43 protein-coding genes and 1 tRNA gene are annotated in these 46,070 nt (G+C 72.2%); 23 read left to right on the plus strand and 21 right to left on the minus strand.

All coding sequences use genetic code 11. The annotated features are described in order from the left end of the window. Nucleotides 1–91: 91 nt before the first annotated feature. Entirely contained in the window at nucleotides 92–1,078 is a 987-nt protein-coding gene (locus ABTZ99_RS33745; protein ID WP_499617100.1) for a LysR family transcriptional regulator, read from the minus strand. Between the two features lie 272 nt (nucleotides 1,079–1,350). Then, on the minus strand, nucleotides 1,351–2,208 hold the full coding sequence (locus tag ABTZ99_RS33750) for a PhzF family phenazine biosynthesis protein (RefSeq protein ID WP_499617102.1): 858 nt from the start codon (nucleotides 2,206–2,208) through the stop codon (nucleotides 1,351–1,353). Nucleotides 2,209–2,284: 76 nt separating this feature from the next. On the opposite strand from ABTZ99_RS33750, the gene ABTZ99_RS33755 reads away from it, so the two are divergent. Next, nucleotides 2,285–3,100, plus strand: coding sequence for a LysR family transcriptional regulator (locus ABTZ99_RS33755; protein ID WP_498786825.1), 816 nt, complete (start codon nucleotides 2,285–2,287; stop codon nucleotides 3,098–3,100). Nucleotides 3,101–3,110: 10 nt separating this feature from the next. Here ABTZ99_RS33755 and ABTZ99_RS33760 read toward each other — a convergent pair whose 3' ends face one another. The 3 genes from ABTZ99_RS33760 to ABTZ99_RS33770 form a co-directional block, all read right to left on the minus strand. Then, nucleotides 3,111–4,514: a P-loop NTPase family protein gene (locus tag ABTZ99_RS33760; RefSeq protein ID WP_499617106.1), complete on the minus strand. Its 1,404-nt coding sequence runs from the start codon at nucleotides 4,512–4,514 to the stop codon at nucleotides 3,111–3,113. Continuing rightward, a complete protein-coding gene (locus tag ABTZ99_RS33765; RefSeq protein ID WP_498786827.1) occupies nucleotides 4,511–6,322 on the minus strand; it encodes a dynamin family protein in 1,812 nt (603 codons plus the stop codon). Before ABTZ99_RS33765 ends, ABTZ99_RS33760 begins: the two co-directional genes overlap by 4 nt. A gap of 130 nt (nucleotides 6,323–6,452) precedes the next feature. Further along, nucleotides 6,453–7,409, minus strand: coding sequence for an IniB N-terminal domain-containing protein (locus tag ABTZ99_RS33770; protein ID WP_498786828.1), 957 nt, complete (start codon nucleotides 7,407–7,409; stop codon nucleotides 6,453–6,455). Nucleotides 7,410–7,654: 245 nt separating this feature from the next. On the opposite strand from ABTZ99_RS33770, the gene ABTZ99_RS33775 reads away from it, so the two are divergent. The 4 genes from ABTZ99_RS33775 to ABTZ99_RS33790 all read left to right on the plus strand — a co-directional run bounded on the left by ABTZ99_RS33775 (nucleotide 7,655) and on the right by ABTZ99_RS33790 (nucleotide 13,523). Then, nucleotides 7,655–8,947 (plus strand): Hsp70 family protein, encoded by a 1,293-nt coding sequence (locus ABTZ99_RS33775; protein ID WP_499617109.1) that lies wholly within the window; start codon nucleotides 7,655–7,657, stop codon nucleotides 8,945–8,947. Then, nucleotides 8,944–11,352, plus strand: coding sequence for a helix-turn-helix transcriptional regulator (locus ABTZ99_RS33780; RefSeq protein WP_499617112.1), 2,409 nt, complete (start codon nucleotides 8,944–8,946; stop codon nucleotides 11,350–11,352). Before ABTZ99_RS33775 ends, ABTZ99_RS33780 begins: the two co-directional genes overlap by 4 nt. Before the next feature lie 71 nt (nucleotides 11,353–11,423). Then, entirely contained in the window at nucleotides 11,424–11,999 is a 576-nt protein-coding gene (locus ABTZ99_RS33785) for a TetR/AcrR family transcriptional regulator (RefSeq protein WP_498781203.1), read from the plus strand. 75 nt (nucleotides 12,000–12,074) lie between these two features. Continuing rightward, nucleotides 12,075–13,523 (plus strand): carboxylesterase/lipase family protein, encoded by a 1,449-nt coding sequence (locus ABTZ99_RS33790; protein ID WP_499617116.1) that lies wholly within the window; start codon nucleotides 12,075–12,077, stop codon nucleotides 13,521–13,523. A 68-nt stretch (nucleotides 13,524–13,591) separates the two neighbouring features. On the opposite strand, the gene ABTZ99_RS33795 is transcribed toward ABTZ99_RS33790, so the two are convergent. Next, on the minus strand, nucleotides 13,592–14,065 hold the full coding sequence (locus tag ABTZ99_RS33795; protein ID WP_498781206.1) for a DUF2165 domain-containing protein: 474 nt from the start codon (nucleotides 14,063–14,065) through the stop codon (nucleotides 13,592–13,594). Nucleotides 14,066–14,272: 207 nt separating this feature from the next. Continuing rightward, nucleotides 14,273–18,295 (minus strand): nSTAND1 domain-containing NTPase, encoded by a 4,023-nt coding sequence (locus tag ABTZ99_RS33800; protein WP_499617120.1) that lies wholly within the window; start codon nucleotides 18,293–18,295, stop codon nucleotides 14,273–14,275. Between the two features lie 350 nt (nucleotides 18,296–18,645). Between ABTZ99_RS33800 and ABTZ99_RS33805 the strand changes: the two genes are divergently transcribed. The 3 genes from ABTZ99_RS33805 to ABTZ99_RS33815 all read left to right on the plus strand — a co-directional run bounded on the left by ABTZ99_RS33805 (nucleotide 18,646) and on the right by ABTZ99_RS33815 (nucleotide 20,915). Then, nucleotides 18,646–18,810, plus strand: coding sequence for a hypothetical protein (locus ABTZ99_RS33805; RefSeq protein WP_498781210.1), 165 nt, complete (start codon nucleotides 18,646–18,648; stop codon nucleotides 18,808–18,810). Nucleotides 18,811–18,947: 137 nt separating this feature from the next. Further along, on the plus strand, nucleotides 18,948–20,408 hold the full coding sequence (locus tag ABTZ99_RS33810; RefSeq protein WP_499617125.1) for an AlkA N-terminal domain-containing protein: 1,461 nt from the start codon (nucleotides 18,948–18,950) through the stop codon (nucleotides 20,406–20,408). A gap of 15 nt (nucleotides 20,409–20,423) precedes the next feature. Then, on the plus strand, nucleotides 20,424–20,915 hold the full coding sequence (locus ABTZ99_RS33815) for a methylated-DNA--[protein]-cysteine S-methyltransferase (RefSeq protein WP_498781213.1): 492 nt from the start codon (nucleotides 20,424–20,426) through the stop codon (nucleotides 20,913–20,915). Here ABTZ99_RS33815 and ABTZ99_RS33820 read toward each other — a convergent pair. Beyond that, complete coding sequence (locus ABTZ99_RS33820; RefSeq protein ID WP_498781215.1) at nucleotides 20,889–21,596, minus strand: DUF2306 domain-containing protein; 708 nt, start codon at nucleotides 21,594–21,596, stop codon at nucleotides 20,889–20,891. The genes ABTZ99_RS33815 and ABTZ99_RS33820 overlap by 27 nt on opposite strands. 123 nt (nucleotides 21,597–21,719) lie before the next feature. Here ABTZ99_RS33820 and ABTZ99_RS33825 point away from each other — a divergent pair, with 123 nt between their 5' ends. The 4 genes from ABTZ99_RS33825 to ABTZ99_RS33840 are packed head-to-tail and all read left to right on the plus strand — an operon-like array spanning nucleotide 21,720 to nucleotide 24,480. Next, nucleotides 21,720–22,304 (plus strand): ArsR/SmtB family transcription factor, encoded by a 585-nt coding sequence (locus ABTZ99_RS33825; protein WP_498781216.1) that lies wholly within the window; start codon nucleotides 21,720–21,722, stop codon nucleotides 22,302–22,304. Nucleotides 22,305–22,306: 2 nt separating this feature from the next. Next, the gene (locus ABTZ99_RS33830; protein WP_498781218.1) at nucleotides 22,307–23,017 is read left to right on the plus strand and encodes an SRPBCC family protein; all 711 of its coding nucleotides are present in this window, start codon (nucleotides 22,307–22,309) and stop codon (nucleotides 23,015–23,017) included. After that, nucleotides 23,014–23,658, plus strand: coding sequence for a DUF998 domain-containing protein (locus tag ABTZ99_RS33835; RefSeq protein ID WP_499617130.1), 645 nt, complete (start codon nucleotides 23,014–23,016; stop codon nucleotides 23,656–23,658). The genes ABTZ99_RS33830 and ABTZ99_RS33835 overlap by 4 nt, the downstream gene beginning before the upstream one ends. 15 nt (nucleotides 23,659–23,673) lie before the next feature. Then, on the plus strand, nucleotides 23,674–24,480 hold the full coding sequence (locus ABTZ99_RS33840; RefSeq protein WP_498781221.1) for an alpha/beta fold hydrolase: 807 nt from the start codon (nucleotides 23,674–23,676) through the stop codon (nucleotides 24,478–24,480). A 65-nt stretch (nucleotides 24,481–24,545) separates the two neighbouring features. Here ABTZ99_RS33840 and ABTZ99_RS33845 read toward each other — a convergent pair whose 3' ends face one another. Next, a complete protein-coding gene (locus ABTZ99_RS33845; RefSeq protein WP_498781223.1) occupies nucleotides 24,546–25,379 on the minus strand; it encodes an SAM-dependent methyltransferase in 834 nt (277 codons plus the stop codon). Nucleotides 25,380–25,592: 213 nt separating this feature from the next. Here ABTZ99_RS33845 and ABTZ99_RS33850 point away from each other — a divergent pair, with 213 nt between their 5' ends. From ABTZ99_RS33850 to ABTZ99_RS33860, 3 genes are all read left to right on the plus strand, one after another. Continuing rightward, nucleotides 25,593–26,468, plus strand: a complete 876-nt coding sequence (locus tag ABTZ99_RS33850) for a Sco1979 family transcriptional regulator (protein ID WP_498781225.1) — start codon at nucleotides 25,593–25,595, stop codon at nucleotides 26,466–26,468. 129 nt (nucleotides 26,469–26,597) lie between these two features. Beyond that, the gene (locus ABTZ99_RS33855) at nucleotides 26,598–26,837 is read left to right on the plus strand and encodes a DUF397 domain-containing protein (RefSeq protein ID WP_498781227.1); all 240 of its coding nucleotides are present in this window, start codon (nucleotides 26,598–26,600) and stop codon (nucleotides 26,835–26,837) included. Next, nucleotides 26,821–27,132, plus strand: a complete 312-nt coding sequence (locus ABTZ99_RS33860; RefSeq protein ID WP_230569898.1) for a hypothetical protein — start codon at nucleotides 26,821–26,823, stop codon at nucleotides 27,130–27,132. The genes ABTZ99_RS33855 and ABTZ99_RS33860 overlap by 17 nt, the downstream gene beginning before the upstream one ends. Before the next feature lie 216 nt (nucleotides 27,133–27,348). Here the strand turns inward: ABTZ99_RS33860 and ABTZ99_RS33865 are convergent, their stop codons facing one another. Next, nucleotides 27,349–27,957: a TetR/AcrR family transcriptional regulator C-terminal domain-containing protein gene (locus tag ABTZ99_RS33865; protein ID WP_499617135.1), complete on the minus strand. Its 609-nt coding sequence runs from the start codon at nucleotides 27,955–27,957 to the stop codon at nucleotides 27,349–27,351. Nucleotides 27,958–28,031: 74 nt separating this feature from the next. On the opposite strand from ABTZ99_RS33865, the gene ABTZ99_RS33870 reads away from it, so the two are divergent. Then, nucleotides 28,032–28,574: a peroxiredoxin-like family protein gene (locus ABTZ99_RS33870; RefSeq protein ID WP_498781232.1), complete on the plus strand. Its 543-nt coding sequence runs from the start codon at nucleotides 28,032–28,034 to the stop codon at nucleotides 28,572–28,574. 103 nt (nucleotides 28,575–28,677) lie between these two features. On the opposite strand, the gene ABTZ99_RS33875 is transcribed toward ABTZ99_RS33870, so the two are convergent. The 5 genes from ABTZ99_RS33875 to ABTZ99_RS33895 all read right to left on the minus strand — a co-directional run bounded on the left by ABTZ99_RS33875 (nucleotide 28,678) and on the right by ABTZ99_RS33895 (nucleotide 32,988). Then, the gene (locus tag ABTZ99_RS33875; RefSeq protein WP_499617140.1) at nucleotides 28,678–29,451 is read right to left on the minus strand and encodes an ABC transporter permease; all 774 of its coding nucleotides are present in this window, start codon (nucleotides 29,449–29,451) and stop codon (nucleotides 28,678–28,680) included. After that, entirely contained in the window at nucleotides 29,448–30,374 is a 927-nt protein-coding gene (locus ABTZ99_RS33880) for an ATP-binding cassette domain-containing protein (protein ID WP_498781234.1), read from the minus strand. Before ABTZ99_RS33880 ends, ABTZ99_RS33875 begins: the two co-directional genes overlap by 4 nt. A 12-nt stretch (nucleotides 30,375–30,386) precedes the next feature. Further along, nucleotides 30,387–31,556: a cytochrome P450 gene (locus ABTZ99_RS33885; protein ID WP_499617144.1), complete on the minus strand. Its 1,170-nt coding sequence runs from the start codon at nucleotides 31,554–31,556 to the stop codon at nucleotides 30,387–30,389. 27 nt (nucleotides 31,557–31,583) lie between these two features. Next, complete coding sequence (locus ABTZ99_RS33890; RefSeq protein WP_498781330.1) at nucleotides 31,584–32,423, minus strand: DUF4097 family beta strand repeat-containing protein; 840 nt, start codon at nucleotides 32,421–32,423, stop codon at nucleotides 31,584–31,586. 76 nt (nucleotides 32,424–32,499) lie between these two features. Then, a complete protein-coding gene (locus ABTZ99_RS33895) occupies nucleotides 32,500–32,988 on the minus strand; it encodes a toxin-antitoxin system HicB family antitoxin (protein ID WP_498781236.1) in 489 nt (162 codons plus the stop codon). A 433-nt stretch (nucleotides 32,989–33,421) separates the two neighbouring features. Here ABTZ99_RS33895 and ABTZ99_RS33900 point away from each other — a divergent pair, with 433 nt between their 5' ends. Next, nucleotides 33,422–34,600, plus strand: a complete 1,179-nt coding sequence (locus ABTZ99_RS33900; protein ID WP_499617149.1) for a Fic family protein — start codon at nucleotides 33,422–33,424, stop codon at nucleotides 34,598–34,600. Nucleotides 34,601–34,723: 123 nt separating this feature from the next. Here ABTZ99_RS33900 and ABTZ99_RS33905 read toward each other — a convergent pair whose 3' ends face one another. Both ABTZ99_RS33905 and ABTZ99_RS33910 read right to left on the minus strand, forming a co-directional pair. Next, a complete protein-coding gene (locus ABTZ99_RS33905; RefSeq protein ID WP_499617152.1) occupies nucleotides 34,724–35,575 on the minus strand; it encodes a tetratricopeptide repeat protein in 852 nt (283 codons plus the stop codon). A 162-nt stretch (nucleotides 35,576–35,737) separates the two neighbouring features. Beyond that, nucleotides 35,738–35,968 carry a transcriptional regulator gene (locus ABTZ99_RS33910; RefSeq protein ID WP_498781332.1) on the minus strand — a complete coding sequence of 77 codons (231 nt, stop codon included), beginning with the start codon at nucleotides 35,966–35,968 and terminating at the stop codon, nucleotides 35,738–35,740. 164 nt (nucleotides 35,969–36,132) lie between these two features. Between ABTZ99_RS33910 and ABTZ99_RS33915 the strand changes: the two genes are divergently transcribed. Further along, nucleotides 36,133–36,465 carry a helix-turn-helix domain-containing protein gene (locus ABTZ99_RS33915; protein WP_499617155.1) on the plus strand — a complete coding sequence of 111 codons (333 nt, stop codon included), beginning with the start codon at nucleotides 36,133–36,135 and terminating at the stop codon, nucleotides 36,463–36,465. A 7-nt stretch (nucleotides 36,466–36,472) separates the two neighbouring features. On the opposite strand, the gene ABTZ99_RS33920 is transcribed toward ABTZ99_RS33915, so the two are convergent. After that, nucleotides 36,473–37,660 (minus strand): MFS transporter, encoded by a 1,188-nt coding sequence (locus ABTZ99_RS33920; RefSeq protein WP_499617158.1) that lies wholly within the window; start codon nucleotides 37,658–37,660, stop codon nucleotides 36,473–36,475. Between the two features lie 54 nt (nucleotides 37,661–37,714). On the opposite strand from ABTZ99_RS33920, the gene ABTZ99_RS33925 reads away from it, so the two are divergent. After that, nucleotides 37,715–38,455: an AraC family transcriptional regulator gene (locus ABTZ99_RS33925; RefSeq protein ID WP_499617161.1), complete on the plus strand. Its 741-nt coding sequence runs from the start codon at nucleotides 37,715–37,717 to the stop codon at nucleotides 38,453–38,455. Nucleotides 38,456–38,618: 163 nt separating this feature from the next. Here the strand turns inward: ABTZ99_RS33925 and ABTZ99_RS33930 are convergent, their stop codons facing one another. Together ABTZ99_RS33930 and ABTZ99_RS33935 are read right to left on the minus strand one after the other, a co-directional pair. Next, nucleotides 38,619–38,897 (minus strand): hypothetical protein, encoded by a 279-nt coding sequence (locus tag ABTZ99_RS33930; protein WP_499617163.1) that lies wholly within the window; start codon nucleotides 38,895–38,897, stop codon nucleotides 38,619–38,621. Between the two features lie 144 nt (nucleotides 38,898–39,041). Beyond that, a tRNA-Arg gene (locus ABTZ99_RS33935) sits at nucleotides 39,042–39,114 on the minus strand. Nucleotides 39,115–39,314: 200 nt separating this feature from the next. Between ABTZ99_RS33935 and ABTZ99_RS33940 the strand changes: the two genes are divergently transcribed. Both ABTZ99_RS33940 and ABTZ99_RS33945 read left to right on the plus strand, forming a co-directional pair. Next, nucleotides 39,315–40,169, plus strand: coding sequence for a hypothetical protein (locus ABTZ99_RS33940; RefSeq protein ID WP_498781258.1), 855 nt, complete (start codon nucleotides 39,315–39,317; stop codon nucleotides 40,167–40,169). 18 nt (nucleotides 40,170–40,187) lie between these two features. After that, nucleotides 40,188–40,934 (plus strand): FkbM family methyltransferase, encoded by a 747-nt coding sequence (locus tag ABTZ99_RS33945; protein ID WP_498781260.1) that lies wholly within the window; start codon nucleotides 40,188–40,190, stop codon nucleotides 40,932–40,934. A gap of 179 nt (nucleotides 40,935–41,113) precedes the next feature. Here ABTZ99_RS33945 and ABTZ99_RS33950 read toward each other — a convergent pair whose 3' ends face one another. Further along, nucleotides 41,114–44,305: a penicillin acylase family protein gene (locus ABTZ99_RS33950; protein ID WP_499617167.1), complete on the minus strand. Its 3,192-nt coding sequence runs from the start codon at nucleotides 44,303–44,305 to the stop codon at nucleotides 41,114–41,116. Nucleotides 44,306–44,631: 326 nt separating this feature from the next. Here ABTZ99_RS33950 and ABTZ99_RS33955 point away from each other — a divergent pair, with 326 nt between their 5' ends. Both ABTZ99_RS33955 and ABTZ99_RS33960 read left to right on the plus strand, forming a co-directional pair. Next, nucleotides 44,632–45,099 (plus strand): peptidoglycan recognition protein family protein, encoded by a 468-nt coding sequence (locus ABTZ99_RS33955; RefSeq protein ID WP_498781264.1) that lies wholly within the window; start codon nucleotides 44,632–44,634, stop codon nucleotides 45,097–45,099. Between the two features lie 141 nt (nucleotides 45,100–45,240). Beyond that, nucleotides 45,241–45,888, plus strand: coding sequence for a response regulator (locus ABTZ99_RS33960; protein WP_230572793.1), 648 nt, complete (start codon nucleotides 45,241–45,243; stop codon nucleotides 45,886–45,888). Nucleotides 45,889–46,070 lie beyond the last annotated feature (182 nt).

The raw sequence follows: 46,070 nt of genomic DNA on the forward strand, positions 1-46,070 counted from the left end.
GCATACCGCTGTTGTATGTGGCCCATTCGGCCGTGCCCCCGGGAGCCGCCTCAGGCCCGACTATCGCGAACACGGACTTGTGAAACAGGCGCTAGCCGCCCGCCACCAGGGCCGCGTCGATCTCCCGGTGCGCTTCGGGGTGCTCCGCCCACCACTTCGCGTACCCGGGATTGCGGGGCAGCACCGAGCGGTAGGCGCGGGCGGCGGCGGCGAAGACGTCGTGGGCCCGGCCGGCGGCGGGGCCGTCCCGGCGGGTGGCCAGCAGCAGGTCCACCATCAGCGGCGCGCCGCGCAGCGGCCGGATCACGATCCCGTCCCCGCTGCGCGACTGCGGCAGCGCGAACGACACCGCCCCGTTGGCGACCAGGCTGCGCGCGGTGCTCGCCTCGTTCACGTGGTGGGTGAACCGGGGTGTGAAACCGGCCGCCGCGCACGCCTGGAAGATCTGCAGCCGGTTGCCGACGAGCTCGTCCGGCGGCGCGACCCAGTCCCGGTCGGCCAGCTGCGCGAGGTCGACGTCGTCCTGGACGACCAGCGGGTCGGTCTCCGGCAGCGCCACGAACTGCGGCTCGCTCACCAGCCGCCGCAGCTCCAGCCCGCGCAGCTCCCGCCGCTCCAGCCCCTCGAACCGGTCGAGCACGCCCAGCTGCACCTGTCCCGACACCAGCAGCTCCAGCAGGTCCGACGCGCCGGACATGATCTCCGTGCGGACCTCCGAGCAGGGGATCACCCGGCGCAGCTCCGCCACGAACTGCCCGAAGAACAACGTGGGCACCCCGCCGACCAGCAACGGGCCGGGCTTGCCCTCGCTGGTCCGCCCGCGGGCCAGCGAGACCAGCTGCTCGACCTCGTCGAGCACCAGCCGGGCCGTGCCGACGACCTGCTTGCCGAGGTCGGTGGGCAGGGAACCGCCGGGGGTGCGGTCGAACAGCCGACCGCCCACGATCCGTTCGACGGTCCGCAGCTGGGCGCTCATCGCGGGTTGCGTGAGCCCCAGGCGTGAGGCGGCCTTCGTGAGGCTGCCTTCTTCCGCGATCGCGCACACCGCGCGCAGGTGGCGTAGCTCAAGCTCGGGCATAACGCTCTTCTATCCCCCTTTCGTATGAGCCGCCAGCCCTTCCGGCGGTCATAGTTGGCGAGGTTCCCCTGCGACCGAGGAGAAGCGGATGCGTCACGCGAGCCAGATCTACTGAAGCGGACTCGGGCCGTCCCGCCCCGCGCCACGGGTGCAGGTGACGTGCCAGGGGGTGCGAGGCCGACGTCCCCACCCCGTTCGGGGCCGCCGGTCGCGACTGCGGAGTGAGCGACCGGTGGCCCCGTCGCGTGGTCGGTGCGCGCGGCCGGCGGGGATCAGGGGTGGACCGGGATCCGCACCGCCGTCCCGGTCACGGTGACCCGGGGGTCGTCGGGCGAGACCGCGATCTCCAACAGGCTGGGCCTGCCCATGTCCACGCCCTGGTGGATGGTGATCGACCGCCGCCGGTCGACCTGCCCGACGGCCCGCAGGTAGCCGCCGAACGCCGCCGCGGCGGACCCGGTCGCCGGGTCCTCCACCACACCGCCCACCGGGAACGGGTCGCGCGCGTCGAAGACGTCCTCGCTGCGCTGGTGCACCAACTGCGCGGTCACCGCGTCGTTGGCCCGCAACAGGTCGCCCAACGCGTCGAAGTCGTACTCCAACGCCGCCAACCGCTCCCGCGTGCGCACCGCCAGCACCAGGTGCCTCGACCCGCCGAACGCCCAGTGCACCGGGTACCGCGGGTCGAGGTCGTCGGCCGACCACCCCAGCGCGCGCAACGCCTCGGCCACGTCACCCGCCGGCGCCGGCGTCGACGACGTGGGCACGCTGGTCAAGCCGGCCTTCCCGGGCGTCGCGGCGATCTCGACCAGCCCGGCGGGCGTGTGGAACCGGACCGTCCCCGTCCGCTCCAGCGCGACCGCCGACGCCACGGTCGCGTGACCGCAGAACGGCACCTCCACCAACGGGCTGAAGTACCGCACGTCGAACTCCCACCCGTCACCGCGCGGGAACAGGAACGCGGTCTCCGAGTAGCCGACCTCGGCGGCGATCTCCAGCATCGACGCCTCGGTCAAGCCGGTAGCGTCGAGCACGACACCGGCCGGGTTGCCGCCGGCGGGGTCGGTGGTGAAAGCGCTGTAGCGGAGCACGTCCGGTTCCCGGACCGCGGTCTCATGCACGTCGTTCATGCGGACAGCGTCTCCCACCACCTACCATCGAGTCCAACGATTCCCTGCGATGGATCCGATCGGTATTGTCGATGCGGTGGACACCCGCCTCCTGCGCACCCTCCTGGTGCTCGCGCGCACGGGCAGCTTCACCGCCACCGCGGCGGAGCTGCACCTCGTGCAATCCACGGTGACGAGCCAGGTCAAGGCCCTGGAGCGGCACCTGGGCGCCCGCCTGTTCGACCGGCTGCCCAGCGGCGCCCGGCTCACCGAGGCGGGCCGGCAGGCCGTCGAGCACGCCCGGGAGGTGCTCACCGCCGAGCAACGCCTGCGTGACGCCGTGCGCGGCAGCACGGCGGTGGAGGGCGACGTCCGCATAGCCGCACCCGAGTCGGTCTGCGCCTACCGGCTGCCGCAACGCGTCGCGGACGTGGCGATGCGCTGGCCGGGCATCTCCGTGCACCTCTCGCCGGCCGGCACCCGCCAAGCCCTGACCGGCGTCCGCAACGGCACCCTGGACCTCGCCCTGGTGCTGGAGGACTCGCTGGTCGCGCCGGGCCTGAAGGTCACCGCGATCGGCGTGGAGCCGATCGAGCTGGTGTCCGCGCCCGGCGTGGTGCTGGACGAGCGGTACTTCCTGCTGGAGGAGGGCTGCTCCTACAGCGACCGGTTCGTGCGCGACCTGCCCGCGACGCCGAGCATCACCCGGTTCGGCAGCATCGAGGCCGTGCGGTCGTGCGTGGTGGCCGGCCTGGGCTGGACGGTCCTGCCGCGCGTCGCCGTCGCCGAGCACCTGGACGCGGGCACGCTCCAGCGCGTCCGTGAACTGCCCGACAGCACGTTGTTCCTCGTCACGGACCCGCGCCGCACCCCTTCCGCGGCCGTCCGCGCCGTCGCGGCCGCGCTCGGCTGAGGACCGGCGCTCATCCGACCGGCTGCGCCAGCATCCCCTCGCAGCTGCGCACGACCACCGCCGCCGCCCGCCGCTGCCCGTGGTCCAGCGCGGGGTCCACCGCGTGCCCGCGCCACCGCCCCAACGCCTCCAGCACGGCCCGCCGCAACTCGCCCTCCGTCGGCTCGTGCTCCATCCCCAACCGCACCACCGGGTTCGTGCCCAGCCCGCCGACCAACCGCGACGCCTCGGCCTCCAGGTCGCCGGGCAGCCGGGTGCGCCCGCCCTGCAACGCGGCCAACAACCTCAGCTCCCGGAAGTCGTGCGCCGAAGCCAGGATCCGCTCCACCGACGCGGCCAACCCGATCGACCCGGGCCGCGGTTCGGCGCGCAGCACCACGTCCAGCCCCAGCAACGCCGCCCGCGCCTTGAGCACCTCGCGGCGCTCGGTGAAGTAGACGCCGATCGAGTCGCGCAGCTCGCCGAGCCCGCTGCGCTGCACCAGCTGCCCGGTCAGCTTCACCTGCGTGTCGAAGCCCTGCCGGATCAACGTCGTCGTCAGCCGCACGCCGAAGATGCCGAACCGGTCCACCAGGCCCCGCCGCGCCGCCGGGTCCAGCCGCACCGGGAAGTCCTCGCCGACGAACCGGTCCGCGGACAGCAGGTGGCCGTCCAACTCCGTGCGCGCCAACGACGCCAGCGCCGCCAGCGCCGCGAACTCCTCCGGGCGCAACGTCCGCGCGGCCACCGCGAGCAGCCCCGCCACCGCGACCACGTTCTGGCACAACGGGGTCACCGTCGCCTCGCGCCGGTACCGGCGGGCGATCTGCTTGGCCGAGGACAGCGCGTCGATCCGGCCGCCGCCGATCTCGTCGGCCCGCGACAGCACCAGCACCGTGTTCACCGGCGCGACCCGCGCCACCGGGTGGTCGTGCGCGGTCTGCAGGAACCGCACGTCCGTGGTGTGCATGTGCCTGGTCAGGTACAGCACCGCGTCGGCCTCGCCGTAGACGTGCTCGACCGGCGCGCCCGCCGGCGTGTCGATCAGGGTCAGGTCGCGCAACGACCGCGACGGCCACTCCACGGTCACGCGCTCGGCGTCCGGCGCGTCGACGAACGCCTTGCCGTCGCGGCGCAGCACCGGCACCTCGTACTGGCCGACGTGCGCCCGCGGCCGCGGCCCGTCCTGGTACCACGTGGTGGCGCCGGTCGGCGCGAACTCCTCGCCGATCAACGCGCTGACCACGGTCGACTTGCCCGAGCGCGGCGCGCCCGCCACGGCGACGCGCACCGGCTCGCCGAACCGCGCCTGGTGCCCGCGCAGCCACGCGACCGCGCGCGGGCTGTCCCGGTAGACCACCAGGGCGTCCTCGAGCAGCGCCCAGACCTCGTCCTCCAGCGTCACGCCCGGCGGCGCCTCGCCCGAAGGCATCATGCGCTGATCCCCAGCGGTGGCGCCTGACCTCCCGCGAGCCCTTGGACCCGTTGGTAGAGCTGCACGAGGTCGTCCAGCTCCCGCTTGGCGTCCCGGTTGCGGCGCTCGCGCTCGGTGTTGTCGTCCTGCACCGCGCGACGGGCGCTGCGGGCCGATTCGAGCAGCGTCTCCTGCAGCTCCTCGGCCAGCGTGGCGAAGTGGTTGCGCAGGCTGCGCTGGATGTGCCGGGCCGCGTCGCGGCAGTCCTTGCTGAACTTGATGAAGAAGTCGTCCACGTGCCGGGCCGCGGCGGCCTTGGCGGCGGCCTGCCTGCGGCGCAGCCGCTGGTCGCTCTCGTCGATGATCGACTTGCCGCCGAACAGCGCGCCCGCGCCCAGCGAGATCGCGTTGATCAGCGGCATCCCGGCGAGGCTCGTCGCCAGGCCGAACATCAGCACGCCGCCGTAGGAGCCCTTCAGGCCGGTGAACGCCTTCTGCATCACGCTGAACTTCTCGATCACCGGCTTGTCCATGGGCGCGACCCGGTCCAGCACGTCGTCCGGGAAGATCGACTCGGGCAGCAGGTCGTCGCGGACGACCGGGAAGCTCCTGGCGACCTTCTCGGCCACCCACTCCGAGCGGTCGAGCAGCCAGGCGAAGTTCGTGGTGGCGGCCTCGGTGAGGTTGTCCTCCAGCCAGGACTCGAACTTGTCCCAGCCCAGCGCCGGGTCGGCGGTCTCGAACGTCTTGTCCACCTCGCGCATGATCTTGCGGGTGCGGTCGCGCAGGTCGTACTCGATGTCGGAGACCAGGTCGGCCATCTCGTCGGCCAGCACGGTCTGCCAGCGCGCGGACCGGCGGCGCAGCTCGTCGATGCGGCGCTGGGCCTCGTTGAGCGCGGCGATCGTCTTCTCCGGGCCCTGCGCGACCCCGGCGGTCAGCTCCTCGCGCACCGGCGCGACCAGCTGCTTGATCGCCGACGCGGCGGTGACCGCGACCGTGCGGCGGGCCAGCTGGTCGGCGGCGGCCACGATGTCCTGCCGCACGCAGGTGAGCAGCTCGGGGAAGCCGGACTCGGCGTTGAGCGCCTTGTCGCCGGTCTTGGCCGCGCGCAGGCGCAGCGCGGCGGAGACCGGGACCAGCTTCGCGGTCACGCCGGCGCGGGCCAGGTGCGCCCGGTTGCGCTCGACCACCCGCCGCCACTGCGCCGCGATGTCGATCTTGGTGAGGACCACGATCACGTTCGGGCACGACGTCATGACCTGCTTGAGCAGCTCCAGCTCCGACCCGGTCAGCTCGGCCGTCGCGTCGGAGACCATGAGCACGGCGTCGGCCTGGAGCAGCGCGGCGAACGTGCTCGCCGTGTGCGCGGGCCGCAGGTCGCCGACGCCCGGCGTGTCGATCAGCACCAGGCCCGAGTCGAGCAGGGCTCGGGGGATGCCGACCTCGGCGCGCACGACGTCGCCGCCGTGGTGCCGGTCGGCGCTCACCCGGCTGGCGAGCTGGTCGAGGGGCACGGGGATGCGTTCGGTGGGCGTGTTCGCGATGGACGCGCCGCGCACGAGTGCGGCCGACGGGGTCTCCGCGTGCTGCACGAAAGTGGGAACGGTGGTGGTGACGTCATCACCCACCGCGCACACCGGGGCGTTCACCATCGCGTTCACGAGCTGGCTCTTGCCCTGCTTCGGCTCGCCGATCACGAGCACGCGGAGCTTGGGGTCCAGCTGGCGGGCGCGCTTGTCGCGCAACCGTTCGGCCAGGTCGGGCCGGTTGTGCGCAGCGCAAGCCCGGATCGTGTCGTCGAGCACGTCGAGCCAAGGCGCGGACATCACCCGGCAGAGTGTGCCGGTAAAACCCGTCCGGGTGAAAGTCCGGGGACGTTCCGGGCATGTTCCGGGCACAAGGCGAGGGCCGGTCCCGTCGCGTGGACAGGACCGGCCCTCCGGTGGTGGATCAGTCTCAGAAGAGCAGGTTGTCCACGCCGAGCGAGTCGACGACCGGCAGGTCGAGGCTGTCGACCGTGCCGGTGACGTTGCTCACGACACCGCCGACGCCGGCGGTGTCCGCCACGCCCGAGACCACACCGGTGACGTCGGACAGGGGAGCGGCGCCGTGGGTGTCGAACTCGGCCGAGCCGTGCGCCGAGCCGGACACGCCGAGCGCGTCGCCGAGGCCCGCCACGTTGCCCAGGCCCGCCACGTCGCCGAGGCCGGCCACGTTGCCGAGGTCGCCGACGGGCAGCGAGCTGGTGAGGCCACCGGTCACGTTGCCGATCACGCCGTTGAGCGTGTCGACGGCGCCGAACGCGGTGCTGGTCAGGCCTTCCGCGCCCGGCAGCGAGCCGGTGACCCCACCCGCGGTGGCGACGGCACCGTCCAGCGTGCCGGTCGCCGTGGCGGTCAGGTCCGAGACCTGACCGGTGGCGGTGTGCAGCGTGCCGTCCAGGGTGTCGGTCACGTCACCCACCGCGGAGAAGTCGCCCTCGACCGTCAGCTCCGCCGAGGCGGCGCCGTCGAGCAGGTCCCAGCTCGACACGCCGCCGAAGACCGACAGGCCGTCGGCGTCCGCGCTGAGCGTGCCCGCCACGGCGGCCTTGACGTCGCCGGCGCCGGTGGCACCCGACACCGCGAGCTGGTCCGTGACGGCCTTGAGCTGGAAGATCGCGCCGGCCTGGCCTGCGTCGACCAGGTCGAGCGGCAGGTCCTCGAGCAGCGAGCCGTCGAGGGCGGGCAGGCCCCCGGTCGGCACGTAGTCGAGCACCAGCGGGATGACTTCCTGCACGTCCAGGGCGCTGATGTCGCTCAGGCCGGCCCTCGCCAGGGTGCCCTCGGCGTCGGCCTGGAAGTCGGCCAGCGCGGTCGGGTCGCTGAGCAGGTCGAGAACGAAGTCGTGCAGCGTGTTGGGGCTGGAGCCCATGATGGATGTCTCCTGGTCGAGTAGGACGCGGGTAGCCGGCCCGGCAGGGGTGGGGTCCGGCCTGGTGATCAAGGTATGGGCGGGGGGATCACCGGCCATCGGGGATTACTCCCAGTAGATGCCGCAACCACGATGGGGTGGTTCTCGTTCACTCCCTAGGGGATTAGGGGATGGCCTTGTGACCATCTCGTAACCCGTGTAGGTACTGCCGGTAGTTCGTTCAGGTGAGTGAAGGAGGCTCCGAGTTGCCGTACGTCCTCGGGGTCGACGTGGGCACCACGCGCACCGCCGCCGCCGTGTGCCGGTTGGGCGGGACCGGGCGCGCCGAGCCCGAGGTGGTCGGCCTCGGCGGTCCGGGCGGCGGGGTGGCGTCGACGCTGCAGCTCACCCCCGACGGCGCGTTCGCGGTCGGCGAGCCGGGCGACCCGCGGTGGACCGCGACCGGCTTCGGCCGCCGGGTCGGCGACGCGGTGCCGGTCGTGCTGGGGCCGGACCCGCTGTCGCCCGGTTTCAGGGACGCGGACGCCGAGCGGTGCCCGGCGGAGGAGCTCACCGCGCTCATGGTCATGTGGGTGGCCGACCAGGTCGCCGCGCGGGAAGGCGAACGGCCCGCGCACGTCGTGCTCGCGCACCCGTCCGGCTGGGGCGCGTACGCCAAGGGCCTGATGCACCGGGCGCTGCGGGCGGTCGGCGTGGAGGCGTCGCTGGTGCCCGAGCCCGTCGCGGCGGCCGAGAACCACGCGTACAGCCGGTCCTTCGCCGGGTCGCTGGGCGTGTTCAGCCTCGGCAGCCACGGGTTCGCCGCGTCCGTCGTCGGCCGGGGTTTCGAGCTGGTCAAGACCGCCGAAGGGGTCGACCAGGCCGCCGGCGTCGACTTCGACGACGCGGTCTTCTCGCACGTGCGGACCTCGCTCGGGCGGGAGCTGGCCGAACTGGACGCCGACGACCCCCGCACCCGCGGCCTGTTCGGCAGGCTGCGCCGCGACTGCGAGGCGGCCAAGCGGGTGCTGTCGGCCACGCTGGAGACGTCCATCCCGGTGCACCTGCCGTCCGGGCCGGTGGACGTGCCGATCACCCGCGCGCAGTTCGAGGACCTGATCCGCCCGGACGTGGAGCAGGCCGTGGCGGTGTTCGAACGCGTCGTGTCCGGCGGCGTGGAGATGACCGCGCTCGTCGGCGGCAGCGCCCGCATCCCGCTGATCGCGGCGTCCGTGCCCGGCCGGGTGGTGCTGGAGGCCGCGCCCGAGACGTCGGTGGTGAAGGGCGCGGCGCTGGCCGCGCGCAGGCTCGTGATCGGGCCCGACGCCGAGCCCGAGCCGATCGAGACCTCGGTCATGGTGCGCGACGACGACCCGTCGCTGAGGTTCCCCGTGGGTGGCTTGGAGGCGCCGGACGCGGAGCCCACCGCGCCGCCGCCCCGCCCGCCCGTCGACATCACACCGCTCGACCTGCCGGAACGGCGCACCGTGAAGCGCGTCGTGCGCGGGCTCGTGCCGACCGGTGGGCGCCGTGCCCGTGACAGCGAGGATGGCCGTTGAGCCCGAGCACGACCGCGAGTCCAGTGTTGTCCCAGCAGGTCACGCAGGTCCTGGACGCCGTCGCCGCAGCAGCCGTCGGCTCCGGGCCCGTGCTGCGGCTCGGCGTGGTCGCGCCCGGCGGGTACGGCAAGACCACCGTGCTGCGGGAGATCACGCGGGCGTTCGGTGACGCGGGCGCGTCGGCCTCGGTCGTGGACGACGCGCACCTGCTGCCGGACGCCGAGCTGCTGGCGCTGCGCTCCCTGGTCGAACGGGGTGACGAGCACGTCGTGGTGGCCTACCGGCCGTGGCCGCGGTCGCGCGCGCTGGCGGCGTTGGCCGAGTCGTTGGGCCGGGCGCGGCCGTCGTTGATGCTGGAGCCGTTCACGCGGGAGCAGGTGCGCGCGGTGCTGCCCGCGTCCGCCCGCGGCCTCGTGGACTACGTGCACCAGCAGACCGGCGGCGTGCCGCGGTTCGTGCGGCGGCTGGCCGGGCTGACCGCGGCGGAGCTCACGCCGGAGGTGGTGGCGTCGTTCCGGGCCGACCTGGACTGGCTGGACGCCGACGTGCGGAAGTACCTGCTGGCCGCCGAGGCGGGCGCGGCGCTGCGGCTGGACCTGCTCGGCGGGCTGCTCGGGGTCGACGCCGACGCGGTCGGCGACGTGATCGAGGCGGGGCGGGCCACCGGCCTGGTCGCGGCCGACGGGACGTTGCTGCCCGTCGCCCGGCAGGCGGTGGCGTCGCTGAGCCGCACCGACCGGCGGATCGCCGTGCGGCAGCGGCTGGCCGAGCTGCAGCTGGCGTCCGGCGGGCCGGTGCTCGACCTGGTGCGGCCGTTGATCGGCGTCGGCGGGACGGGCAACCAGGCCGGTGTCGTCGGACCGGAGATGGCGCAGGCGTTCCGGGCGGCGGCCGAGGAGGCGCTGGCCACCGACCCGGCGCTGGCGGCGCGGCTGCTGGCCGCCATCGGCACGGCGGGCGCGGACGTCGCCGTGCGGCGGGCGGTGGCCTCGGCCATGGCGGGCGACCTCGACGCGGCGATGCGGCTCGCGGACCAGGTGATCTCCGGCGGCGACGTCGAGCACCGCGGCGCGGCGGCGGAGGTGGCCGCGATCGCGCTGGCGCACCGGGGCCAGCTGGCCCGCGGCACGGAGCTGCACCGGTGGTCGCCGAGCTCGACGTCCTCGGCGTTCGCGGTCATCGGCCAGGTCGGCACGGGACGGCTGCCGACCGAGCCGCTGCCCGTCGCGCCGCCGACCATGCTCGACGGCGGCGCTTCCCTGATGGCGCAAGGCGTGGTGGAGTCGGTGACGTCGTCCGCGACCACGGCACTGTCCACTTTGGTGCGTGCGGCCGGGTTGCTCGAACCGGCCGGGCGGGCCGTGCTGCTGCCGGACACGCCCGCCGCGCTGGCCGCGCTGGTGGCGCTGCACAGCGGCGAGCCGGGCGTCGCGGAATCGGTGCTGGACCGGGCGATGGCGACGTCGTCGGGCGGCGCGCTGATGGTCGTGCGGCACCGGTTGCTGCGGGCGTGGATCGCGATGCAGCGCGGCAACCTCGCGCAGGCCAGGGAAGCGCTGGTGGCGCTGCGGAAGGTCGGCCGCCCGCTGGAACCGCGGGACTGGCTGTTCGCGGTGGCGCTGGAGATCGGCGTCGCGCGGCGCAACAGCGACCTGGCGACGTTGAAGCGGACGTGGGAGCAGGCGCACGAGGCGGTGCTGAGGCACCCCGTGGACCTGTTCACGTTCCTGCCGCTCGGCGAGTTCGCCACCGCCGCCGCGCGGCTGCGCGACCAGCACCGGCTCGCGCCGCACCTCACCGCCGCGCGGGAGGTGTTGCGGGACTTGGGTGAGCCGAGCCTCTGGGCCGTGCCGCTGCACTGGAGCGCGCTGCACGCGGCGATCATCGCCGAGGAGACGTCCGTCGCCGAGGAGCACGCGGCGTCACTGGCCGCGTGCCGGGACCGCAGCCGGTACGCCGGGATCGTGTCGGCGGCGGCGGAGAGCTGGCTCGACGTGGTGGCGGGCAAGGTGGACGCCGACCAGGTCGAGGAGTCCGCGCGCGGCCTGCAGGCCGTCGGCCAGTGGTGGGACGCGGCCAGGCTCGCCGGCCAGGCCGCGATCAGGACGTCGGACCGCCAGGCGATGGTGCGGCTCCTGGACTGCGCGCGACTGCTCCAGGGGCGCAGCGCCACGACCGCGCGCAAGCAGCCCGAACCGGCGGTGGAGGCCGACGCGGGCAAGCTCAGCGACCGCGAGCGCGAGGTGGCCGAGCTGGTCGTCGGCGGGCTGACCTACAAGCAGGTCGGCGACCGCCTGTTCATCTCGGCGAAGACGGTCGAGCACCACGTGGCGCGCATCCGCCAGCGGCTGGGCTGCACCAGCCGGGCGGAGCTGCTGGATCAGCTCCGCCAGATCGTCGGCTGATCGCACCTCACCTGACCTGCGGTTTCCACGCGACCGCGCACGATCTTGCTCAGCCGTGCTAACTTTTGCTCATGCGAGCAAAGTCCGTGACCGAGCAGGCACGACGGGCGCAGATCGTCGCCGCGGCGATCGAGGCGCTGGCCGAGCTCGGCTACGGGGCGACCTCGTTCAAGCAGATCGCCGCCCGCGCGGGCCTGAGCAGCACGGGCCTGATCTCGTACCACTTCAAGGGCAAGCAGGAACTGGTGGACGAGGTCTACGCGCAGGTCAGGCGGACGTTCGCCGCGTTCGTGCTGGAGCGGATGGACCACAGCGCCACCGCGGCCGGCGAGCTGCGGGCGTTCCTGAGCGCGAACCTGCGGTTCATGCGCGCCCACCGGGCCCACATGGTGGCGTTGGCACAGGTCCGCCCGCACGTGTCCGAGGTGGACACCGCCGACGACGACCACCGCGCGATGGCCGACCTGCTCCGGGAGGGGCAGCGGCGCGGCGAGTTCCGCGGGTTCGACGCGGACACCATGGCGATCTTCGTCCTGGCCCTGCGCAACGGGGTGCTGGCCAGGGCGGCCGATCACCCGGAGGTCGACCTCGACCTCTGCGAACGCGAGCTCGTCACCGCGGTGGAGCTCGCCACCACGAGGGGGTGACCCATGCGTCGGGGGACGCGAGCACTGATCACGGCGACGACCGCCCTGGTCGTGACGGCATGCGGGGGGAACGACGTGGGACCACGCGACATCGCGAAGGTGGAGAACGGCGAGGTGCGCGGCGTCGCGCACGCCGACCACACCGTCTTCCAAGGCATCCCGTACGCGGCGCCGCCGAAGGGCGAGCTGCGCTGGCGGTCGCCGCGGCCGGCGGCGGACTGGGACGGGATCAGGGACGCCACCGAGCCGGGCAACCCGTGCCCGCAGGTCGGCTCGTCCTACTCGGACACCAAGGCGACCGACGAGGACTGCCTGTTCCTCAACGTCACCACGCCGTCCACCACGGGCCGCAGGCCGGTCATGGTCTGGGTGCACGGCGACGGCGCGATCGGCGCGGGCCACCACTTCGACGCCGCCGCGCTGGCCACCAAGGGCGACGTGGTGGTCGTGACGCTCAACTACCGGCTCGGCGTGTTCGGCGGCTTCGGCCTGCCGGGCCTGGCGGGCTCCGGCGCGTTCGGCCTGCAGGACCAGCGCGCCGCGCTGGAGTGGGTCAGGCGCAACGTCGCGGGCTTCGGCGGCGACCCGGGCAACGTCACGCTGTTCGGCGTCTCCTACGGCGCGTCGGCCACCGCCGCGCACCTGATCTCGCCGAAGTCGCGCGGCCTGTTCCACAAGGCGATCATGCACAGCGGGTTCGCGCTGGTCGACCTGCCCGCGGAGGCGTGGTACCCGGACCTGGGCGCGCTGCCGTGGCTGGCCTGGCGGGACACGGCCGAGATCGAGGGCATCGGGCAGGGGGTCGCCGCCGAGCTCGGCTGCGCGGACGTCGACTGCCTGCGCGGCCTGCCAGCCGAGCGGCTGCTGGACCACCCGCAGGTGATGAACATCTTCCAGCCCTTCGGGTACGGCAACGAGGACCTGCCGGCGCTGCCCGTCGAGGCGTTCGCCGCCGGCGACATCGCGAAGGTGCCCGTGCTGGCCGGCAACACGCGGCACGAGCACCGCGGCATCGTGGAGATCTTCCGCGGCCCGGTCGCGGCCGAGGACTACCCGCGGCTGCTCGCGGCGGCGTTCGGCGACCGCGCGGCCGAGGTGGAGCGGGAGTACCCGTTGAGCGCGTTCGAGAGCCCGAGCCGGGCGTGGGCGGCGGTGCTGACCGACCGCGTGTGGGCGCGACCGACGTTCCGGCAGCACGAGCTGCTGTCCGCGCACACGCCCACGTTCGCGTTCGAGTTCGCCGACCCGGCGGCCTCCGAGCAGGGCGCGAGCCACAGCACCGACATCGGCTACCTGTTCCCGGAGGAGGAGTTGGCGGGTCCCCGGCGCGACCTGTCGGACGCGATGATCCGGTACTGGACGGAGTTCGCCCGCACCGGTGACCCGAACGGCGACGGCGCGCACGGCCTGCCGCACTGGCCCGCGTTCACCGAGGGGCGGCACGTGCAGTCGCTCGTGCCGGACGCGATCACCGGTGTGGACTACCGGGCCGAGCACCGGCTGGACTTCTGGGAGGACGAGTAGGGGACCGCCGGACCGGAGACCGCCACGAGGGGAGGCGGCCTCCGGTCCGGGGTGCGGACGGGGGAAGGTCAGTCGCGCTTGCCCGCGTGCAGCAGGACGAGGCCGAGCGCGGCGATCACGAAGTTCTGGAACGCGGCCGACAACCCGTTCCAGTCCTTGGACTGCCACATCACGAACCACTCGCCGCCGATCGCGATGAAACCGCCACCGAACAGCAGCGCCTGCATCACCCAGCCCGTGGACGACAGCCGGCGCGCCACCTCCTCGCGGCGGCGCAGCCAGGCCACCAGGCCGGCCAGCAGCACCAGCGCGGTGACCGCCTCCCAGGTGATGATCAGCACGTACGCCGCGGTCACGACGGTCGGGTTCGTGATCGCGCGCCACGTCGTGGTGGGCGAGCCGAACGTGGTGTCCATCGCGAACACGTGCTGGACGAACGCGTGGTTGGTCTCGTAGTCGGTGATGTTCCCGAACACCACCAGACCCATGTAGAGCGCGGTGATCCCGGTCAGCGCGGTGATCGCCGCCTTCAGGCTCCCCACCCCGGCAAGTAAACGCATGATCTGTAGAACGTAGTCACGATCGACCGGAAGTCCATGAGCGGATTTCACTTCCACCGGCCCGCGCCGGGTCCGCGCCGGGCCCGGGAGCACGTCGAACCGGCAGGTCGGCGCGGGTGATCGCCCGGGAGGGAACGCCCACGTCCCGGATGCGGTCTGGACCACTCGGAGGTTCGGGGTGGACGTCGCTCAGGGGCAGGGCGGCTCGTACTCCAGCTGCGGCAGGTGCTCGACCCACCGCTCCTCCGGCAGCACGCCCTTGGTCTTGAGGCAGAGCCGCCCGATCACGTGCGGCAGGTCGAGGTCCCACACCCGGACCGTGCTGTCGGAGCTGGTGGACGCGAGCCGGCGGCCGTCCGGGCTGAACACGACGTCCCGCAACCCGCCGTCGTGCCCGGTCAGCACCTGGCCGACGGGGACGGGCCGCTGGAGGTCGTGCACGTCCCACAGCCGGATCGTGCGGTCCTCGGCGCCGCTGGCCAGGGTCCGCCCGTCCGGGCTGAACGCCACGGTCACCACCGCCTCGACGTGACCGGTCAGCGGCTGGCCGAGCTGCTTGACCCGGTTGGGCACGGTCAGGTCCCACAGCCGGACCGTGCCGTCGTCGCTCGCGGTGGCCAGGGTCCGGCCGTCCGGGCTGATGTCGCCCGCGCGCACCGCCAGGCTGTGCCCGCTCAGCGGGTGCCCGATCGGCTGGGCGGTGGCCGGGTCGGTCACGTCCCACAGCCGCACGGTCTTGTCCGCGCTCGCCGTGATCAGCGTCTTGCCGTCCGGCGTGAACCCGACGTAGTGCACGTACCCGCCGTGGCCGACGAGCGCGCCTCCCAGCGGCTTCGGGTGCTCCGGGTCGCCGAGGTCCCACAGCTGCACGGAGCTGTCGTCGGAACCGGTGACGAGGACCTTCGCGTCGGGTCGGAACGCCACCGGCGAGCTGTAGCGGGTGCCCACCCCGATCGGCTCGCCGAGCGGTCTGGGGTCGTGCGGGTCGGTGAGGTCCCACAGCCGCACGGTCTTGTCGCTCACGCTGGCCAGCGTCCGGCCGTCCTCGCTCAACGCCAGCGACCACACGCCACCGCCGTGCGAGAGCACGGTCGGCGACGTCGGCCGGCGCGGGTCGCTGGTGTCCCACACCCGGATCGTCCCGTCCTCGCTGGCCGACACCAGGTGGTGGTCGTCGGGGGTGAAGCGGGGCCCGATGGTGCGCGCCGAGTGCCCGATGAGCACGCTGTGCGGCAGGGACCACAGCCGCACCACCGAGTCGTGGCTGCCAGTGGCCAGGGTGCGGCCGTCCGGGCTGAACGACACCGCGTAGACGATGCCGTTGCGGCCGGTCATCGGCCGGCCGAGGGTGGTGGCGTGCGCCGGGTCGGTGATGTTCCACAGCCGCGTCGTGCCGTCCGCGCCGGACGCCGCGAGCACCCGGCCGTCCGGGCTGAACGCCACCGACCACACGCCCTCGGCGTGGTCGGTCAGCGGCCGTCCCACCGGCCGCGGCGACGCCGGGGCCGCCACGTCGAACAGCTGCACGGTGTGGTCCTCGCTGCCGCCCGCCAGCAGGCGGCTGTCCGGGCTGAACGCCAGCGAGTGCACGGTGTTGTCGAACCCGGTGATCGGCTCGCCGACGCGCCGGGGGTCGCGGGGGTCGCGCACGTCGAACAGCACCACGGTCCCGTCGTCGCCGGCGGTGGCCAGCAGCGCGCCGTCCGGGCTGATCGCGACCGCGCGCACCTGGTCGGTGTGCGCGCGCAGCGGGTCGCCCAGCCGCCGCGGGTCGGTCGGGTGGCTCACGTCCCACAGCCGCGCCGTGTGGTCGGCGTTGGCGGTGACCAGCGTGCGGGAGTCCGGGGTGAACGCCACCAGGTAGATGGTGCCGTTGTCGCCGCGCAACGGCTCGCCGAGCGAGCGCGGGCGTTCCGGGTCGCTGACGTCCCACAGCCGCACGGTGGTGTCGTCGCCCGCCGTCGCCAGCGTCCTGCCGTCCGGGCTGAACACCGCCGAGGTGACCCAGCCGCGGTGCCCGGGCAGCGGCGAGCCGAGCGGCTTGGGGTCGTCCGGGTCGCGCAGGTCCCACAGCCGCACGGTCTGGTCGAAGCTCGCGGTGGCCAGGAACTTCCCGTCCGGCGAGTAGGAGGTGAGGTACACCGGGCCGGTGTGCCCGATCAGCGGCACCGCCAGCGGCGTCGTCTGCGTGGACAGCAGCCGGGTCTGCACGTCCCGGTCGTCGGGCCGCATCCGGTGCGCCACCAGGGCCAGCTGCGCCGACAGCGACGGGTCGGACTCCTGCAACCGGTCCGCCTCGGCCACGACCTGCCGGAACACCGCGTCGTCGCGCTGCCGCACGGCCAGCACGGCGGCGGTCGCGGCGATGAGCGCGAGCACGGCCACGCAGGCCACGGCCGCCCGTCTGCCCCACGCGGCGCGCCTGCGGTACTGCATCGACACGGCGAGGAAGTCCTGCGCGGTGCCGGTCAGCCCTTCGGGGCCCGCCGCGTCCGCCCAGTGCCGCGCGGTCTCCAGCCGCGCGCCCCGGTAGAGCAGCGACGGGTCGCGGTCCTGGGCCGCCCACGTCGCCGCGTCCTCCTCCAGCCGCTGCCGCAGCAGCTGGCCCTCCCGGTCCTGGTCGATCCAGCTGCGCAGCCGGGGCCACGCCTGCAGCAGGGCCTCGTGCGTGATCTCCACGGAACCCGCGTCGAGCGTGACCAGCCGGGCCCGCGCCAGCACCTCCAGCGCCTCCTCGCCCGCGGCCCGGTTCGCGGCCTGCTCGACCAGCTCGTGCCGGGTCGAGCGGCGGCGGGTGTCCTGGGTGTCCTCGCCGACGCGCACCAACCGCAGCAACAACGGCCGCGCGGCCTGCTGCGCCTCCGGCGCGAGGTCGGCCCACGCCCGTTCCGCGGTGGCCGCGACCGCGCCCTGGATGCCGCCCGCCGAGCGGTAGCCGGAGATGGTCAGCTTGCCCGCGGCGCGGCGCTGCCAGGTGGCCAGCAGGGCGTGCGACAGCAGCGGCAACGCGCCCGCGTCGTACGCGCCCTGACCCGCCCGCGCCTGCGCGCGCCCGCTGCGCACGCCGAGGTCGCGCAGCATCAGCTCGATCAGCCCGGGCTCCAGTTGCAGGCCGGCCGCCTTCGCGGGCCGCGACACCGCCTCGCGCAGCTCCGCCGACGTCATCGGGCCGAGCACCATCTGCCGGTCCTGCAACGCGTCGGCCAGCTCCGGGAACGCCAGGCAGCGGCCGTAGAAGTCGGCCCGCACGCCGACCAGCACCAGCGCGGGCGGCGTGCCGCCGGGCGCCGCGGGCGTGCACGCCACGTGCAGCGCCTGGACGAACACCTGCAACCGGTTCTCGTCCGAGGACAGCGTGAACGCCTCCTCGAACTGGTCGACCACGACCACCACCCGGTCGCCGCCGTGCCGCGCCGCGTACGCCGCGAACGCCGCCCGGATCTGCGCGGCGAACCGCAGCACGCCCATCAGGGTCTGCCCGAGGAACGTGTCCGGACCGTGCCCGGAGGCCACCAGGTCCTGGTCCATCCCGTCCAGGGTGAGCGCCATGTCCAGGATCTCGGCCAATTCCGGGACCTGCCGGATCAATTCCTTCACCGGGTCCGCGCCGGGCGTTATGACGACCGACGGCCAATTCGTCGAGCCGGCCACGCCCAACGCGCCGGCACGAATGGACGGAATGACCCCGGCGCGCACCAGCGACGATTTTCCGGCACCCGAGGCGCCGACCAGCATCACGATTCCGCCGGTATCCGCGGCATTGCCCAACCGGGACACCAGCGCGGCCGTGCTGCGTTCCCGCCCGAAGAACCAACCGGAATCCTCGGGTTGGAACGCGGCCAATCCCCGATAAGGGCACACACCGATCTCGTCGGAGCTCGGCGGGTCCTCGTCGTCGGGCGAGGACACCGGGCTGGCCAGCGCCTCCTCCCACAGCGCGCGCCACGCGTCGAGGTCGTACAACCCGGCCACCGGCGGCTGCGGACGTGACTTCCTGGCCTCACCGATCAAAATTTCAAGTACTACCGAGAGTGCCGAGAACCGGGCGGGCACGTTGCGGCCACGACGCCAGTCGCTGACCCGTTGCGCGGTCGCCCGGATCGGTCTGCCGCGCTCGTCGGCGCGCCGCGCGCGGCCGACCGACTCGGTCACCTTCTTCAGAGGTGGATCGCCCGCCTCCGCGTAGAGCAGTGCGAACCGCTCCGCGAACACGGCACGGGGACCTGACCCCTGACCGGAACCAGCCATCCGCGGCGTGCCTCCTAGAGGTCCGGTGTTCCGGACCGGAAACCGGGTGTGAGCGCGTGAACAGGCCGTTTGTCGACCGGTGGTGCTCTTCTCGGTCCACCCTAACGACTTGCGCTGACAAGCTGAGCGGGACGTTCCGGTGACGTCGACGAGTTGTGCGAAGGGACCGGTCAAAGTGGTTTCGCAGGCAACTACCGCGAGTGGCGGCTCGATCGTCGCTGAGGGGTCCTGGGGGTCTTCTCAGCGATGCGCGCCGAACCGACCCGCTCGGTGGAACGGCGCGGCGACCTGCCGCGCCGACCGGAGTTGACCCGGTGCGGACCACCCGTCAGCCGGTCACGGCCCGTGAGGACCGGGGAGTCCCCGGTGAAGCACGGGTCTGCCCGATCCTGAGGACGGTGCTCGACGCGCACGGCCGCGACGGGGCCGAGGTGAGGCTGGACCTGCTGGCCCGCCTCGCCGCCCCGGCGCACAGCTAGTCGGTGTCCGGCCGAAGGGCGTCGCCGCCCTCCGGGAGCGCCGCACAGCGCGGTGCGGCGCGACCGGCCCGGCGGCGTTTTCCACCATGTCGCATTTCCGCCGGCCACGGGCCCCCGCTTTGACCGATGCTGGTGTCGTGCACGAAGACGCGGAACGTTGTGTCCGGGCCGTGCGGTCGAAAGACGCCCGGTTCGACGGGTGGTTCTTCACCGCGGTCCTGACCACCCGGATCTATTGTCGGCCGAGTTGTCCGGTGGCGCCGCCCAAGGTCGAGAACATGCGGTTCTACCCGAGCGCGGCGGCGGCGCAACAAGCGGGATTCCGGGCGTGCAAGAGGTGCCGGCCCGACGCGTCGCCCGGTTCGCCGTTGTGGAACCACCGCGCCGACTCGGTGGCGAAGGCGATGCGGTTGATCGCCGACGGCGTGGTGGACCGGGAAGGCGTGCCCGGCCTCGCCGTCCGCCTCGGCTACAGCGTGCGGCAGGTCGAGCGGCTGCTGCTGGCCGAGCTCGGCGCGGGGCCGTTGGCGCTGGCCAGGGCGCAACGCGCGCAGACCGCCCGGCTGCTCATCGAGACGACCGCGCTGCCGATGGCTGAGGTCGCGCCGGCGGCCGGGTTCGCCAGCGTGCGCGCGTTCAACGAGACGGTGCGCGAGGTGTTCGCGCTGTCGCCGACCGACCTGCGCACCCGCAGGCGGCCCCCCGCGCCCGACACGCCGGGCGTGCTGTCGCTGCGGCTGCCGTTCCGCGCGCCGCTGCGGCCGGACAACCTGTTCGGCCACCTCGCCGCGACCGCCGTGCCGGGGGTGGAGGAGTGGCGCGACGGCGCGTACCGGCGGACGCTGCGGCTGCCGCGCGGCCACGGCGTGGTGTCGTTGACGCCGCAGGAGGACCACGTGGCGTGCAAGCTGGCGCTGAGCGACCTGCGCGACCTGTCGATCGCCATCGCCCGGTGCCGCCGGATGCTCGACCTCGACGCCGACCCGGTCGCGGTGGACGAGCAGCTGCGCTCGGACCCGCTGCTCGCGCCCGTGGTCGACGCGGGCCCGGGACGGCGCGTGCCGGGCACCGTCGACGCCGCCGAGTTCGCGGTGCGCGCCGTGCTCGGGCAGCAGGTGTCCACGGCCGCCGCCCGCACGCACGCCGGTCGGCTGGTGCGCGCGGCGGGCGACCCGATCGCGGACGGCGGGCTGACGCACCTGTTCCCGACGCCGGAGGCGCTGGCGGCGTTGGACCCCGCCGTGCTGGCCGTGCCGCAGGCGCGCCGGACCGCGTTCCGCGCGCTGGTCGAGGCGTTGGCCGGCGGCGCGATCGACCTCGGCGTCGGCGCGGACTGGGCGAAGGCCCGCGCGGACCTGCTGGCGCTGCCCGGGTTCGGGCCGTGGACGGTCGAGGTGATCGCGATGCGGGCGCTCGGTGACCCGGACGCGTTCACCCCGACCGACCTGGGCATCCGCGTCGCCGCCCGTGCCCTCGGCCTGCCCGACACCCCCGCCGCCCTGGTGCGGCGAGCCCAGGCGTGGCGCCCATGGCGCGCCTACGCCGTCCAGTACCTCTGGGCCACCGGTGACCACGCGGTCAACCGGCTGCCCGCCTGAAAGGACCTCGCACCGATGAGCCACACCACCGTCGACAGCCCCGTCGGACCGCTCACACTGGTCGCGCACGGCGACGTGCTGTCGGGCCTGTACATGACCGGGCAGCGATACCGGCCGGCGGACGACGCGTTCGGCCCGGAGGACCCCTCGCCCTTCGGGGACGTGGTCGTGCAGCTGGCCGAGTACTTCGCCGGCACGCGCACGGCGTTCGACCTGCCGTTGGACCCGATCGGGACGCCGTTCCAGCGGACCGTGTGGCGGGCGTTGGCCGAGATCCCGTACGGCGAGACCGTGACGTACGGGGAACTGGCCCAGCGGCTCGGCCGGCCGTCGGCCGCGCGGGCGGTCGGGCTGGCCAACGGCCGCAACCCGATCGGGATCATCGTGCCGTGCCACCGGGTGGTCGGCGCGAACGGCGACCTCACCGGGTACGGCGGCGGGCTGGAGCGCAAGCGGCAGCTGCTCGACTTCGAGCAGGGCTCAGACGACTACCGGCTGCCGATCTGACCTGTCCGCGCGGCGGGCGCGGCGCTTGCGGGCGTCGCCCCGCTCCAGCCACCACTCGGCCACCAGCAGCGGGATCACCCAGCCGAGCCACGCGGCCATCCCGGAGATCGCCTGCAGCAGGGCCACCTCGCTGCCGCCGAACGTCGTGTCGAGCTGTGGCGAGAGCGTGATCGTCGCGACGACCCCCCAGATCCGGTTGGTCATGATCGACGCGGTGAGCGCGAAGCTGCGGATCATCCACCGGCGGTGATCGACGAACCGGCGTTGCCGGGCCATCCGGAACCCCACCGCGGTGAACACCAGCCACAGCGAGCCCATCAGCACGTTGCCCGCCTGGTTGAGCGGCCCGAACGGCGACACCGCGCCGATGGCCAGCGCCGTCACCCCGGCCGGCAGCACCCCGCCGAGCACGTAGACCCGGCCGACCCGCCGGTGCGCCACCGGGTACCGCTGCCGGAACCAGGGCCAGACCTGCACCACGCAGGTCAGGATCGCCACGGACCCGAACACCACGTGCGCCACCAGCACCGGGAAGTGCCACGGGTGCGCGGGCGGCTCCGGCACCCGTGACAACGCCGGGTCCAACGTCAAGTACGGCGGCAACGAGAACGCCACGAACACCAACACCAAGAACGCGAACGGCGCCACCCAAGGCCGCCGGAACCACTTCGTCTTCCCCATGCCCCCACCCTCCCCACCACCGCGCACCACCCCCGCACCAACCGCGCACCACCACCCCTCCCACCGGAACCGACAAGAGAAGTTGTCTTGACAGAAGAAGTTGTCGGTGAGAGGGTTGGCCCCATGCTTGACGTGGCAGTGATCGAGGACCCGGCGACGGCCGAGGTCTCGTTGGACCCGGTGCGGGCGAGGTTGTTGGCCGAGTTGGCCGAGCCGAGCTCGGCGACCATGCTGGCGGCGAGGATCGGCCTGCCCCGCCAGAAGGTCAACTACCACCTGCGCACCCTGGAGCAGCACGGGCTGGTGGAGCTGGCCGAGGAACGCCGCAAGGGCAACATGACCGAACGGGTCATGCGCGCCACCGCCGCGTCCTACGTCATCTCGCCCACGGCGCTCGCCGCCGTCCAACCCGACCCGGAACGCGCGCCCGACCGCCTGTCGGCCCGCTGGCTCCTGGCCGTCGCCGCGCGGCTGGTCCGCGACGTCGGCAACCTCCTCACCGGCGCCGCCAAGGCCGACAAGAAGGTCGCCACCTTCGCGCTGGACGGCGAGGTCCGCTTCGCCACCGCCGCCGACCGCGCGGCGTTCGCCGAGGAGCTGGCCACCGCCGTCACGACCCTGGTCGCCAAGTACCACGACGAAGCCGCCACCGGTGGACGCCCGCACCGCGTCGTCGTCGCGGTCCACCCCAGCATCCCGAAGGAGTGACAATGGGTCACGCGTTCGAAGGCGTCAACGAGGTCGAGCTGGACGGCGTCACGCCGGAGCAGGTCTGGGAGGCCATCGCCACCGGCCCCGGCATCGACTCCTGGTTCATGGGCGCCAACGAGGTCGAGCCGGGCGAGGTCGTCCGGCAGGCGTTCGGCGGGTACGAGCCGACCCACCGGATCACCGCCTGGGAACCCGGCAAGCACCTCGCCTACGGCGGCGACCCGGCCCCGGACGGCCGGTTCATGGCCTACGAGTTCCTGGTCGAGGGCCGCGAGCGGGGCAGCACGGTCCTGCGCATGGTCGCGAGCGGCTTCCTGCCCGGCGACGACTGGGAGGACGAGTTCGAGGCCATGACGGCGGGCGGCGAGATGTTCTGGCAGACCCTCGTCACCTACCTCCGCCACTTCGCCGGGCGCACCGCCCGACCCGTCACGGTCATGGGGCCGCCCGTCGCGGACTGGCCCGCGATGTGGCCGCGCCTCGGCCGCAAGCTCGGCCTCGACGGCGCGCCGAAGACCGGGGACCGCGTCGACCTGGACGACGGCGTCGTCTACTTCGCGAACTCCCAGACCGTCGGCATCCGCACGGAGCACGCGATGTACCGCTTCTTCCAGGGACACCCCGGCGCCCTGATCGCCATGCACCACGTGTTCGCCGACGACCACCGCGACGAGCGGACCTGGTCGACCTGGATGGGAGACCTGGCATGACCACCCTGCGGCACAACGACACCAGCACCGGCGCCGGCGCCCGCACCCAGACCACCAGGCTCCTGCTCGGCTGCGGCGTCCTGGCCGGCCCGCTCTACCTCGTCACCGGCTTCGCCCAGGCGTTCACCCGCGAGGGCTTCGACCCGACCCGCCACCCGTTCAGCTTCCTCTCCCTGGGCGAGGGCGGTTGGCTCCAGATCGCGAACTTCGTCCTCACCGGGCTGCTGTTCCTGGCCGCCGCGGTCGGCGCGCACCGCACGGGCGCGGTCGGCCGGTGGGCGCCGGTCCTCATCGGGGTCTTCGCGGTCGGCATGGTCGGCGGCGGCGTGTTCGTGGCCGACCCGGCGTTCGGCTTCCCGGCCGGCGCGCCGGAAGGCCAGGCGGCGGCGCTCTCGTGGCACGGCGTGCTGCACGGCGTGGCGTTCTTCCTCGCGTTCCCCGCGCTGGTCGCGTCGTTCTTCGTGCTGGCGCGGAAGCTCACCGGGCCGTGGGCGCGGGCGAGCGTGGTCGCGGGTGTGCTGTCGCTCGCGCCGATGCCCTTCCTGGGCACGGGGTTCGGCACGGTCCTGCTGTACGGCGGCGCCGTGGTGGGTTGGTTGTGGGCGTCCGCCCTCGCGGCGAAGCTGCGCTCCGGGATCTGAGGGGACGGGCACATCATGGGACAGGTCGTTTCGAAGGACGGCACCGCGATCGCCTTCACGCGCATCGGGTCCGGGCCGGCGTTGATCATCGTGGACGGCGCGCTGTGCTACCGGGCCTTCGGCCCCTCGACGGCGTTGGCCGAGGCGTTGTCCGAGCACTTCACCGTCTACACCTACGACCGCCGCGGCCGGGGCGAGAGCGGCGGCGGCACCGCGCCGCACGAGGTCGGGCGCGAGGTCGAGGACATCGCCGCGCTGATCGAGGAGGCGGGCGGGTCGGCGCACCTGTTCGGCATGTCCTCCGGCGGCACGCTGGTCGCCGAGGCCGCGCACCGGGGCGTCGCCGCCGAGCGGATCGCGATCTACGAGTCGCCGATGATCGTCGACGGCACGCACGAGCCGATGCCCGAAGACCTGCCGGCCCGCGTGGCTCGCGCGGTCGCGGAAGGGCGCCGGGGCGACGCGGTCACGCTGTTCATGCGGTACGTCGGCACACCGGGCCTCGTCGTCGCGGTCCTCCGGCTCATGCCACCGTGGAAGAAGCTCAAGGGCGTCGCGCACACGTTGCCGAACGACTTCGCGCTGGTCGGCGAGTTCCAGCGGGGCACACCGCCGCCCGCCGACCGGTGGTCGCGCGCGGACGCGCCCGCGCTGGTGATCGCCGGTGGCAAGAGCCCGGAGTACATGCGCAACGCGCAGCGGCACCTGGCGTCGGCGCTGCCGCACGGCGAGCTGACCGTCCTGCCGGGACAGACCCACATGGTCAAGCCCAAGGCGACGGTCCCCGCCCTGGTCGACTTCTTCCACCGCGGCGAGGGCTGAGCGGGCGCGCGGAACCTGGTGGTGGGCGAGGACTTCCTCGTCCACCACCGTCGCGCGCGACGGCTTCAGGGCTTGCGGCCCACCGCGCCCGCGATGCAGTAGCTCACCGAGTCGAGCTCCTTGAGCCGCGGCCCGTCCGGCCACCAGTCCGCGCAGATCACCAGCCCCGGCTCGACCAGCTCCAAGCCGTGGAACAGCTCGTGCATCTCACGCCTGGTGATGAACCGCCCGCTGCCCATCGGCGAGTGCAGGAACGTCTCCTCCATGCGCCGCGCGATGGCGGAGTGCTCCTCGGTCTCCGGGTCGAGGAAGTGGGAGATCGCCACGTACGAGCCGGACGGCAGCGCGTCGATGTACTCGGCCATGATCTCGGCCGACGTCGGCGCGTCGCCGTTGTAGTGGTGCAGCGTGCCCATCTGGAACAGCGCGAGCGGCTCGGTGAAGTCGATGTGCTTGCGCACGACCTCGTCGTTGAGGATCTCGCGCGGCTTGAAGATGTCGGCGGCCGAGAAGTGCGTCCGGTCGTTCTCCTCGAGCAGCGCGCGGCCGTGCGCCAGTACCACCGGGTCGTTGTCGACGTACACGACTCGGGCATCCGGGTTGACCCGCTGGGCCACTTGGTGGGTGTTCTCCGCGGTCGGCAGACCGGACCCGCAGTCGAGGAACTGGTTGATGCCCGTCTGGCTCGCGACGAACCGGGTGGCGCGGATCAGGAAGCTGCGGTTGTCCACCGCGAGGGTGGCCGCCTCGGGCGCGATCTGCTGCACGCGACGCAGCACCTCGCGGTCGATCTCGTAGTTGTCCTTGCCGTTGAGGAACGCGTCGTAGACCCTGGCGATGCTGGCCTTGGTGGTGTCGATGTAGACGGGGGCGGCGGCGTCCGAGGACGTACCCGGCATTGTGGTGACCTCGCATTACGGGGGTGGGAGTGATGTTGTGTGCACCGCGTCACAGTCCGGTCAGCGTAAGGGTATGGGCTCAACGCGCGAGTGAGCCTCGTGCATCTGACCGGGCAAGATCATGGGTGTACGTTCAGTGACGATGCGAGTAGGCCCTCCTCGGGCGCAACCGCTGTTCGGGTGGGACGGGCACGACGGGCGGGAGGATCGGCTATGGCGGCGGACGAATCCACGCCGGAGCGGGACAGCGGTCCCACCGCGCTGCGCATCGTGCTCGGCGCCCAGCTGCGCCGCCTGCGCGAGGCGTCGGAGATCACCCGGGCGGACGCGGGCTACGCCATCCGCGGCTCGGAGTCGAAGATCAGCCGGATGGAGCTCGGGCGTGTCGGGCTGAAAGAGCGCGACGTGAACGACCTGCTGACCATGTACGGGGTCGACGACGCGGGCGAGCGGGCGAAGTTCCTCGACATGGTCCGCCGGTCCAACTCGCCGGGCTGGTGGCACCGCTACACCGACCTGATGCCCGACTGGTTCCACGACTTCGTCGGCCTGGAGGAGGCGGCGTCGCGGATCCTGATCTACGAGACGCAGTTCGTGCCCGGCCTGTTGCAGACCGAGGACTACGCGATGGCCATCGCGAGCCACGGCCGGCCGGAGCTGGTGACGCCCGACGTGCGGCGGCGGGTGTCGTTGCGGATGCAGCGGCAGAGGATCCTGTCCCGGCCGGGCGCCCCGAGGGTGTGGGCGGTGATCGACGAATCGGTGCTCTACCGGGCGATCGGTGGCCGCGAAGTCCTGATCAATCAGCTCGACCACTTGCTCAGCGTGACCAAAGACGGGCCCGTCACTCTGCAGGTAGTGCCATTTCCCTTGGCCGGTTACGCGGCGAAGGGCCCCTTCGCGATGTTGCGGTTCGGCGAGCCCGACCTGCCGGACATCGTGTACCTCGAACACCTCGCCGGTGCCCTCTACCTGGACAAACTCGAAGAGCTGGAGATCTACAGCCGGGTCTTCGACCGCCTCACGGTGGACGCCGAGACGCCGGACCGGAGTCGACAAATGCTCGCAAAACGGCGGGCTGAGCTTTAGTTGTCGTCCGACCGGGTGGGATTCACGCTCTGCATCTGCACGTGCATTTACCCGTGCACCAGCCGGTGCTACGGTCCGTGCACAACCGGATGCACGTGCAGATGCATCTCTGGCTCGGAAGGTGAGTCGATGGCCACCAAGGTTCACAACGGCATGTCCGCGGCCGACCTGAACGGCGTCACGTGGACCAAGAGCTCCTACAGCGACGCGATCGGCAACTGCGTCGAGTTCGCCGTGGTCGACGGCGGCGAGATCGCGATGCGCAACTCCCGGTTCCCCGAAGGCCCCGCGCTCGTCTACACGCGAGCGGAGATGGCCGCGTTCGTGGCCGGGGCCCGGGACGGGGAGTTCGATGACCTCGTCGACTGACCACCCCTCGCGGACGACGTTCCAGCTTCGCGAGTTGATCGCGCGGGGGTTCCAGTTCCTCCACCCTCGCGACGCCAGGGGAGAACTGGCGGCGGTGGTGGGGGTGCGGGCGCACGACGCGGTGATCGACGTCGTGCGACTGCACAACGAGGACGACGCGGTGGCGATGCGGATGCCCGCCGACGAGGTGAACGTCCTGTCGCCGAGCCGTTTCTCGTGGCGCCGTCGCGGTCCGGCCACGCACGTGCTCGAAGAGCTGCTCGACCTGCCCGACGAGGACGAGCGGACCGCGTGAAGGCTTCCCGTCCACATCCGCGGTGGTGGACGGGACGAGAGGGGAGAGCCCTCTCACCGGCGAACCTGACCTGGAGACGCAGCGGGAGTCGACTCCGCGCCGGACAAGGCGTCGACACCACGCTCGGAGCGCAACTCCGTGTTCGTCGCGTTCGGTGCGGAGGCCGAGGTCGGCTTCGGCCTCCGCACTGGCCACTCCCCGGGCGGGGGTGGCGGTTCACGGGCGGCGCAGGCCGCTCAGCACCACGTCCAGGCCGCGGCGGAACTCGATGTCCGGCGGGATCACCCGGGCGGTGCCCGCGGTCTCGGCCAGGAGCGGGTACTCCTCGCCCATCCGGGACATCGCGTCGGTGCCCAGGCCCGACAGCGGGCTGCGGTGCTCGGTCTCGGTCGCGCCGATGAGGTAGCTCAGCAGCGCGCGCAGGGCGAAGACCCGCTGCTCCCCGGTGAACCCGGCCTCGGTCAGCACCACCAGCACGGCCTCCGCCCAGCGCAGCAGGCTCGGGCACCGGTGGCGGTGCGCCATCGTGAGCGGCACGGCGTTGGGGTGCGCGGCGATCGCCGCGCGGACCCGTTCGACCAGGACCGCGAGCTGCTTGTCCCACAACGCCTTCGGCGGCACGGTGTCCACTCCGGACATCGCCTGCTCGACCGCGAGCGCTTCCAGCTCGTCGCGGTCGGCGACGTACCGGTACAGCGACATCGTGCCCATGCCGAGCTCGGCGGCGACGGCGCGCATCGACAACGCCGCCAGCCCGTCCCGGTCCAGGACGGCGAGCGTGGCGGCGGCGAGCGCGGATCTGGTCAACGACTTGGGGCGGGGCATCGCCTTGACAGCGTACAAGTTACGCGCATAACTTGCGTAGGCGTACACCGCACGCTTACGTCGAGGGGGATGCCGTGAAGGTCAGCGCACGTGAGTGGGAAGCCGTGCTCGGTGGCACGGTGCGGGTGCCCGACCCGCGCAACCTGGTCCACCTGCAGTTCCGCCGCTTCGCCGGCTGCCCGGTGTGCAACCTGCACCTGCGGTCGATCGTCCAGCGGCACGACGAGATCACCGCGCACGGCGTCACCGAGGTGGTCGTGTTCCACTCCTCGGCGGCCGAGCTGCGCCCGCACGCCGCGGACCTGCCGTTCGCCGTGGTCGGCGACCCGGAGAAGCGGCTGTACGTGGAGTTCGGCGTGGAGTCCGCGCCGCGCTCGGTGCTCGACCCGCGCGCGTGGGGCGCGATCGTGCGCGGCGTCGTGCGCGACCTCGGCCCGGTGCTGCGCGGTCGGCGCCCGCTGCCCAAGCCGGAGGGCGGGCGGCTCGGCCTGCCCGCCGACTTCCTCATCGCGCCGGACGGCGAGGTCGTCGCGGAGAAGCGTGGACAACACGCGTACGACCAGTGGTCGGTGGACGAACTGCTCACCCATGCACAGGCTCTGACCAGCAAGAACTGAGTTGTCCACAGGGTTGTCCCCAGTTGTGGACGGATCGAACACGCGTTCGATCAACGACGAGGCCCCGCCCGTCGGCCAGGGCGGGGCCTCGTCGGACCAGGGCTCAGCGCGACGGGTCGCGGTTGAACAGGACCCGGGCCCTCGCGTACCCGACGGCGCTGAGGACGAGGCACCAGCCGACCGCCCAGTACCCGCTGTCGCCGATCGGCGTGCCGATGAGCAGCCCGCGCAGGGTGTCGGTGATCGGCGTGAACGGCTGGTGCTCGGCGAACCACGCCAGCCCGCTCGACATCGAGTCGGTCGGCACGAACGCGCTGCTGACGAACGGCAGGAACTGCAGCGGCAGCGCGGAGCTGTTGGCGCCGGCCACCGTCTTCGCGCCCATGCCGAACGCGATGCCCAGCCAGGTGAACGCGAACGCGATGAGCACCAGCAGCCCGGCCGCGGCGAGCCAGCCGGTGAGGCCCGCCGACGGGCGGAACCCGTTGAGCAGGGCCACCCCCACCACCAGCGCCAGGCTGAGGACGGTGTTGAGCAGGCTGCTCAGCGCCTGCCCGGTCAGCACCGAGTAGCGGGAGATCGCCATGGTGCGGAACCGGGCGATGATGCCCTCGCCCATGTCGGTGTTGATGTTCACCGACGTCCACGCGGCGCCGGCGCCGACGGCCATCACCAGGATGCCGGGCACCAGGTAGTCGACGTAGGACGCGCCGCCGGCGATCGTGGTGTCGAGCGAGCCGCCGAAGACGTGCACGAACAGCAGCATCATCACCACCGGCATGCCGATCGTGCCGATCGACATCATCGGGAAGCGCTGCATGTGCCGCAGGTTGCGGCGCAGCATGGTGGTGGTGTCGCGGATGGCCATGGTGCTCATCGCAGCACGGTCCTCTCGGTGGTCAGGGCGAAGAAGACGTCGTCGAGGTCCGGCGTGTGCACGGACAGGTCCTGCACGTCGACCGCGGCGTCGTCGAGCCGGTCGAGCAGGGCCCGCAACTGGTGCACGCCACCGTCGCCGGGCACGTCGAGGGTCAGGCCCTCGTCGTCGCGGGTGGCGTCGCCGATCGCCTTGGCGGCGAGGTCGAGCGTGTGCGCGTCGGCGAACCGCAGCCGCACGTGCCCGCCCGGGATCAGCCGCTTCAGCTCGGCCGCGGTGCCCTCGGCGACGAGCCGGCCGCCGTTGAGCACGGCGATCCGGTTGGCGAGCTCGTCGGCCTCCTCCAGGTACTGGGTGGTGAGGAAGATCGTGACGCCGTCGGCGACCAGGCCGCGGATGACCTGCCACATGGCGTGCCTGCTGCGCGGGTCGAGGCCGGTGGTCGGCTCGTCGAGGAAGATCAGCTTTGGCCCGCCGACCAGCGTCATCGCCAGGTCGAGGCGCCGGCGCATGCCGCCGGAGTAGGTGGAGACGGGCTTCTTCGCCGCCTCGAGGAGGTCGAACTGCTCCAGCAGCCGGGCGGTGCGGCGTCGTCCGTCCCGGCGGTCCAGGTGGGCGAGGTCCGCCATGAGCCGGAGGTTCTCCTCGCCGGTGAGCAGGTTGTCCACGGCGGAGAACTGGCCGGTGACGCCGATGGCCTCGCGGACGCCGGCCGGGTCGCGGGCGAGGTCGTGGCCCGCGACCTCCGCCCGGCCGCCGTCGGCGGTGATGAGGGTCGACAGGATCTGCACGGTCGTGGTCTTGCCCGCGCCGTTGGGCCCGAGCAGGGCGAACACCGTGCCCGGCTCGACGCGCAGGTCGAGGCCGTCGAGCACGACGTGGTCGCCGTAGGACTTGCGCAGACCGGTGGCGGTGATCGCCATGGTCGTCTCCTTCTAGTCGGTGAGCAGCGGCAGGGACCGCACGCCGGTGAGGTTCGGCGACGGCATGAACGTCGGCCGCCGGTCGGGGTCCGTGCGCAGCTTCGGGAAGCGGTCGAGCAGGACGTCCAGCGCGAGCCGCCCCTCCAGCCGCGCCAGCGGCGCGCCGAGGCAGAAGTGCACGCCGCGGCCGAAGCCCAGGTGGGGGTTGGGGTCGCGGGTGACGTCGAGGACGTCGGGGTTCGCGAACTGGCGCGCGTCCCGGTTGGCCGCGCCGACCCACAGCATCAGCAGCTGGTCGGCGGGGATCTCGACGCCGCCGAGCGTCTCGGGCTTGTTCGTGACCCGGGCGAGCACCGCGAACGGGGTGAGGAACCTCAGCGACTCCTCGATCGCGGCCGGGATCAGCGCGCGGTCCCGGCGGACCTCCTCGAACTGGTCCGGGTGCGCGTCGAGGGCCAGCACGGTGTTGCCGAGCAGCATCGTGGTGGTGATGTGGCCCGCCACCAGCAGGACGGCCGCGAAGTTCACCACCTGCGCGTCGGTCAGGCGCTCACCGTCCACTTCGGCCTGGACGAGGTCGTTGAGCAGGCCGGGGCGCGGCGAGCGGCGGCACTGCGCGGCGTGCTCGCCGAGGTAGTCCATCAGCGGCCGGATGGCCTCGACGCTGTCGCGCAGCTCTTCGCGCTGCTTGGCCTGGTCGTCCTTGAGCGAGAACTGGTTGGTGCTCTCGAACATCTTGTCGACCCACACCTTGAACAGGTCGCGGTCGCTGCTCGGCACGCCGAGCAGTTCGGCGATCACGATCACCGGCAGCGGGTAGGCGAGGTCGCGGACCAGCTCGAAGTCGTCGCCGCTGACGTCGTCGAGCAGTTCGCCGGTGAGCTCGGTGATGCGCGGTTCGAGGTCGGCGACGACCTTCGGCGTGAACGCGTGGCTGACCAGGCGGCGCAGTTGGCGGTGCTCGGGCGGGTCGATCTGGATGATGTTGCCCTCGGTCAGCGACGCGTCGTCCACCGGGAACAGCCGCGTGGTGTCGGACGAGAACCGGGCCCAGTCGCCGAGGACCTCGACGGACTCGGGATGGCCGTAGACGTTCCAGAAGCCGAGCTGCTCGTCGTACTCGACCGCGTGCTCGGGTCGTTCTCCGCGCAGCCAGAACTGCTGCGGGTTGGTGTCCCACATTGTCGTTGTCCCCCAATGGTGTTGTGTTTACGCGCGGTGGATGACGATGTCCCCCAGGGAGGTGCGAGCGCGCACCTCGACCCGCTCTTCGGCCTCGCCCGGGGCGTCGGCGCTAGTCAGCTCGTTGCGCACGCGGCCGGTGATCGCGCGCACGTCGAGCCAGGCGGCCGTGCCCTCGCGGATGCCGACCTCCAGCTCGCCGGCCGAGGTCTCCATGACCACCGTGCCGCGCACGACCTCGTCGAGGCGGATGCGGCCGTTGGCGGTCTTGGCGTGCACGTCCCCGGCGGCGTGGCCGACGAAGATGTCGCCGTTGGCGGCGCCGATCCGCACGTCGCCGGTGACCTCGCCGATCCGGGTCGAGCCGTTGGAGTTCTTCACGGTGCCGGAGCCGTCGAGCCGGTCGACGCGCAGCTCGCCGGAGCCGGTCGACAGCTCGGCGCGGCCGGTGACCGACTCGACCGCCACGTCGCCGTGGGAGGTGGCGGCCTTGAGCGCGGCCGTGCCCTGGAGCCTGATGTGGCCGGCGGAGGTCTTGAAGCGGCACTCGCCCAACGCGCCCTCGGCGCGGAAGTCGGCGAGCGAGCCGTGCGCGACGACGTGCGAGCCGGCGGGCAGCCGCACCACCACGTCGACCGTGCCGGATTTGCCGAAGATGCTGCGGGACCTGGGTGTCCGGACGGTGAGGCGGCCGGCGGCGAAGTCGACCGAGGTGCCCTCGGCGGCCGTGACGTCCTTGCCGTTGTCCGCGTCGGCGGGCTCGACCTCGACCACGGTGTCGTCCCGGTCGGAGGCGGTGATGAGGACGCTGCCGGCGACGATGTCGAGGTCGAGCGTGATGGTCTCGGGCGTGGCGAAAGAAGGCATGGCTGTCCCCTGGGAGTGTGTCTGGTCGGCGTTTGCGCTGGTCGTGGGCCTGGTACGGGTTGCGGTGCCGGTGTGGCTAGCGGACCCAGCCGGTGTAGCTCTGGCGCGAGGCGGAGCGGCCCGCCGGTCGACCGCCGTGCCCGAGCCCGGCCGCGGCGGCCCGCACCAGCCAGGCGTTGACGGAGACGCCCTCGCGGCTCGCGGCCTCCTCGACCCGGAGCTTCAGGTGCTCCGGCAGCCGCAGGTTGATCCGCGCGACCGCACCCTCCTCGGAGACCACCGGTGGCAGCTCCGTGGCATCACCTTGGCTCGGCGTGGCATCATCCGGCACCGAGACGACGAACTCGGGGTCACGGCCACGCAGCCGCACGTCGACCGATCCCGGCGCGAGGTCGCGGGTGATCTCGTCCACGGCCGTGGAAAGGGCTTCCAGCAGCGTCAACCGCACCGCTGACTCCAGCGGGGCCACGAGTCGTTCGGCCAGTGCCCGTGCCTCCGCGCCGCCCGCCTCGGCGGCGGTGGCGAGCTCCCGGCGGAGGTTGTCGACGTACGGCGTCAAGTCCATGGCACCACTATGGCACCACTGTGGTGCCAACGCAAGCCCGGCTGGTGCCACGGCGGTGCGTGGTGGCTCTGGGCTCGTCGCCACCCGATTGGATGAAATTGCGGTTCAGGGAGACCAGTGGTCCATTTCGGAACGTGACACGATGCCGTGATCGTTTTCCGGCTTGGTCGCGTCGGGTGGAATAACGCAGCTCCCGGCCGAGCGTGCGGGAATCGCCGACGGTCGTGATCGAATGGCGCTAGCATGGGTCCTGAGCTGGTCATATGTCCCGATCGTGGGTGGTGATCCGTAATTTTGCGGACGTCGACCAAAGTGTTGACTCGAATGGCCTAATCGAGCTATCCGGATGGATGTGTAGTGAAGGGCTTGCTGACTTCACATCGGTTGAAGAATGCCTTGCCAAGGCGTCGGCCGTCGTGGAAGTCTTCCGCCCATGAATTTCCGCCCTCTGCCTGACGGGCAGTGGTCGCCGGTGCCCCACCTGCCCGGCATCCCCGAAGCACTCCGGCGCGAAGGCGCCTACCTGCCACCGCCGCTGCCCTCGGACCTGCAGCTGCCGGTGTCGACCTACCGCCGGTGCGCCGAGGCCGAGCACGCGCTCGGCCGGCTGGACGAGGCGGCGGGCCGGCCGAACGTCCGGCCCGCGCTCGTCCGGGCGACGCAGGTCCGCGACGCGAACAGCTCGGCCGGGCTGTCCGGTGTCGCAGTCGGTCTGCGCGAGACGTTCGCGGCGGACCTGCTGGCGTCGCAGGACGGGGCGCCGCCGACCGACAGCGCCGCGCCGTCCCAGCTGGTGGCGCCGTTCCTGCGGGCGTACGACCACGGCCTGGCGCGGGTCCGCGACGGCGCGGCGGTCGACGCCGAGGTGGTCGGCGAGGTCGCCGCGATCATGACCGGCGGCACGCCCGGCCGCCGCCTGGCGGACGTGCTGCGCGACGCGCCCGGCCGGTTGGGCGTCAGCGACGCGCGGGCCTACCTGCTGACCGCGACCGGCGCGCACCTCGTGGCGCTGCTGGAGCAGTGGTCGACGTGGGTGCGCGAGGAGGACGAGCAGCCGCGGATCGCCAAGGTCGCGCTCGCGCACTACCAGCTGGAGGTGCTGCAACCGTTCCCCACGGCCAACGGGCACGTCGCGCGCACGTTCTCGACGTTGGAGATGGTGCGGTGCGGGCTGGTGCGCGACCAGGTGCTGCCGCTGTCGGTGTGGCTGGACACCGCGTTGGCCGAGTACCAGCGGCAGCTCCGCGCGGTGGTCGACACCGGCCGGGTGGACCGCTGGGTCGAGTTCTTCGCGACCGCCGTCCGCGACCAGGCGCTGGCGCAGCTGCGGCTGATCGGTCACCTGGAGGAGTTGGCCGCCGAGTACGCCGCCCGGTTGCCGCGCAAGGGGAAGCTGCCCCTGGTGGCGGCGGAGCTGATCGGCTTCCCCGTGGTCGACAACCGGTCGCTGCGCACGCGCTACGGCGTCTCCGCGAAGGCCGCCACCGACCTCACCGCCCGCCTGGTCGAGCTGGGCGTGCTCGTCCCGTGGGAGTTCCTGCCCTACCGCCGGGTGTTCCTGTGCCGCGACGTGCTGCGCCTGCTGGCCGACCACCCCGACACCACCGCCTGACCACCGTCCGACGACCCGGAAAGAGACGCGACGACGACGATGAGCGCACTCCCCGACGAACCGTCCCCCCGATGCCGCCGCACCGGCTGCCGCCGGCAGCACTGCCGCCGCCGACGCCACCGCTCACGGGGCCTGCCGCGGGTCCGCCTCGTGGTCGGCCTGCTGATCCAGGTCGGCGTCGCCCTGCTGCACTGGTTCCGCGACTGACTCCAGTCCGGCCACCAGGTCGCGCACGCGCTGCGCCGCGTCGTCGTCGACGCCGATGAGCAGCGCGAGCGCCCGGTTGAACCGCCGGTGGGCGACGGCGCGGTCGCCGGAGAGCCACAGCGCCCGGCCGAGCGCGGTCAGGGTGCGGGCGCGTTCAACTGGGTCGGGCAGGTCTTCGAGGATCTTGTCCGCCCGGGACAGGTACTTGATCGCGGAGTCGAACCGGCCGACCTCGATCATCAACTCGCCGAGGTGGGCCAGCGCCCGCGCGGCGCCGGGCCGGTCGTCGTGCAGCAGGTAGAACTCGAGCGCCTCGTCGGCGCACCCGATGACCTTGTGCATCCGGCCCTCGGCGCGATAGGTGGCGGCCAGGTCGTGCAACGCGCCCGCGGCGGCGTCCGGGTCGTCGTCGCGGAGGCGGTGGACCGCCAGTTCGCGCATGCCGGCGACGGCGGCGAGGCGGAGCGCTCCCCGCCCGCGTAAGTGCGCCGCGGCCCGGCGGAAGCCGGTGGCCAGCAAGAGGGACGTGGGCAGCGCGGCGGCGAGCTCGGCGCCGACGTCGAGCAGGTCGCGCGACCACGCCTCGTCCACGTCGGCGGGCAGCGCGGGCCACACGTCGGCGAACAGCGCGACGGCGGCCTCCGGCTCGGCCAGCGCGGCGCGCAGCGTCGCCGGCAGCTCGTCCCGGTGCGCGTCGAACCAGTCGTGCCCGGTGGTCCGCAGTTCCCGGCGCAACCGCGCGACCTCGTGCCGTGGCTCGTCGCTCACCTCGTGCCGTCCTTCCGCGTTCCCGTGCCGAACCGACCCCTGGTCTCATCGCCCCGCGACGTCACTTGATCACGAGTGTCAACCAGACGGGTGAGACCGCACACCGCTGGAAGTGGCCGACTGTCGGCGGACCGGGTCACCCGCGCGCACCACGCACCGTCATCACCGCTGGCCGGGGGCGATCTCGAAGAGGTCGTCGAACTGCATCGGCGCGAGTGCCGTCAACGCGCCGCCGATGAACGCCGCCCCGGGCTGGAGGTCGCCGCCGAGGACGCGCGCGACGGTGGAGCGGTTGACGTCCATCGCCTTGGCCAGCGCGTAGTCCGAGCGGAACCCGGCGAGCCGTGCGGCTTTCGTGAAGACATCGGTGCGGAGCTTGATCGTGTACGGCATGGCCTGCCTCGTGTTGTGCACGCCCAACGCATGTTGTGAGGCCACAACGCTAGGCAGTTCGTTTTGTATGCGCAACTAATGTTGTGCGTGGACAACGTGCAGGTCAGCGGCTACCTGGGGGGAGTGCCCAACCAACGTTGCGTGCGCGCACGTACCATGTCGGGGTGACCAAAGCCGAGAGTGCGGACTCGTCCTGGTCGGACTTCGTCCAGAAGCAGATGGACGACCGCGGGATGAGCACCGGAGAACTGACCGACAAGACCGGCTTCGACCGGAGCAGGCTGACGGCGTGGCGCAAGGGCGAGCGCCCGAACCTCGACACCGCCCGCGTGGTGGCCAAGGCGTTCGGCATGAGCCCGCTGGAAGTCATGGTGGCCGCGAAGCTGATCACCGCGGAGGAGGCGGACCTGAAGGGCGTGTCCAGCCCCGATCCGGGCGCGCTGACGGATCAGCAGCTGGTGGCCGAGCTGAGCCGCCGGCTCAAGAACCGGTCCTGACCCTCGGTCAGCCCGCCGACGACCGGTCCGGAAAGACCTCCGGGCCGGTCGCGGCGTCCAGGGCGGTGGGTTCGCGCAGCGTGCGGATCACGAGCCAGCCGAGGGCGGGCAGGACGATCAGCGGGGTGAGCGCCGTCCTCAGCGAGGTGTGGTCGGCGAGCGTGCCGATGAGGGGGCTGGTGATGCCGCCGATGCTGACGGTCAGGCCGAGGGTGACGCCGCTCGCCGTGCCGACGCGGCTGGGCAGGTAGTCCTGGGCGAGCGTGATCTGCAGGGAGAACGGGACGTAGAGGCCCGCGGAGGCCAGGGCGACACAGGGGTAGAGGGCCGGGCCGGGGACGAGCACGACACCCGCGACGGCGCCGACCGTGATCAGGTACGACCACCGCACGATGGTGATCCGGTCCCAGCGGTTGGCGAGCCTGCTGCCCACGACGGTGCCCGCGGCCCCGCCGAGGTAGAGCAGGACCAGCGCGGCGGTGCCTGCCGCCGTGCCGCCGGTGGTCCGTTGCTGGGCGTGCAGCGCGATGAACGCGCTGAGGCCGACGAACACGACGGACCGGCAGACCACGGCCAGGGACAGCTTCAGGAACGAGGCCTTGTCGTCGCCGGCGCGGTGGCTTGCCGCGGTCGGGGTGGTGCGGACGGGGTCGGCGAGCGCGCGCAGGACGGGCAGGCACAGCACGCTGCCGGCGAGGGCCGGGACGATGAGCAGCGGGGACCACCGCAGCCCGCCGACGGCCACGACCGCGGCGACCAGGACGGGTGCGGCGGCGAGCCCGAGGTTGCCGCCGAGGAGGAACCAGCCCATCGCGGTGTGGCTGCCGCCGCTGACGGCTCGCGCGGTGCGGGCGGCCTCGGGGTGGTAGGCGGCGACGCCGATCCCGGCCACCGCCACGAACGCCAGCGTCAGCGCGTAGGAACCGCTGAGGCCGCTGAGCGCGATGCCGAGCCCGGCGAGCACGGTGCTCACGGGCAGCAGCCACGGCAGGGCCCACCGGTCGGTCAGCGCGCCGAAGAGCGGTTGTGCCACCGAGGACAGCAGGGACGCCGCGAGCACGATGCCCGAGACCGCTGCGTAGCCGTAGGCGCGTTCGGCGACGAAGAACGGCACGAGCGAGGCGACCGCGCCTTGGTAGACGTCGACGCACGCGTGGCCGACCGAGAGCAGGGTGATCGATCTTCTGCGCGACACCACGCCATGCTCGTGACCGAGGGAGGTGTCGCGCTTCCGATAACCTGCCGTTCGATGACGGAAATCCGCCACAACCCCAGGGCGCCGACCCAGGCACGGACCCTGGCCCCCGGCGCGGGGATCGACGCGCACCGGCACGACGACCACCAGCTCGTCTACGCCGCCAGGGGAGTCCTGGCCATCACGACCGACCGGGGGTCCTGGGTCGCGCCGGCCAACCGCGCCGTCTGGGTGCCGGCCGGGACCGTGCACGCCCATCAGGCGCACGGTGAACTTGAACTGCACCTCGTGGGTCTGCCCGCGACGGACAACCCGCTGGGGCTGGTGGAGCCGGGCGTGCTGTCCGTCGACCCGTTGCTGCGCGAGCTGATCCTCGCCTACACCGGCTCAGCGCACGACGACTCGCCCGAGCGGCAACGGTTGCGCGCCGTGCTGCTGGACCGGCTCCGGGTCGCGCCGCAGCAACCGGTCCACCTGCCCGTGCCGACCGATCCCCGACTGGCGGCGCTGTGCGCGATCCTGCAGGCCGACCCCGCGGACAACCGCACGTTGGCGGCCCTCGGAGCGGTCGTCGGCGCCAGTGACCGCACGCTGACCCGTCTCTTCAAAGCGGACCTGGGCATGACGTTCCCGCAGTGGCGCACCCAGCTGCGGCTCTACCACGCCCTCGTCCTGCTGGCCGAGAACACCCCGGTCACCACCGTGGCCCACCGCTGCGGCTGGTCGTCCACCAGCGCGTTCATCGACGTCTTCCGCCGCGCCTTCGGCCACACCCCGGGAACCCACAACCGCTGACGCCCGCCCCCGCTACCCTGGTCTCGGCTGCAATCCCGGTGCTGCAACGACGGGCGACCGGACGACGGCCACCGGGACTTCCCGCCGTTCGCGCCCGTACCAAGCCCGCGAAGGTCCTCGGTCGCCTTGACCGGGGACCTTCCGCTCGGGTGCCTGCCGGCGTTCAACGGTCGGTCGCGAATCCCTCGACGAAGTAGCTCACCCCGGGGACCGGCGGTCCGCACCGGAGCAAGGCTTGCACATGGGGCCAGACGTCCGCCGAGACCCGGTAGGAGTCGGCGAACCAGAGATCGCCCGCCACGTCGAAGAACGGCCGGAGCCGGATCAGTTGCTCCCGCGTGACGACGTGCTCGCCAACCGCCTCCTCCGTCCGGTCCGAGTAGCCGACCAGCGCCCATCTCATGTCGTCGCCGTTCGCGTACCTGCGCGGGTCATCTCTCACCGGCTCAGTGTGTCCACCCCGACGACCGCAGCCAACCGGGTTCGCCAAGGGCCGGGCCCCGACTGACGGCTACTGCCGGAAAAAAGATCAAGCCCCGAGCGCGTTGCCGCAGCTCAGGGCCTGATTCACCCGGCGAAAGGTGAGTGCCCCCGGCAGGATTCGAACCTGCGACACACGGTTTAGGAAACCGATGCTCTATCCCCTGAGCTACGAGGGCGCGGTGGTGAGCGTACCCGGTCGGGGATCCGGCTTCCGGTGGTGGGGTTGTCACTCGGTGGGCCTAGGAACGTGCACCTTGGGTTAGGGGGTGGGCCTCACCGGGTCGGCTGTCCGGGGGATGTGGGCGACCGCACCTGTTCCGCATCGGTCCAGTGAGGTACAGAAGGGGCCATATCCCCCTCCGACGAAAGCCATCCCATGAGCAGCCGACCCTGGCCTGACTTCCGTCCCGGCCCCCTGGGCTCCGTCGGCGCGTGGTGGCGGCGGCTCCGCGCCCGCCCCAACGCCGAGCAGTACACCTTCGTCCCGGCCTCGACCTCCCACCAACACCCGTTCGAGTCGCCGCTGCCCAGCGCGGTCTACGGGCTCGACTTCCACGCCAAGATGACGATCCACTGGCGCGTGGACCTGACGACGGGCGCACGGCACAACGCACCGCGCAGCGCCGCCGTCAACGACGTCATCCACCGGGCCAAGGCCCTCACCGAACGGGCGATGCTCGTCCACCACGCCCCGCTCCAGCACCAGCTCGGCGCGGAACTGGCGGCCGAACGGCAGGTCGAGGGCACGCACGTGTGGGCCCGCGCGGACGCGGTCGAGCTGACCGTGGACGAGCACGACCTGGCGATGGCGCGCAAGCACATCGAGCTGCTCCAGACCACCACGATGCGCCAGGCCGAACGGGACGCCGAACGCGCCGAGATCAAGTACCTGCGCGACGAGGTGCTGACCGACCTGTCCACCGCGACCATCTGGTGGCTCGTCCGCAACGGCTACGAGGTCGAGCAGGCGGTGGTGCTGAGCAGGCACCTGGCCGAACTCGTCGGCATCGCCTCGCAGCGCCGCGACCGGCACTGGGCCGACACGCTCGTCACCTCCTTCGAGAGCGCCCTGCCCCGCCTGGACGACGGGCACCGCGCCGACGTCCGCCTCCACCTGGCCAAAGCGCTCGGCATCTACGGCGGCTCGACGGTCGCCGCGGAGTTCGCCGAGCAGGTCGGCCTGCCCGCCCAGCTCCAGCAGAACCAGAACGGCGCCAAGCCCCTGACGTGATTCCCTAATCTGGTCCTCGTGACCCACAACCTGACCGAGGTGCGCGGCGCGGCCGTGGCTGGCGCGTTGCGCGTCCTCGCCCGGCTCACGCCGTTCGTCGAACCCGAGTTGATCGGCCTGCGCGAGGTGGTGCGGCCCGGAGACGTGTGCGTCGACGTCGGCGCCGCGCTCGGCCTCTACACCGTCTCGCTGTCCCGCCTCGTCGGTCCACACGGGACAGTCCACAGCATCGAGCCGCTGGTGTTCGCGCACCCCGCGCTGTCCTACCTGCTGCGCCCGCGCGAGGGCCGCAACATCGTCCGGCACTCCGTCGCGCTGGGAGTGAGCGAGGGCCGCCAGGTCATGAGCGTCCCGGTCCGGCACGGCACACCGGTCACCGGCCGCTCGTTCCTCACCGCCGGCGCGGACGGCCTCGGTTCCAACGCCGAGTTCGCCGAGCACCTCGAGGTGCTGGTCCGCACGGACACGTTGGACCGGTTCCGCGCGGCCAACGCCATCGACCGGCTGGACTTCGTCAAGGCCGACGTGGAAGGCGCGGAACTGCGCGTGCTGGAAGGCGGAGCGGAGACCATCGAGAGGTTTCGACCGAAACTTCTCCTGGAGATCGAGGAACGGCACGTGGCGCGATTCGGCTACCGGGCGCGCGACGTGCAGGACTGGCTCGCCGAACGCGGCTACCGGATGCACGCCTGGCACCGCGACACGTGGCGCCAGGTCGACCGGATCGATGATCGCGTGCGCAACTACCTGTTCGTCGCACGGTGACGGTGACGGCGGCGCGGCGGTCGGAGTGCCGGGTGGAGTGCGTGACGGAGCGCGGGATGGGGCGCGGGACGCGGTGCTGGTCGCGGCGGCGCGGCGGCGGTAGGTAGGCGCTGGTCAGGCCCGGAACAGCGGAAGACCCCGGTCCCTGGGGGTGGACCGGGGTCTTCCTGTGGGCCGGTCTACAAGGCGTAGACCTCAAGTTCGTAAATCGAGTATCCGTATCCGGTGGCCCGTTGGATACCCGTCATTCGTACGAATCGTGCCGCATCAGGGGCGAAGGACGCAAGATCCCGGCCACCATCTCCCGCGGAAGTCGTGTACGCGGTCCGCCACGTGCTGCCGTCGGTGGACAGTTCTATGCGATATGTCTTGGCATAAGCCGCTTCCCAGGAAAGCACGACGCGGCCGACGGTGCGCGTCGCGCCCAGGTCCACCTGCACCCACTGCTGGTCGGACCAGTCGCTGGCCCAGCGGGTGTCCGGCTTGCCGTCCACGACGTGCGACGGCGGTGAGCTGAACCAGCCGCGCTCGTGGCTGCTGGCGGTGGCCGCGGCGCCCGCGGCGAGGTTCGCCAGGTTCGTGCCGCGACGGGACGGGAACTGCACGACCTGCTGGTAGGTGGGCCGGTTCTGCCAGTGCACCTTGTCGTGCGTGATGCCGCCCATGGCGCGGTGGATGATGGTGTCGGCGCACCACTGGTCACCGGCGGCGCACGAGTCGTCGCCGGGGTAGACGGTGGACGGTGGGACGGCGGCGGCCGCGTTCAGGGTGTCGAGCAGGACCTGGCGGCAGGCCGCCACGTTCCCGTTGCCGCAGTAGCGGGCCCCCAGGGCGCCGTCCACGCGATCGCCGAGCACGGCGCGCAGGTCCTTGTCGACGTAGCTCCACCAGCCGTTCTGGAACGACGAGCCCTTGTGCGGAGCCGCGCCGTGCGTGTCCGAAGGCGGTTCGTCGATCTGGAGTGCGCCGGTGAGCCGGCCGTAGAGCGCGTCGCCCAGGCCGGGCTTGAACTGCGCCTCCACCAGGCGCGGCCACCACGCGTCGAGCAACCGGATGGCGTCGGCGTGCGCGTAGGCCTTGCTGCCGCGCGAGGTCTCCTTGCGCAGCGACCCGGATCGGTGCCAGTCGCGGAGCTTGGTCACGGCGGCGGCGAGGGCGGGATCGGTGATCGGCGTCGTGTCGATCACGCGGAGGAGGTCGGGCAGGACCTGTTCGGCGCGGAGGTCGGCGACTCCCGCTTCGGCCATGGCCTGGGTGAGGGAGGTCCGGGTGACCTTGCCGCGGGCGATGAGCGCGCGCACCCGGTCGTCGAGCAGGTCGCCGCGGTGCACCGAGCCCATGCCGTAGCCGGACGCGGAGTAGTCGAGCGCCTGCTTGTTGTTCCAGCTGATGTAGTAGTCCTGGTTGACGGAGTTCGGGTGCTGCGCGAACGGCGTGTACGCGGCCGTGTTGCGGTCGGCGTCCCAGCCCTCCCACTCGTACGCGGCCTCGGCCTTCACCGGGAGGTGCGGGTCGACGGTCGCCTTGCGCACGGGGTTCGCGCCGGAGTTGAAGTACGCGGTGTCGCGGGAGTCCACGTAGAACCAGTTGAACGCGTAGCCGATGTGCTCGGCCGCGCGCTGGAAGTCCGCGGCCGACTTGATCGCGTCGGGGTCGTTGAACTCCTGGAAGCCGATGATCGAGTCGACCTCGTGCAGGTAGGTGGAGCGCAGCGAGGTGTACGCGACGAACTTGCCGTCGACCGCGGCGCGGCTCTGCACGAGGCCGTACTTGGTGCGGTGCATGACGAGCGTGTACGAGCCGGCGGGCGTGGGGTCGGCGACGGTCGGCTTCCACGCGTTCTTGCGCTCGAGGCGTTCCATCGGCAGGCACTGGCCGTGGTAGCGGTAGTGCAGCGACGCGGCGGTGGGCGTGCCGTTGCCGGGCTCGCACAGCTCGACGGCGTAGGTGTCGGTGATGTCCTGGCCGGCCGAGGTCGCGCTCCACGAGTAGTCGACGCCGCGCCCGAGCTGCACGTACATCGACACGCCTGCGAACGACACGCCGCGTGCGCGCAGGCCGGGGCCGTGCAGTTCCTGCAGCATGAGGAGTTGCGGCGCGAAGTAGCCGGTCTGCGGGCCCCACACGGCGATCGGGTTGCCGGTGTCGGTGTGCCGGCCGGACACCGCCAGCGCGTTGGACATGCCGTGCTTCTTGGTGAGGAGGTCGGGCGGGAGGACGCCGTCGGCGAAGAGGCCTTCGAGGGGCTTGAGGTCCGGCGGCGTGTCCACTGTGGAGTGCGCGGTGGTGGTCTGGTCGTGCACCATCGGTTCGGGCGTCACGACGCCGTTGTCCGGCAGTGCCACGCCCTGGGGTGCGGTGGGCGTCGTGCCGTAGGGGAAGCGCCGGCCGTCGTGCAGGGTGAGCACGGCTTCGGGGTCGTTCTGCTCGCGGAACGACCGCCACACCTGGTCGCCGACGGTGGCGCCGTACTTGTTCTGCGCGGCCAGCTTCACCAGGGCGTTCTGCACCTCGCCGCCACCGCCCGCCCCGAACAGCCCGCCCACGACGGCGGCGATCGCGACCAGGTCGGTCGGCTGGAACGGCTTGATGTCGTTCCAGTTGGTGATCGCGTCGGCGTGCCCGGTCAGGACGTACTCACCCGGGAACGTGCGGTTGGCGATGGACTTGGCGATGTAGGCGTTGATGCCCGCGATGTAGTCCTTGACGTCCTGCAACGCCTGCGCGCCGCGCGGGCCCTGCGCGGCCACCTGGTCGATCTGCGCCTGGAGGTCGGCCTCGGTGTAGGGGATCTGGTTGTAGAAGCTCTGCTCCAACGCCCGGTTGCCCTCGGCGCCGCCGGCGAACCCGGACAGCTGGCCGCGACCGAGGTGGCGGAACAGGTCCATCAGCCAGAGCCGGTCCTGCGCGGCGGCGTAGCCGGCGCCGAACTCCGTGCCGGAGCGGGTCGTGCCGTAGATGTGCGGCATGCCGAGCGCCTTGTCGCGGACGATCGTGACGTCGGCGCGCGGTTTGACGGTGCTCTCGACCTGGTCGGCCGCGACGCCGAAGGAGGCGTCGTTGAAGAACGTGCCCAGCTGCTCGTTGGTCAGGCCGCCGTAGCCGGAGACGAGGGAGTCGTAGCGGCCCAGTTGGTCGGCGGAGTGCGCGGGACGGGTGCCGAGCGCGCGGTGGGCCAGGATCTCGGCGAGGGTGGCGTTGCCGTTCTGGCCGGGCGGCAGCAGGTCGTGGCACTGGCCGAGGCAGTGGTCGTCCGGGGTGAAGGCGGTGGTCCTGACCTCGGTGGCGGTGGCGGTGGGGGTCGTGATGGGGACGGTGGCCGCGGCGGTGAGGAGTGCGACCACGGCTAGCGATCGGGCGGCTCTCCGCATGACGCGAAGCTCCTTCCAGGCAGGGATCGTGTGACGCACGTTACTGGCTGGTCAAGGATTCGCGAAAGAGCTTCGCGTTTGAGGTGGGTGCGGTTGGTGGTCTTCGCCCGTCCGGGTGTGGAGTCTTGACCTATTGGCCTGATATTGGGAAAAAGGTCAACATGATGCGACGTCGATCGCTGCTCACCGGTCTCGCCGGCGCGGGGGTGCTCGTTGGTCTGGGCTCCTCGCCGGCCCTTGGTTCGCCCATCCTGCCCATCCGCAGTTGCGCCGACTGGGGCGCGAGGCCGCCGGCGCAGCCGACGAGCGTTGTGAACGAGCGGCCCGTGCGGATCCTCATCCACCACACCGCGTCGGCGAACGTGACCGACTACTCGCAGGCGGCGGCGTACGCCAACGCCAGGTGGATCCAGAACCTCCACATGGACACCAACGGCTGGATCGACTCCGGCCAGCACTTCACCAACAGCCGCGGCGGGTTCCTCATGGAGGGCAGGCACGGCAGCCTGGCGGCGTTGCGGGCCGGCGACCGGGTCGTGGTGGGCGCGCACTGCCCCGGCCAGAACACCGCGGCCATCGGAATCGAGAACGAAGGCCTCTACATGGACGTGGAGCCGCCCAAGTTGCAGTGGGACTCGCTGGTGTCGTTCTGCGTGTACACGTGCGAGCAGTACGGCATCCCGCCGTCGTCGATCCAGGGCCACCGGGACTACCGGGACACCCTCTGCCCGGGCGACAAGCTCTACGCCCTGCTGCCGCGACTGCGCCAGGAAGTTGCGCAGGTCCTGAGCTGACCTCGGTTATTTCCTGGCAACTGTGAACAGGCTGAACCCGCGTCTTTCCGTGGTGAGATAACGGGGAATTAACGTCAGCTTGCGTGTTCGTGCACGAGGCTGGGCGGGCACGGACACGAAACGCCAACGCGGGGAGGCGTCGTGATCAAGGTGATGCTGGCCGATGACGAAGACCTCGTCCGGTCCGGCCTTCGCATGATCCTCAGCAGCGCAGGCGACATGGAGGTCGTGGCCGAGTGCGACGACGGGCACCTGGTGGCCGACCTGGCACGCCGGCACCGCCCGCACGTCGTGCTGCTGGACATCCGGATGCGGTCGTCCGACGGGTTGATGGCGCTGCGCAGGCTGCGTGCCATCCCCGACCCGCCGAAGATCGCCATGCTGACCACGTTCGACGTGGACGAGTACGTGTCGGAGGCGCTGCGGTTGGGCGCTTCGGGGTTCCTGCTCAAGGACACCGAGCCCGAGCAGCTGGTGCGGGCCGTGCGCGACCTCGCGCTGGGCGGAGCGGTGCTCGACCCCGGTGTGGCGGCGCGGGTGCTGGCGGCGGTCGCCGACGGTGAACGGGCGGCCGAGCCGGCTCGGCGGTTGCTGGCGTCTTTGTCCGAACGGGAGCGCGAGGTGTTGGTCCTCATCGGACAGGGGATGTCGAACGCCGAGATCGGTGGGACGTTGCACCTGTCCGAGGCGACGGTGAAGGGGTACGTGTCGTCGGTGCTGGGCAAGATCGGTGCGGTGAACCGGGTGCAGGCGGCGTTGGTGGCGTTTCGGGGTGGGTTGATCGCGTGAGGGTTGGGGCGGGTTGGGTTGCGTGGGTGAGGGTTGGGTTCGGGTTGGGCGGGTGACGGTTGGGTTGGGCGGGGCGGTGGCGGTGCTGTTCGGCTCGATTTGACATGGGGCCCTTACGGGCACCCCAGGCAGGCCAAAGCCGGGCAGGCCTGGCGGGAAAAGCGTCCGCCAAGCCTGCCCGG

The organism is Actinosynnema sp. NPDC002837, from assembly GCF_040295345.1.
Classification (GTDB): Bacteria; Actinomycetota; Actinomycetes; order Mycobacteriales; family Pseudonocardiaceae; genus Actinosynnema.

Bases quoted from the DNA above. Each gene is read 5' to 3' on its own strand.
- ABTZ99_RS33745 (WP_499617100.1), bottom strand. From the start codon at position 1,078: ATGCCCGAGCTTGAGCTACGCCACCTGCGCGCGGTGTGCGCGATCGCG.
- ABTZ99_RS33750 (WP_499617102.1), bottom strand. From the start codon at position 2,208: ATGAACGACGTGCATGAGACCGCGGTCCGGGAACCGGACGTGCTCCGC.
- ABTZ99_RS33760 (WP_499617106.1), bottom strand. From the start codon at position 4,514: ATGATGCCTTCGGGCGAGGCGCCGCCGGGCGTGACGCTGGAGGACGAG.
- ABTZ99_RS33765 (WP_498786827.1), bottom strand. From the start codon at position 6,322: ATGTCCGCGCCTTGGCTCGACGTGCTCGACGACACGATCCGGGCTTGC.
- ABTZ99_RS33770 (WP_498786828.1), bottom strand. From the start codon at position 7,409: ATGGGCTCCAGCCCCAACACGCTGCACGACTTCGTTCTCGACCTGCTC.
- ABTZ99_RS33785 (WP_498781203.1), top strand. From the start codon at position 11,424: ATGCGAGCAAAGTCCGTGACCGAGCAGGCACGACGGGCGCAGATCGTC.
- ABTZ99_RS33815 (WP_498781213.1), top strand. From the start codon at position 20,424: ATGAGCCACACCACCGTCGACAGCCCCGTCGGACCGCTCACACTGGTC.
- ABTZ99_RS33820 (WP_498781215.1), bottom strand. From the start codon at position 21,596: ATGGGGAAGACGAAGTGGTTCCGGCGGCCTTGGGTGGCGCCGTTCGCG.
- ABTZ99_RS33825 (WP_498781216.1), top strand. From the start codon at position 21,720: ATGCTTGACGTGGCAGTGATCGAGGACCCGGCGACGGCCGAGGTCTCG.
- ABTZ99_RS33830 (WP_498781218.1), top strand. From the start codon at position 22,307: ATGGGTCACGCGTTCGAAGGCGTCAACGAGGTCGAGCTGGACGGCGTC.
- ABTZ99_RS33835 (WP_499617130.1), top strand. From the start codon at position 23,014: ATGACCACCCTGCGGCACAACGACACCAGCACCGGCGCCGGCGCCCGC.
- ABTZ99_RS33840 (WP_498781221.1), top strand. From the start codon at position 23,674: ATGGGACAGGTCGTTTCGAAGGACGGCACCGCGATCGCCTTCACGCGC.
- ABTZ99_RS33845 (WP_498781223.1), bottom strand. From the start codon at position 25,379: ATGCCGGGTACGTCCTCGGACGCCGCCGCCCCCGTCTACATCGACACC.
- ABTZ99_RS33850 (WP_498781225.1), top strand. From the start codon at position 25,593: ATGGCGGCGGACGAATCCACGCCGGAGCGGGACAGCGGTCCCACCGCG.
- ABTZ99_RS33855 (WP_498781227.1), top strand. From the start codon at position 26,598: ATGGCCACCAAGGTTCACAACGGCATGTCCGCGGCCGACCTGAACGGC.
- ABTZ99_RS33860 (WP_230569898.1), top strand. From the start codon at position 26,821: ATGACCTCGTCGACTGACCACCCCTCGCGGACGACGTTCCAGCTTCGC.
- ABTZ99_RS33865 (WP_499617135.1), bottom strand. From the start codon at position 27,957: ATGCCCCGCCCCAAGTCGTTGACCAGATCCGCGCTCGCCGCCGCCACG.
- ABTZ99_RS33875 (WP_499617140.1), bottom strand. From the start codon at position 29,451: ATGAGCACCATGGCCATCCGCGACACCACCACCATGCTGCGCCGCAAC.
- ABTZ99_RS33880 (WP_498781234.1), bottom strand. From the start codon at position 30,374: ATGGCGATCACCGCCACCGGTCTGCGCAAGTCCTACGGCGACCACGTC.
- ABTZ99_RS33885 (WP_499617144.1), bottom strand. From the start codon at position 31,556: ATGTGGGACACCAACCCGCAGCAGTTCTGGCTGCGCGGAGAACGACCC.
- ABTZ99_RS33890 (WP_498781330.1), bottom strand. From the start codon at position 32,423: ATGCCTTCTTTCGCCACGCCCGAGACCATCACGCTCGACCTCGACATC.
- ABTZ99_RS33895 (WP_498781236.1), bottom strand. From the start codon at position 32,988: ATGGACTTGACGCCGTACGTCGACAACCTCCGCCGGGAGCTCGCCACC.
- ABTZ99_RS33900 (WP_499617149.1), top strand. From the start codon at position 33,422: ATGAATTTCCGCCCTCTGCCTGACGGGCAGTGGTCGCCGGTGCCCCAC.
- ABTZ99_RS33910 (WP_498781332.1), bottom strand. From the start codon at position 35,968: ATGCCGTACACGATCAAGCTCCGCACCGATGTCTTCACGAAAGCCGCA.
- ABTZ99_RS33925 (WP_499617161.1), top strand. From the start codon at position 37,715: ATGACGGAAATCCGCCACAACCCCAGGGCGCCGACCCAGGCACGGACC.
- ABTZ99_RS33940 (WP_498781258.1), top strand. From the start codon at position 39,315: ATGAGCAGCCGACCCTGGCCTGACTTCCGTCCCGGCCCCCTGGGCTCC.
- ABTZ99_RS33950 (WP_499617167.1), bottom strand. From the start codon at position 44,305: ATGCGGAGAGCCGCCCGATCGCTAGCCGTGGTCGCACTCCTCACCGCC.